The sequence below is a fragment of the Aliivibrio salmonicida LFI1238 genome (assembly GCF_000196495.1).
In the GTDB taxonomy this organism is placed as follows: Bacteria; Pseudomonadota; Gammaproteobacteria; order Enterobacterales; family Vibrionaceae; genus Aliivibrio; species Aliivibrio salmonicida.
The window spans coordinates 1-57,671 of the sequence record NC_011312.1 but is presented as its reverse complement, the minus strand read 5'-3'; the positions used below and the strand labels follow the sequence as shown (position 1 = coordinate 57,671).

Genomic DNA, 57,671 nt, shown 5'->3' with positions numbered 1-57,671 from the left:
AACGGTTTCTGATGCACAAAGCGAGCAAATAGAACGTTCAGCGTGTCCAACTTGTGGTTCATGTTCTGGTATGTTTACCGCCAACTCAATGAACTGTTTAACTGAAGCATTAGGGTTATCTCAACCGGGTAATGGATCAATGCTTGCTACTCATGCCGATCGTGAAGAATTGTTTATCAATGCAGGTAAACGCATCGTGACTCTAACTAAGCGTTATTACGAGCAAGGCGATGATTCGGCTCTGCCACGTAATATTGCCAACAAAGCGGCATTTGAAAATGCAATGGCGTTAGATATTGCAATGGGCGGTTCAAGTAATACGGTACTTCACCTAATAGCATCCGCTCAAGAAGGCGGCCTAGCGGTTCTTTCTGGTAATATCGCGGTTGACGGCTGTATTGTAAAAACAGCCGGTGTTGATGAAGATAACCTTAAATTCCAAGGTCCTGCCATTGTATTTGAAAGCCAAGATACCGCTGTAGAAAATATTTTAGCCGGAGAAGTAAAAGCAGGGAATGTGGTTGTTATTCGCTACGAAGGTCCTAAAGGCGGCCCGGGTATGCAAGAAATGTTGTACCCAACCACTTACCTAAAATCAATGGGATTAGGTAAAGCATGTGCATTACTTACTGATGGCCGTTTCTCTGGCGGGACTTCTGGTCTTTCTATTGGTCATGCCTCTCCAGAAGCCGCAAGTGGTGGCACAATTGGTTTAGTCAAAACAGGAGATATCATCACTATTGATATTCCAAACCGCTCTATCACGCTTGATGTACCAGAAGCGGAATTAAGCGAGCGTCGTGCAGAGCAAGATAAGTTAGGTTGGAAGCCTGTTAATCGTCAACGTGAAGTCTCTTTTGCACTAAAAGCTTACGCAATGATGGCGACCAGTGCAGATAAAGGCGCGGTACGTGATAGATCTAAGTTAGAAGGGTAAATTTATGACAACACCTTCTTATCAAACTGGCGCAGAATACCTGCGTCAGATCTTACGGGCACCGGTCTATGATGTGGCGACAGTAACGCAGCTTCAAGACATGCCCCGTTTGTCTGAACGAATTCAAAACCGAGTTCAATTAAAACGAGAAGATCGTCAACCCGTCCACTCGTTTAAACTTCGCGGCGCTTACAATATGGTGTCGAGCTTGACCGAAGAGCAACAGAAAGCTGGCGTTATCGCAGCCTCTGCAGGTAATCACGCTCAAGGAATGGCGTTATCAGGCACGAAACTCGGTATTCAAACCACGATAGTCATGCCACGCACCACCCCTGATATAAAAGTAGAAGCGGTTAAAGGTTTTGGCGGTCACGTTATATTACATGGTCGAAATTTTGATGAAGCCAAAGCCGAAGCCGAACGATTAGCCACGCTTCATGGCTATACCTTTGTACCTCCATTTGATCACCCATTAGTAATTGCTGGTCAGGGAACAATTGGTATGGAGATGCTGCAACAAAATGGACATTTAGATTATATATTTGTTCCTGTTGGTGGTGGTGGCTTAGCCGCGGGAGTTGCCGTTCTCATTAAACAGCTCATGCCAGAGATAAAAGTCATCGCCGTAGAACCAGAAGATTCAGCTTGTTTAAAAGCCGCATTAGATGCTGGAGAGCCTGTAGTTCTCGATCAAGTGAGTATGTTCGCTGATGGGGTTGCCGTTAAACGAATTGGTGATGAAACGTTCCGTTTATGCCAACAATATATTGATGGTCATATTACCGTTTCTAGCGATGAGATTTGTTCCGCAGTAAAAGACATCTTTGAAGACACTAGAGCAATTGCCGAGCCATCAGGTGCACTCGCTTTAGCTGGATTAAAGAAATTCGCTGACCAGCACCAACTTAAAGACAAGCAACTAAGTACGGTGCTTTCAGGTGCAAATACTAATTTTCATGGGTTACGTTACGTATCAGAACGCTGTGAATTAGGCGAAAAACGAGAAGGGTTACTTGCCGTTACTATTCCAGAACGTCAGGGAGCATTCTTTGAGTTTTGTAATCTTATTGGTGGAAGGGCGGTTACAGAGTTCAATTATCGTTATCATGACGATAAAAAAGCCAATATATTTGTGGGTGTTCGTTTACAAGATGGACAAGAAGAGCTGAATAATATCATTCATGACTTACAACAAGGTGACTATCCTGTTGTTGATCTTTCTGATGATGAAATGGCAAAGCTTCATATCCGTTATATGATCGGTGGAAAACCACTAAAACCACTTAAAGAACGTCTATACAGCTTCGAATTTCCAGAATACCCCGGTGCACTTGTTAAATTTTTAAGTACATTAGGTACACATTGGAATATAAGCTTATTTAACTACCGTAACCACGGTGCTGATTACGGTCGAGTCTTGTGTGGCTTTGAGTTGAGAGACTCAGATCTTATTGATTTTTCTAAGCATTTAGAAGAGCTTGGCTATCAATGCAAAGATGAAACTAATAACCCAGCTTATCAATTTTTTCTCTCATAACACCATAAGTAATGAGTAAGGTCAGAAAAAAACTGGCCTTATTTTCATAGATTTTTGAAATTATGCTATACAATCAGTTAAAAAGTGCTATTATTTTTCTCGGCCTGTAAACAGACCTATTTATCTGTAATATTATGATTTTGAAACCTTCGTTATACTGCTTTACCAGTTATGCTTGAAGCTTTTTTACATATGTTTTACCTCAAATAAATAATTCTTTATGGCTACAACTTCGCATTATGCGAATTATTTAATTAAAAAAATTAGGATATACACTATGTCTAAAACAACTGGTATCGTTAAGTGGTTTAACGAAGAGAAAGGTTTCGGCTTCATTACTCAAGATAACGGCGGCGCTGACGTATTCGTTCACTTCCGTGCAATCGCATCTGAAGGTTTTAAAACTCTGAAAGAAGGCCAAAAGGTTTCTTTCGAAGTTGAACAAGGTCAAAAAGGCCCACAAGCTAGCAACGTTGTTGGCGAATAATTCGAACTTTCGAATTGAATTTTAAAAAATGCTGACTTCGGTCAGCATTTTTTTTACCTGTTATTTCAATAACAGAACAATAGGCGCCTACGGCGCAAATCAAAAGGACTCAACCTCTTCCATTGTTGCCAATAAATCGTTTATCCTATCGCCATGCACGCATATAAACCCCTGAAACAATTATTTAATAGTCAAAATAACTGGCTTAAATTTCTTCATAATAACAAAGCTAACCTAAGAGCGGTCGTGATTGAAAATGTCACAAAGATGCTGTCCTGTGGGACAGCGGCTTTTGGCTCTCGCGAATATCATTGTTGCAACCCTGACTGTACCCATATCAAATATATTCACCAAACCTGTAAATCTCGAGCGTGCAGTAGCTGTGGCATGAAAGCCACAGAGCGATGGATACAAAAGCAACAACATGTCTTCCCTGAATGCGAATATCAACACATCACCTTTACCCTTCCAAACACGCTATGGCCTATCTTTCGTCATAACCGTTGGCTGTTAAATAAATTATTCAAATGTGCTGCAAACATTCTGCTGGGATGGGCAAAAGATAAAGGAATAGATGTCGGTATCTTTTGTGCTCTTCATACTTACGGTCGAAAACTGAATTGGAATACGCACTTACATTTATCGGTCACTCGTGGGGGAATTTGTGAACGTACCGGTTTATGGAAACCCATTTACTTCCAAATGAAAACGACAGAGCCTTGTTGGAGAGCGGCTATCGTCAGTTTATTGGGTAAGGCTTATTATGAGCTTGATTTATCAAGCGAAGAATGCCCCTATATCCGTAATAAAACGGATTGGTCACGCTTTTTAAGCAGTCAATATAATCGTCGTTGGAAGCTTCATTTTGCTAAAAAGACAAATAATGTAAAACCGACGATGAACTATCTTGGTCGGTATTTAAAACGGCCCCCGATTTCAGCGTCACGTTTAAGTCATTACGCCAAAGGCGGAATGATAACGTTTAATTATTTAGACCATCGAACAGGAACAACAGACAGCCTAACATTATCACCAGAAGAGATGATAAGACGGATAGTAGAGCACTATCCTGATAAACATTTCAAGATGATCCGATACTACGGTTTTTTATCAATGCGTCGTCGTGGAGAAGCTCTGCCTAGAGTTTATGCAGCTTTAGGTATGACAATAGAAGCTGAGCCGAAAATGCCAGGGTATGCCGCAATGTTAAAAGGATATGTAAAAGTAGATCCGTACGAATGTATTTTATGTGAAAGTCGTCTGGTGTTTACGAATTTCCGAGTCGGAAATTCGGTCAATGATTTAGTCACCCATGCGATAGTTCAGTCAGAATTGAGGGCAGCATAATAAGGTTTGTAGGATAAGTGTATCTAAAACTCATGAAATAGGGCTAAAACAGTTATAAAATCCCCGATAATTATATTTTCGATACCTTTTAAAAAAACAGCGATGGTGAAATTGGCTTTTTTAGACGGGCCAATGCTAACTCAGCAACATTCAAATTCCTTACCTTCAAGGTGTAGTTCCCCGCACGCTTACGAAAGGGTAAGTACGCATTCAACTCAATACAAAAATGGCGCTAGGATCTCTTCATAAACAGAGACTCTCTAGCGCCATTTTTTTATAGTAACGATACTAATTATTTATACTGGTTGAACATAATAATAAATAGATAAGAATTGCGTCACACAACCGCCTAAAACAAACAGATGCCAAATAGCATGATTGTATGGGATCTTCTTTGACACATAAAAAATAACCCCAAGAGAATAAATCACCCCTCCAAGGCCTAATAAAATCACCCCATTAATATCGATATGAATCACTAATTGGTACACCGCAATAACCGATAACCAACCCATGATAAGGTAGGTAATAAGGGATAGTTTTTTAAAACGATAGACAAAAACAATCTTTCCAATAATACCTATCAACGCGATAGCCCAGATCACAGCCATTAACCAATATGCGAGTGGTGTACGTAAACTCACTAATAAGTATGGCGTATAACTGCCAGCAATAAGTAAAAAGATGGCACAGTGATCGAGCGTTTTTAATAAACGTTTCGCTTTAGGTGTAGCAATAGAATGATAAAGCGTTGAAGCCAAAAACAATAAAATGATACTGGCCCCATAAACAGACATACTTGCGATGGTTAACCAGTCTGCATCCACTGCATTTGCTTTTACCAATAATAAAATTAACGCAACAACACCAAAAACAAGCCCTAAACCATGGCTTAAACTATTGGCTAATTCTTCTTTTTTTGAATAAGGAGTAGTGGTAGACATAGGACTCTCATAGAGTGATTACTCAACATAAAAGCAGTATGCCACATTTAAGAGTACAACTGTAAGCTTAAATGTGGCACTTTAAAATACATCTTATTGCTTTACGTGGTTTGATTTAAAAAATCAATTACTTGCTGACCCGCAATATCCGGAGGGGTATCGGATGGTATTTCCAAATAACGTTTCAGCTCATTACTACCAATAAAAGTAGATAATAAACCCGACAATCCTTTTTGTTGTCTATCAACCTCAAACCACAGTTGGAGTTTATCGTTGTCTCTATAAGCAATAATTTCAAGCTCACGCCAGCGACCATGATAAGGCCCATCAAATGGAACAAATTCAAACTCTTGTACAAAAGGCAATTCAAATCCACTCGCCGCTTCGCATTCAACTTGACGAATTCGCAACCCTTCGCCTTCAAGCGCACTTAATACACCCTCAAATAATTCATCTGGTCTAACGGTTATCGGATCTTTATCGGTGGGATCTAATCCCAAAGAAATATCTAATCCCGTTTCTACCCATACTTTTGTCTCACCAATCGTAATTGGTGTATTTAATGGCAGATCCAAATCAATATCAAATTGACGCTGTTGCTTAGGTTTAATCGTAAACGCATAAGGCAAACTCCAATCAGCAAGCACATAGGTTTGCTTGATGATTGCTTCACGTGAATTATTCTCACCTTGTCGCTCAACTTCTTTTTTATATTGGCAACACAGTTTCAACTCAATATTATCAATACTTTGAGCCGTTGCTCCACCCGTAATATCAATCGTAATTTTTATTTTTTGCCCAGGAATTAAGGCTTCATGGTGAATAATTGTATCTACATTAGCAGAACCTATTCCTAACGATGCGAGTGTTTTCTTTAAAAATGACATATTCCCTCCGTCATTAATTTTGTTCTATCGACAAATTTATTATACAAATATTATTACCTACATCCCAATATCACACTGAGATGTACCTCGACTAATAGGCAGTTTATGATACTCTTAATAAGTGTTTTATAAACACAAACTCCTGACTATTCATTTGGATTAGCGCAAGCTAAAAGAGTTCACTTTACGTGTTCTCATGAATAGTTAGGTCATTAATTTGGCCATGGATGAGCCTGGCTATAGAGATAATACATGCGTCCTATGACTGTCAGGTCTTCACAGTGTGGATCGCCGCCGTTCTCATTTTGTAAAAGCATCGGTAGCAAAAAAGAACGTTCCTGAAATGACATTAATTGTTTCAGAAAAAATCGAAGCTCCGAAAGTAGTTTCATGTGCGGCATAATAAAATAGCGCAGCTTGTCTGCGCTTTTTTCTTTTTATAATCCTGCAATTCCCGCTCTAACTTCCCATAAAATTTCGATATACTTATCCTTAATAATTATAAGGAGACTGCTCAATGAAATGCCATCGCGTTAACGAATTAATCGAACTCATTCATCCAGAATGGAAAAAAGAACCCGAACTAAACTTAATGCAATTTATTGTAAAACTAGCAGAAGAAACAAAATACGAAGGGAAAATTGAAGATCTAACCGATGATATTCTTATCTATCATCTGAAAATGCGTAACAGCAAAAAAACAGACATGATCCCAGGTTTAGCCAAAGACCACGAAACCGATTTTAAAACGGCCATCTTAAAAGCGCGCGGGTTACTGTAGGCCTTTCGCTTATTTCCGTTTAACGATCTAATTTATTCTAACGAATTAGATCGTTTTCAAACCAAATAAAACACACTTTTTTAACTAAATTTGAACCCTCTTACGTATTCCTTCTCATCATCACGTTATAATTCAGCCGTAATGTCTTTATATATCTGCATAAATACAACAATGCTCAACATAATATCGCTGATATATACCCCATAATAATAATTAGGAATAAACATGAGTCAGGATAAAATCGACATCAAGGATGTGACTCCAAAGCAATTCAATCCAAAAACCCACAAATCCAGCGGTGACCGCTTTAATCCCAGCACGGGTATTTATGTTCGCCAAAGCAAAGGCACATTTCAACAATTACGCCGTTACGGTGGTTGGTTTTTATTAGCTCTATTCGTATTAACCCCATGGATTTCCTTTGGCGATCGTCAAGCCATTTTATTGGATATTGGAAGCCAACAATTCAATTTTTTTGGCACGACCTTATTTCCTCAAGATCTCACGTTACTTGCTCTTTTATTTGTCATTGCCGCCTTCGGTCTCTTTTTTATCACTACCTTTTTAGGCCGTGTTTGGTGTGGTTATCTATGTCCTCAAACGGTTTGGACATTTATGTACATTTGGTTCGAAGAAAAATTAGAGGGTTCAGCCAATAAGCGAAGAAAGCAAGATCAACTACCAATGACATCGAGTTTATTGCTTAGAAAAACACTCAAACATTGTGCGTGGATTGCTATTGCCATTGCTACTGGCATCACTTTTATTGGGTATTTTGTTCCGGTAAAAGAACTCGTTATTGATTTTTTCACCTTAAATATCGATTTTCTACCTGCATTTTGGATTTTATTCTTTGCCGCATGTACTTATGGAAACGCGGGATGGATGCGATCTATCGTTTGTTTGCACATGTGTCCTTACGCTCGATTTCAATCAGCCATGTTTGATAAAGACACCTACATCGTTGGTTACGATCCAAAGCGTGGAGAGAGCAGAGGACCTCGCTCTCGTAAAAAAGACCACAAAGCACTAGGGTTAGGAGACTGTATTGACTGTAATTTATGTGTTCAGGTTTGTCCTACAGGAATTGATATTCGAGATGGTCTTCAATATGAATGCATAAACTGCGGCGCTTGTATCGATGCATGTAACGAAACCATGGATAAAATGGGTTACGAAAAAAATCTCATTAGCTACACCACGGAACATAAATTAGCGGGACACAAAACGCATGTAATGCGACCAAAACTGATAGGTTATGGCATTGTCATGATCTTAATGATTGGGTTGTTCTTAGCTCAAATAGCGACAGTCGATCCGATGGGGCTTGATATCTTGCGCGACAGAAATCAGTTATCGCGTATGAACAATTCTGGTTTGATTGAAAACACTTATACTTTAAAAATTATAAATAAAACCCAACAACCACAACATTACCAATTATCTGTTTCTGGTATTGAAAACACAACTTGGTACGGCCCACAAAATGTAAACGTTAAACCCGGTGAGGTATTAAGTCTTCCAATGAGCCTAGGGGCGAGTAGTGAGAACTTAACTAAGACGATAACCACGATTGTTTTTGAGATTAAAAATGATGATGAACAAGTGATAAAAACAGAAAGCCGTTTCTTTAAACCGCTATAATCACTCTATTATTGACTCAAAGGGCTCATGATGAGCCCTTTTTATTTGAGAGCACCCTATGTCTGAACACGCTTTTAATTTCAGTACACTTACTCCTGATTTATTGTGGTATGCCCTCGCAGATATTGGCGTAAGAGCTGAATCAGGATTCCTCGCCTTAAACAGTTATGAGAATCGCGTTTATCAATTTAGCGATGAACACAAGCGTCGGTTCGTTGTGAAATTTTATCGACCTCAACGCTGGTCAGAAGCCCAAATATTAGAAGAACACTTATTTGCGAAGCAACTTGTACAACAAGACATTCCCGTTGCTGCGCCGTTAGAAATAAATGGCAAAACACTTCATTTCGCTAAAGGTTATTGGTTTGCTCTTTTTGATAGCCTAGGCGGGCGCACCTTTGAAGTGGATAATTTTGATCAGCTTGAATGGGTAGGGCGATTTTTAGGCCGAATTCATAAAGTAGGTGAAGCGGAGCTATTTACTCATCGTCCAACGGTAGGCTTAGATGAGTACCTCTATCAACCACGAAAGCTGTTAGAGAATAGTTCATTCATTCCCTCTTATTTAGAAAACAGCTTCTTCTCCGATCTCGACCTGTTAATTAGTCGAATTGAACAACATTGGCAACCAAGTAAAGCGATTCGCCTACATGGTGACTGCCACCCAAGCAATATTTTATGGCGTGATGGTCCATTGTTCGTCGATTTGGACGACGCAAGAAATGGTCCTGCAGCACAAGATATGTGGATGCTGCTTAATGGCGATCGCCAAGATAAGTTAGTTCAGTTAGATATTCTCGTTGAAGCTTATTCTGAATATTGCGATTTTGACCATAACCAATTGAAACTAATTGAGCCTTTGCGTGGTCTACGAATGGTACACTACATGGCATGGCTAGCAAAACGTTGGCAAGATCCCGCGTTTCCTATTGCTTTCCCATGGTTTTCAGATGCAAAATATTGGGAAAGTCAGGTACTTGGTTTTAAAGAGCAAATAGCAGCGTTAAACGAAGCACCTTTAGAGTTGATGCCTCAATGGTAATAAAAATACAATAAAACAAACACAAATGGATTGGAGAAAGTTAAACATGATGAAAACAATGATGGCACTGTTTGGTGCTTTAGTTCTTAGTTTTTCAGTGAATGCAGCAAACTTCACTGAAGGCGATTATTACAAGGTTCTTAACCTTCCAGAATCAAAAACACCGACAGTAAATGAGTTCTTTTCTTTCTATTGTCCACACTGCAATAGCTTTGAACCACTGATCCAAGGTCTGAAAAAAACGCTGCCAGAAAACGCTACTTTTAAGAAAACTCACGTTTCATTCATGGGCGGAAAAATGGGCCTATCAATGAGTAAAGCATACGCAACAATGGTTTCTCTTGGTATTGAAGACAAGATGGTTCCTGTGATGTTTAATCGTATCCATTCTATGCAAAAGCCACCACGTAATGACAAAGAATTACGTCAAATTTTCTTAGATGAAGGCGTAAATGCAGATGAGTTTGATGGCACATACAACAGCTTTGCTATTAACTCTATGGTTAACCGTTTCGATAAATCATTCCAAGACAGTGGATTGACTGGTGTTCCAGCGCTTATGGTTAATAATAAATATCTGGTTGAGACAAGCAAAATCAAAAGCACCGAAGAATACTACGAATTAGTTAACTGGTTGCTTAAAAAGTAAATTAACGATTTAAATTGAAAAGGGAGCGATAATCGCTCCCTTTTTTTTATCTATAGAATAAAGAGGTTATCTTTTCAAGATACGCTGTAGATACTCATCTTTTTCTTTCCATAACTCATTAATCCATTGATGAAAACCGCGTCTAAATACTTTATCTTCAAAATAATCGCCGTTCACTTTTTCATCATTAGCATGAAGTTTTATCCGAACAACCACTTTGGTTAATTTGCCTTGTAGCATATCTATAAATGGAGAGTCTTGATTTTCAGGATAAGCTAACGTCACATCAACGATTCCATCAAACAGTTCACCCATCGCTGATAACGTAAATGCCACACCACCAATCTTTGGCTTGAACAAATGTTGATAAGGCGTACGCGCTTCTTTTAATTTATCAGGCGTCGCTCGTGTTCCTTCAACAAAATTAACCACCGTAGTCGGCACTGAGCGAAAGTTTTCACACGACTTTTGAATCGCTTTAAAGTCATCGTCTTTGCGTTCAGGGTTTCGGCGCATAAAGGGCATGTCCGCCCCCCAACATGCAAGCCCGACAAAGGGAACATAGAGCAGTTCATATTTCAAAAAGAACTTAGTCATTGGCACTTTATCTTTCATCACGGAGGATAAAATAACGATATCAGCCCAACTTACGTGGTTAGATAACAATAAATACCACTTTTCTTGAGATAGCGTTTCCCCCCCATCAACAACCCAATCAATTGTATTGTTAATATTGAGCATCCATAAATTCAACGTAGCCCAACACCATAAGGTCTTATTCGCCATTGATACCATTAATTTCTTTACGAAAGGAAAAGGCAGAATAAATTTAATTACAGCAAAAAAGCTGATAATAAATGACGTCAGAGCCGTATTTAGGATTACAAGCAAAGTACTAATGACGAGTCGAATATTAGCAAACATAAAAATCTTCATTGATTAGCGGGATAAAAATTGCGCTAATAATACCAAGACTGACTTTTTTTTGTTATCCCTATTTTCTCTCATCTTAAGAAAAAGACACTACACCGCTTGAGCACTTAATTGTTTCAATAATCTATCCATAGCACGGTAACCAACGGCCTCACCCAAATGGATACGCTGAATGTTCTCTGATCCAGATAAATCAGCAATGGTTCTGGCCACTTTAATGATTCGATGATACGCACGAATAGAAAGCCCCAATCGATATAGTGTATCTTCTAGAAAAACCGCATCTTCCTTTTCTAGTGGGCAATAAGTTTCAACCTCTCGGCTACTCAATAATGCATTAATTTTCCCACTTCTCTCTAGCATTTTCACACGAGCAAGCCTAACCCTTTCTTTAACTTGGAGACTTGATTCGCCTCTATCCCCCCCTTCTGTTAACGTCCCTTTAGGCAAAAGAGGGATCTCCAATGACATATCAAAACGATCAAGCAAGGGACCGGATATTCGATTCAGATAACGTAAAATCAATTGAGGGTTTGTTCTCGTATTGTTCCCCTCATAGTATCCAGTCGGACTCGGGTTTAATGCACCAACCAATTGAAATCGGGCAGGGAACCGCATTTTGCTAGCGACACGAGAAATAATAATTTCACCCGACTCTAATGGCTCTCGCAAAGAATCTAACACTTTCCTTTCAAACTCTGGCATTTCATCTAAAAATAAGATGCCATTGTGAGCCAATGATATTTCACCCGGTCTGGGAATCGAACCACCACCAACCAAAGCCGCCATTGAACTCGAATGGTGTGGTGAACGGAAAGGGCGAGTACGCCAGTTTGATTCATTAATATGCTGATGAGTCAGTGACGCGACTGCGGCAGTCTCTAACGCTTCATCGTTTGTCATTTCAGGCAGTAAGTCGCTCATGCGTGATGCCAACATTGTTTTCCCCGTTCCTGGAGGGCCTAAATACAATAAATTATGTCCCCCCGCCGCTGCGATTTCTAACGCTCGCTTACCTTGTTGCTGTCCAATGATATCTTGGAGATCACGTTCTAAAGGCAAATCAATGTGCTCAATAACCGGAGACGTAAATAAACCCAGTTGCTGTTGCCCACATAAAAAGCCACAAACCGATAGAAGGTGAGGCGCAGACTTATGTACATTCGCACCAACCAAAGCCGCTTGATCTCCATTTTCATCAGGAACAATTAAACTTCGATTGGCTTTTAATGACGCGAGAGCCGCAGGTAGCACGCCTTTCACTCGTCGTAATTCACCAGACAAAGCGAGCTCACCCACAAACTCATGATCTTTTAATTTATGATTTGGGATTTGATCTGAGGCAGCCAAAATACCTAAGGCTATCGGGAGATCGAATCGCCCACCTTCTTTTGGTAAATCAGCAGGCGCTAAGTTTACGGTGATCTTTTTTGATGGAAATTCAAAGTTTGAATTTATTATCGCGCTTCTTACTCTGTCTTTGGCTTCTTTTACTGTTGTTTCTGGTAACCCAACTAAATTAAAACCCGGCATTCCATTACTAATATGAACCTCAACGGTAACCTCTGGCGCTTCAACACCAACGCATGCTCGACTGTGTATTATTGCTAATCCCATTCTTATTCCCAATTATTTATAACCCAATAATCTCAACGTCTTTCATTGATTTGTTATATATAAGCGCTAAATGAACGAGAATTGTGAATAAAATGAGAGTTTTTTCTTGTCATGAGAGGCATGTCTGTGTTACCACTTAGTTAATGTAACGAAATATCAAAAAAAAACACGTATACGGATAAATACCATGACCTTTTTTGCTCAGCTCAATATTCTCATTATAAACGTCCTAGTGGTGATTCTGATCACCGCTCGGGGATGAGTGAGCAAAAAGTCGCAATTGCAACGCACACTTAAAACCCCCAAGCCAAAAGCAAGGGGGTTTTTTTATGAATTCAGGAAGAAATGGGAGCGCATGATGTGCAAGAATAGAGAAACAATCACTCACGCAGGGAGCGACAGTGTATGAATGGCTCACAGTTAGTTGTTAATGCCTTATTACAAGAAGGGATCACCACCGTATTTGGGTATCCAGGTGGAGCCATCATGCCAATTTATGATGCACTCTATGATGGTGGCGTAGAACACATTCTCTGCCGTCATGAGCAAGGGGCTGCAATGGCAGCTATTGGTATGGCTCGCTCTACTAAAAGTGTCGCAGTATGTCTTGCGACTTCTGGGCCGGGTGCGACTAACCTAATTACTGGTCTTGCTGATGCCATGCTTGATTCTATCCCTCTCGTTGCAATTACTGGCCAAGTCGCTAGTCACCTTATTGGTACTGATGCCTTCCAAGAAATGGATGTCATTGGTATGTCACTTTCTTGAAGGTAAGGAATTTGAATGTTGCTGAGTTAGCATTGGCCCGTCTAAAAAAGCCAATTTCACCATCGCTGTTTTTTTAAAAGGTATCGAAAATATAATTATCGGGGATTTTATAACTGTTTTAGCCCTATTTCATGAGTTTTAGATACACTTATCCTACAAACCTTATTATGCTGCCCTCAATTCTGACTGAACTATCGCATGGGTGACTAAATCATTGACCGAATTTCCGACTCGGAAATTCGTAAACACCAGACGACTTTCACATAAAATACATTCGTACGGATCTACTTTTACATATCCTTTTAACATTGCGGCATACCCTGGCATTTTCGGCTCAGCTTCTATTGTCATACCTAAAGCTGCATAAACTCTAGGCAGAGCTTCTCCACGACGACGCATTGATAAAAAACCGTAGTATCGGATCATCTTGAAATGTTTATCAGGATAGTGCTCTACTATCCGTCTTATCATCTCTTCTGGTGATAATGTTAGGCTGTCTGTTGTTCCTGTTCGATGGTCTAAATAATTAAACGTTATCATTCCGCCTTTGGCGTAATGACTTAAACGTGACGCTGAAATCGGGGGCCGTTTTAAATACCGACCAAGATAGTTCATCGTCGGTTTTACATTATTTGTCTTTTTAGCAAAATGAAGCTTCCAACGACGATTATATTGACTGCTTAAAAAGCGTGACCAATCCGTTTTATTACGGATATAGGGGCATTCTTCGCTTGATAAATCAAGCTCATAATAAGCCTTACCCAATAAACTGACGATAGCCGCTCTCCAACAAGGCTCTGTCGTTTTCATTTGGAAGTAAATGGGTTTCCATAAACCGGTACGTTCACAAATTCCCCCACGAGTGACCGATAAATGTAAGTGCGTATTCCAATTCAGTTTTCGACCGTAAGTATGAAGAGCATAAAAGATACCGACATCTATTCCTTTATCTTTTGCCCATCCCAGCAGAATGTTTGCAGCACATTTGAATAATTTATTTAACAGCCAACGGTTATGACGAAAGATAGGCCATAGCGTGTTTGGAAGGGTAAAGGTGATGTGTTGATATTCGCATTCAGGGAAGACATGTTGTTGCTTTTGTATCCATCGCTCTGTGGCTTTCATGCCACAGCTACTGCACGCTCGAGATTTACAGGTTTGGTGAATATATTTGATATGGGTACAGTCAGGGTTGCAACAATGATATTCGCGAGAGCCAAAAGCCGCTGTCCCACAGGACAGCATCTTTGTGACATTTTCAATCACGACCGCTCTTAGGTTAGCTTTGTTATTATGAAGAAATTTAAGCCAGTTATTTTGACTATTAAATAATTGTTTCAGGGGTTTATATGCGTGCATGGCGATAGGATAAACGATTTATTGGCAACAATGGAAGAGGTTGAGTCCTTTTGATTTGCGCCGTAGGCGCCTATTGTTCTTGAATTTGAGAGCCTAATAAACGTATGGTTTAGTATTGGGGTTATAGGAATTCAAAAGTCGGCTACTCTGACGATTTATTCTAGTTTTGAAAAGCTATTCTTAGATATTACAGATCTAAACAAAGATTTTTCTATCCATCCACTGTTCTTTAGATAGTTTATATGCTCTCTACTGACTTAGTGGGATTTCAGTTTTAAAATTCATGTGTATTTTACTAACTTTGCCATAGTGATCAGTTCTAGTTATGACTTTATTGCCAATAACCCTGTGGCGCACCGTAAAGCGAGCTAACAGTGCAATTTTTACCGTGTAGGAAGTTGCTAAATTAGAAACCAAATGACTCATACTTGTAAAAAGAGTTAGAAATAGTATGAAATAGGACGGGGAAACTAACCCCCGTCCTGAATTTATACGTTCTATTAATGCGAAAGAAGCTCTAATTCACGAGAGCTAAATCCTGTCGCTTTCATGATCACGTCTTTATCTACACCTGATTGCAATAAGTTACGAGCCATTTCATTTAATGTATCTTGGCGACCTTTTTCAAGTCCTTTTTCAAGTCCTTTTTTTAGCCCTGTCTGTTCGCCTCGTAAAAGCCCTTTTTGCTCGCCTTGTTGAATTAGTTGCTCGGCTATTGTCATTAGTACGCCCTCATGTTTTGGTACTTGTTGTGCCAACTCTTCCAACAACGTACTTACGTTCTGGCTTTCCCCTACCGTTACTAAGTATTCAATCAGGGTTCGGATTTGGCTGTCTGTATGATAATCATTTGATAGTAAAATGGCTAACGGTTTGATTATTTCTATGATGTCTTTTTGGTAAATGTGCTTCTGAACCAACTCTAATAACGCAATTCGTTTGTGTTGCATTATCTCGCTGTCATCCATCACAGTAACATCCACCAATGGAAAATTATTACTGTAGAGTATTTTCGCCATGTCTGGGTTAGTAAAACAATCCAACCAATTCATGCTGTATGGATACGGTGATGTTTTACCGTGGTAAAACAGAAGTGGAACAACCAATGGCAGCTCTTTGTTTCCAGCGTCAAGATGCTTTTGCATTGCTGCAATAGCATATCTGAACATCCGAAAGGCCATGTGTTCGTCTGGGCTACTTTGGTGCTCGATTAACGCATAAATGTACCCATCACCACATTCTGTCTTCATTGAATAGAGCACGTCTGAATAGTACGGACGTAAGTCGTCTTCTAAAAACGTGCCTGACTCCAGTTTCAAGGTCGATAAGTCACACAACGTTTGAAGATGTGCTGGTAAATGGGTTTCCAGCATATCTTTAGCGGTATCAGGCTTGCTTAAAAAGGCTTTAAACAACCCGTCATGGGGTGTCGATGTGTTTTTTTTATTCATAAAGAAGTGATCCACTTTACTGATTAAGTGAAGTATACCATTAATCGAATAGGATAATAATGTTGTGCAATATCGAGGTTTTTTATTTTTTCAGATCCATTGCTTTGTTACCGAACGAACACTGTTCGTTCTTGTTCTCTGTTCGGTAAGGGTGTTCTTTGTATTGCAGTGATACATTAAATTATCTATAGCTATTTCTTACGGTGTCGTTATTTACTATATATTTATTTTTTATTATGGATGGTGTTCTTTACCATTAAATAACCTGAATTCTGGATAAAACATGCTTTAAGCGAGGATTAGTTCAAATTCACATTCTGATAGCTTAATTCGTGGCTTTTGTTTTTTTAAACAATAAGCCACAACGCCTGAAATTACATTTAGCATGAAACCAGTCACGCTACGATGACGGCTATGTTCAATTTGAGAGATATTCTTCAATTGGTCATTTATCGTTTCGATAATGTATCTCTTTGATAACATAGCCTTATCAAAAGCACTTATCTCTTTTGCTTTCATGTTTTTTCGCGAGGTAGTCACTAAATCGACATCAGAGTTCTTTAAGCTCTCACTCAACTTTTTACCTATGTACCCTTTATCAGCGTACAATTTCCCCGAGAGTTCTTTGCATAAATCAGGTACAGGAGTCCTATCATTTACATTGCCAGCTGTGATTTTCAGCGAAATAATTTCTCCAAGATGGTTAATCAATAAATGAAGTTTGAAGCCGAAAAACCATCCCATGGTACCTTTTCCTCTTTTCGCAACACCATCAAAGACTTTATGGCGAGGAATTCGAATGTTATGGCATACTTTAAGACTCGTGGAGTCAACAAAAGCAATGCCAGTCGGCTTACCTTTGATAGATTGAAAATAGGCACACATTGGGGCGATTAGGCTAGGCATTTTGCTCACAAATCGAGTGTAGCTAAGTAAATTTGGAAAGTATCCTTTCCAATATTGATGAACTAACCCGATATAGAAGTTCTTGAAATCTCTATGATTTGATTGATGAAAAGCGATGACAATAGTCATACATTCACTAGTAGACATTACTGACTGACGTTTTCTTTTTCTCTCACTAGCCTCAACAAGGTATTTTTCCCATTGAGATAAGAATTGATAACAAAAATCATCGACATCACAAAATATATCAACTAATTTATTCATCTTGCCCACCTTTTAAAATACGTTCAAATAATTCTTGGTCGAAAGATCTGATCGTTAGGTGGGCAATTAGTTCAGCCTTATCCAGAATTCAGGTTAACTAAAACATATACTTGAGTTTCAACCCTTAATTGTGGATTACTTATAGAATCAGATAAACAAGCCCCTAAAGTTGCACCAGGCTCTACATTGGCACTTGTATATACATAATGCACTTCTATAGTGTCTCCTGATTTCAATTCTTTATGCTTAAATTCTTTTAGTTCTGAACGGCTTAAATTTCCGCTATATTTATAGCCTGTATTATTACCTTTCCCATCACCATTGCCAGCGTATTCAGTAAATTCGCCACCTTTATGTTCTGCATTTTTATGGAAATGAATATTACATAGATTCATTTTTTCATAAATAGGAGCAAGGCCAAATGAACGTTCATTTTTACCATTTAAATCATCAATATTACGAGGAGATTGAGGACCAAACCCTTTCCCTTTTGTGTTTTCAGAAAGACTTTCTCTTTGTTCATTCAAATCTTTACTCACTATTTGAGAGGCAAAAGTTGTAGAACTTACGAGTACAATTGCGCTTAATAACAGTGTTTTTTTCATGATAAACATTCCTACAAATAAGATTATCTATCTAATGTAATTTGCATTAATAGATGATAATAGTGATAAATTGTTACTAATCATTAATATTAACTCTATTAATTGGGGGGTTATTTTGACAGTGACATTAGGGTATGCCTTAATGTCACATGACAATGAAGTTATGACTAATTTTCGTGATATTTGAATGAAAGCGTGATCACTAGCTAAAAAAAAGATCGCCAAATTTGGCGATCTTTGCTGTGATGCGTAGTTCGGCTGTTATGTTTAATTACCTTAGTTTAAAGAATGACAGCTCTTGATTCTGCTTCTCTGCTAATACTGCCAGTTCTTGTGCTGCTTTTTGTGTCTGATTGACCGCTGCAACGTTCTCATTTACCAAATCAAAGGTTCTAGTGGTATTCTTAGCTATATCTTCCGTTACGTTGTATTGCTCTCGTGAAGCCGTAGCAACTAATGTGTTGATATCAGAAATCGCTTGAACTGAATGGGATATATCATCAAATGACGCTTTAACTAGATCTGAAAGCTCTATTGACTCCTGTATTGATTTTACATTGGAAATCATATTGTTGTTCGCATCTTCTGATTTTGCTTGAAGTGAGGATATGATTTCTTGAATATTTTTTGTTGATTCTTGAGTTTTAGCTGCTAGATTTCTTACTTCATCAGCAACCACAGCAAAACCACGACCATGCTCACCTGCTCGTGCTGCCTCTATTGCTGCATTTAATGCAAGAAGATTGGTCTGATCTGAAATAGAACTAATCACATGTGTTACTTCACCGATATCAATTGCACTATTTTTAAGTTCTTCAATTAGATTTGCCGTTTCTTGTACGGAAATATTGATAGATTTTGATAGGGCTATCGATTGCTCTAAGGCTATATGTCCCTCGCTCACATTCTCAATCGCTTTTTTTGTTTCATCTTCAGCCTGTACAGCATTCATTGACACTTCTTTCGATGAACAATAGGCGCCTACGGCGCAAATCAAAAGGACTCAACCTCTTCCATTGTTGCCAATAAATCGTTTATCCTATCGCCATGCACGCATATAAACCCCTGAAACAATTATTTAATAGTCAAAATAACTGGCTTAAATTTCTTCATAATAACAAAGCTAACCTAAGAGCGGTCGTGATTGAAAATGTCACAAAGATGCTGTCCTGTGGGACAGCGGCTTTTGGCTCTCGCGAATATCATTGTTGCAACCCTGACTGTACCCATATCAAATATATTCACCAAACCTGTAAATCTCGAGCGTGCAGTAGCTGTGGCATGAAAGCCACAGAGCGATGGATACAAAAGCAACAACATGTCTTCCCTGAATGCGAATATCAACACATCACCTTTACCCTTCCAAACACGCTATGGCCTATCTTTCGTCATAACCGTTTGTTAAATAAATTATTCAAATGTGCTGCAAACATTCTGCTGGGATGGGCAAAAGATAAAGGAATAGATGTCGGTATCTTTTGTGCTCTTCATACTTACGGTCGAAAACTGAATTGGAATACGCACTTACATTTATCGGTCACTCGTGGGGGAATTTGTGAACGTACCGGTTTATGGAAACCCATTTACTTCCAAATGAAAACGACAGAGCCTTGTTGGAGAGCGGCTATCGTCAGTTTATTGGGTAAGGCTTATGATGAGCTTGATTTATCAAGCGAAGAATGCCCCTATATCCGTAATAAAACGGATTGGTCACGCTTTTTAAGCAGTCAATATAATCGTCGTTGGAAGCTTCATTTTGCTAAAAAGACAAATAATGTAAAACCGACGATGAACTATCTTGGTCGGTATTTAAAACGGCCCCCGATTTCAGCGTCACGTTTAAGTCATTACGCCAAAGGCGGAATGATAACGTTTAATTATTTAGACCATCGAACAGGAACAACAGACAGCCTAACATTATCACCAGAAGAGATGATAAGACGGATAGTAGAGCACTATCCTGATAAACATTTCAAGATGATCCGATACTACGGTTTTTTATCAATGCGTCGTCGTGGAGAAGCTCTGCCTAGAGTTTATGCAGCTTTAGGTATGACAATAGAAGCTGAGCCGAAAATGCCAGGGTATGCCGCAATGTTAAAAGGATATGTAAAAGTAGATCCGTACGAATGTATTTTATGTGAAAGTCGTCTGGTGTTTACGAATTTCCGAGTCGGAAATTCGGTCAATGATTTAGTCACCCATGCGATAGTTCAGTCAGAATTGAGGGCAGCATAATAAGGTTTGTAGGATAAGTGTATCTAAAACTCATGAAATAGGGCTAAAACAGTTATAAAATCCCCGATAATTATATTTTCGATACCTTTTAAAAAAACAGCGATGGTGAAATTGGCTTTTTTAGACGGGCCAATGCTAACTCAGCAACATTCAAATTCCTTACCTTAGATAACAAAACAACATCAAAACAATAAGTATCAAAACGTAAATTTGTTGTCATTTAGCCCCGAAACTCTAAGCATGCCAAGTAATTATTGGGTCGCCTTTCCTAATACTCACATAGGAATTGAAGAAGTTAAATTTCTAGAGGAAATAGCAACCCCTTCAGAAGTGCCTGCCTATATTTATCCTTTAAACTCAAATATGATTAAAATTATGAATAACCGTTTGCTCAGTAGTGGCTTGGCGGAAATGAGTTTTTCTGAAAAACAATGGGTCGTAGTATCCACAGCTACGTTATTACCTTTAGAGTCATTCACTGAACTTTCCGAAGCTAAAGATTTTGTATTTAAACAATTTCCTCAGACTAAAAGTATTCGTTCTGATTGCTTAGGGATCTTATCAAGTGAGCCTGATTATACACAATTACCTGTTCTAACCATTTATGACGAAAAAATATGGGAAGATTATCTACTTGAATTAGAAAATAAACATGGTTTTCTTTTCTCAGAAGAATACTTATTAGGAGATCTACTTCAAAAATTAATAGTAGAACATCAAGCTCCAAAAGAAATATACCAAGAATTTAATGATTTTAATGCAATAGAAAAAGCCATTGATTTTATCAAAAAAAATCAACTTATTGGCTACCAATGCGCAATTTCAGTTATTACGCAATTTAGTGAAAAATTATCTCGAATTGACAGTCAAAGAAGCATGTTAGAAATAGACTAAAAATGGTTCTAATTTAGCAACCTTTCTGATTATCTGAGATCGAGCATTATTTAAACAACCAATTATAGAGAAAATACGATGGATAAGTTATTTAAAGTAGTAAGCAATGGAATTTATGAAATTGTAGATAACGCATGTAATCACAATACAATAGCAACACCTTTAAGTCAGAAGGCATTTTCCCCCCTCGCTTACATGAGTGAAATGATGGTACCAAATGATATGCCAATGAAAATGCATGATTTCGCAGCTCGATGTATTAACTTAATAGGATTGAGTTGCCAAATAATGAATACTCACCAATCTAATTTCAAAACCACAGATACATACTTAATATGTAAATCATTTATCTCTAATGTTTGCGATGAATTAGAAATGCCTAGTAATTCCTACCAAAGACAGTACTGGCTAGAGCAAATTGATAACAAATTACTTTAATATCAATTTATAATAAAGTTAGATGTAATTTCTTCTCGATAGTGACATTAGGGTATGCTTAGTTTTCGTGATATTTGAATTAAAATGTTGATCACGAGCTAAAAGAAAGGCCGCCAATTCTTAGGCGACCTTTTTGCTTCAATTACTTAGCATAATCATCGCAAACATTAGAACTGGAACTGATTGCAACATAATACCGCTCGTACTTACGAATAATCATCGGCTTTTGTGAGTCATAAGTCCCCATCTTTGCTTTATCTTTAAAGCAGACATAATAATCATTATCACTAGAAGCTTTTATAACAGTTAAAGAATAAGTCCAATAATCATCATCTAACAAAATGTTTTTTTCACTAAAGATAGGAGTAGGTAATTTTTTATTAAAATCTTTGAATGTTCTCTCCTCCCCTTTCCTCAACGGCATTAATGAGCTATTAAACGATGTGATATCGAGATTATTATAAATATCCTTCATAGGAAACGCAGAAACCGAACAACTAAAAACATACATTAATAGTAATAATTTTTTCACTACAAAATCTCCTTAATTAACTTAGCTTCTTTATGTCGTCTAACTTCAAAATCATCACCAAACGCCATTAAATTATCATACATACCATTCCAATCTTGATTAATAGCTTGTTCCCAAAATTTTTCAGCTCTACGCGGTAAATAACCATATTGATAAGCAACAGATGCTACGACTGTTTGAGCGTTAGCTGGCAAGCACTCAAACTTAACCTTACTTGATGAATTAAATAATTTTATAATCTTATCTGTTTCACTTTTTTTAACTGTTGCTTCTACAACAGAAAGATCGGCCTCCGTAAGTGAAAGAGGTAATGCTTTCAACTTATTAACAGCCTCATATTTTTTTAAGCCTAAATAAGGTGTGAATTTTTCAACCAATGATTCAGGTAGCCCCATGCTAATTAAATCATTAACATTTCGAGCACCTAAGTCAAAACCACTCCCAATAGTAACGCCACTTTGACTCTTATCTGGCATTGGAACATAACCTTCTTTTTTTGTTCCTTCTAACAATTGTATAAAGTGATGGTCAATCATTAATTTACATTTTCTAATGTACTTCCATTCGATTGTAACAGCTTCATCTAAGGCTAGTAACGTCTGATTTCCCACTACACCATCAGACTTTTTCATTTCATATTCAGGATGCACTTCATGCGTTGGCACAAACTCACGCTGAAAATCTATTACTGCTTGTTCGGTTCCGCTGCCAAAATCACCGTCGGCACCGTACTTACCTAAATCAAAATTAAGCGCAAGTAACGCCTCTTGAATGGTTTTGATTTCATTACTCTTGGGCGCGTCTTTATCGCCTTTCTTAATTGCTCCTTTCTTTTCTTGAGCTATCGCCTCAAGTCCATCAGAGCCAGATAATATTTTAGAATGAAGTCGTATCGAATTGACTTTAATAACGCACGTGTTTTTATTCAGAGCCGTATCGTCTTGCACAAACATATGGGCAACGTCTGAGAATGGTTTCTCTATCACACTCCACACATTAGCAAAAGAAAATACCCATTTATCACCGCTCACGTCCTCTGGACTTTGAGCGTTTCTATAAACGACGTCAAGTGCTTCGCTCTGCGCTGTGTTCTTCACTCGTAATTCGTTGTCTAACGCTAAGGCTCCGTCTTTATGCATTGGGTTATCTGCATTTAAATCATACAACTCTTTCGCACCCATACCATGTTGCTCTGCGATTTCGCCCCACGTTTCACGCTGACCTGTCTCTGACTTGATTTTACACACATGAAACTGGATGCTTTCTTGCTCTGGAGGCGTGTCTTTTATTGTTACAACATCATCCACTTGAATTAAATCAGGGTTCGTTATCTGAGGATTTAAAGCCAGAAGTCCATCATACGTAATGCCTTGCTTTTTCGCTATTAAGCCAAGGGTATCACCAGATTGAACCGTATAAGTGATTCGTCCATTGTCTTCTTTCTCTCTCAGGACAATTTTATCTGAACGAGCAGTAACCACTTCATCGGGATTAATCAGACACGCGCTTTCATCGAGCCATTGATCGTTTATCTCACTCAATTGCTCTTGGGTCATTTTCTCTTTGGTATACAGTAAGTGTTGGCGAGAGATAACCGTATTGTCTATTTTCCAAGGCAATAAAATAAAAGCGTATTCATGCTCTGACAATAAGTCAGAAGACAGTGTTTTTCCTTTTGAATAAGTCACTTTGAATGACCACTTATCACCACCAGAGAGTGGGTATTCATTCTCTAATTCATCATTAATGAAATGATAAAAGAAGCCGACTTTAGGCCATGCCAAGCGGTTATAGATTTGAATTGAAGGTTTAATAAGAACAAAAGACTCAGCATGAGTGCCAGAGCCTTTTTTAACAGGAGACACATCGTTAAAAGTCAGGCTGTAACCGCTTGAAATGAAAAATTCACGAGTAAGGCTCTTAGGCTCATTTACCTTTACGCTTGCAGTCAGTAAGCTAAACCCTTTATCAGTTTGGGATTTTGTCCATAACGATATGCTCTCTTCTTCTTTCGTTTTCCCTAGAAAAAACGCACCTACTTGATAAGTATTTAATTCATCAAGCGTACAAGCTATTTCAATCGAATATTCAAACGCGGCGGTCTCAACCAGTTTCTCTTTGATTGGCTCATGATGAGGGGTATCCGCTTTCGCTTCTCTTGCTAATTCTTCATTCCACGGATAATACGCATTTACAAATTTTCTATCATCTACTTTCATTGCATACACAAGTTATGTTAATTGCCAAATCAATCTACTATTTTATCAAAACTCAATCCTGTCTATGTAATTCATTTCTAGGCAGAGTGACGGGATCTATAGCCACTTTAACCAAAATTGTTAAAGTGTGATATTAAGCTGAAATTTTATTGGGAATAAAAACATTCAAAACAAATGGAACGAAAGCCTATAAACTTACCTATGACATTAGGGTTTTACTCAATTGGCACATGACAATGAAGTTATGACTCATTTTAGCGATATTTGAGTTAAAACGAGATCTATAGCAACAAAAAAAGCCGCTAAATTTTAGCGGCCTTTGCAGTTCTTACTTCGGCTGTTATGGTAAATTAGAGCCTACCCTTAGAATAATTCTAACGTCACTCAAAAGTATTTAATTACTAAGAGCAACTAAGAGTAACCATTCATGTAACAACCATTGTTAATTACAGAGTTTCTATATTTCATATAATCTAACTTACTTCTTAATTAAGATTAATATGCTACTTCTTCCTTGGATGATTGTTTCAGGTATTGTTGTATCTGTCATTGTTTGCTTATTAACAGCAGTGTTAATAACACACATTGATTAATAAAAAGGTCGTCAATTAGACGGCCTTTCTTAATTTTTACTACGGCAGTTAAGTTAAATCAGTTCAGAACGCGCGTGATCGTGTAGCGTCCAGACGCGAAAAAGGCTGCCAATTAGGCGACCTTTGCGATAGCAATAAAGAACTCAACAAAAAATAGACTTTAGTAATTGTTCGCATCGTTGGAATTGGTTTTTTTCTTGAGGTGTATATTCATAAGTAACCTCTCCTATATTCTCATTACGTGACAATATTTTATAATCACTATTTTCTGATTTAACTCGAAGACCAGAAATCGTTGATTGCACTCTTTGTCTCGATTCTCCAGTGAGTTCTATCAACTCTCGAATCGATGCTTTTTTATTTTCTCGTAAAAAATTAAATATTTGCTCGCTTAAATTTTTACTATTTATAGTCGTACCCATTGTTAAACGCATCCTTGATGAACCGTCATCAAATAAATCGATGTGTTCGTATAAAACAATATCTTCTTTTTGTAAAATACATTATTGCCATCGTTACTTTTTGTTAGTGCTAATTTGGTACGCGATATGCCCCTTATGTTAAATCCGTAAGTTAGCCTATAAAAACCATGCTTTCGCAGCCTCAGAAGCCCACAGCGCCACTTTTTCGATATAAACCACACCGATATGCCCCAAAACACGTTTGAAAGTTTATGACACTTTCAGAGCGATTTACAGGGTAATAAAATTGAAATCAATCTCAAACAAAAATCACGTCATAATCTCCATTTTAACCACTCTCAGAGACTAAATTATTTTCCATTCGATTAGTGGTATACTTAACTTAATCAGTAGAGTGGATCACTTTTCATGAGTAAGAAAAACACAACAACACCCCATGATGGGTTGTTTAAAGCCTTTTTAACAACGCCTGATACCGCTAAAGATATGTTGGAAATACACTTACCAACGCATCTTAAAACGTTATGCGACCTATCAACATTGAAACTGGAATCAGGTTCGTTTTTAGAAGACGACTTACGTCCGTATTATTCAGACGTGCTCTACTCAATGAAGACAGAATGTGGTGACGGCTATATTTATGCTCTTATTGAGCACCAAAGTAGCCCTGACGAGCACATGGCCTTTCGTATGTTCAGATATGCTATTGCAGCCATGCAAAAGCATCTTGACGCTGGAAACAAAGATCTGCCATTAGTTGTTCCTCTGCTGTTTTACCACGGTAAAACATCACCATATCCATACAGCATGAATTGGTTAGATTGTTTTACTAAACCAGAAATGGCGAAAGCTCTCTATAACAATGATTTTCCATTAGTGGATGTCACTGTTATGGATGACAGCGAGATAATGCAGCACAAGCGCATTGCACTATTAGAGCTAGTCCAGAAACACATTTACCAAAAAGACATCAATGATATTCTTGAATCGTTAGCCATCTTATTATTAAATGACTACCACACAGACAGCCAAGTCCGAACCCTGATTGAATACTTAGTAACGGTAGGGGAAACTCAGAACGTGAATACGTTATTGGAAGAGTTGGCACAGCAAGTACCAAAACACGAGGGCACACTAATGACAATAGCAGAGCAACTAATTTTGCAAGGCGAGCAAAAAGGTCTTCAACAGGGACTTCAACAAGGTCGTCAAGAAGGCGAACAAAAAGGCCGTCAAGAAGGCCGTCAAGAAGGCCGTCAAGATACATTGAAAGAAATGGCTCGTAACTTACTTCTCTCAGGCGTTGATAAAGATGCAATCATGAAAGCGACTGGATTTAGCTCTCGTGAATTAGAACTTATTTCTCATTAGCACATTACGTCATAATGTAATGCATATTTTGGGGATATGTAGATGTAGAATTAAAGGGCGAACGGTGTTCGCTCTTTTTTTGTGATTTAGAAAGCAGGTGACATTAGGGTCTACCCAATTGACACATGACAATGAAGTTATGACTCATTTTAGCTATATTTGAATTAAAACGTGATCACAAGCAACAAAAAAAGCCGCTAAATTTTAGCGACCTTTGTAGTTCTGATTTAGGGTTTTATATTAAAACACTATTAACTCTTGTTTTTTTCTCTCATGTACAGTGCGAATGCTTTTACGTGCTCTAAAACATCTTCAATATCTTTTTCACAATCAAGAAGCTGATCAGGTGTACTCGTTAATATTGGCAAATCCTTAACTTCTGGTTTTGGCTCTGACAACCACCTCCAAGCTCGTGGGATCGTTTTTAATACATCAGATGCGGCGAGAATCTCAAGAATCTCTTCCACTTTTTGATTATATTTAAACCATGATGTTGGTTTGATTGCTGAAGATTTTCTGCCCGCAATTCGGCATGGCAGTTGAGATTCTGACAGTTCGCTATTCTTAATATATTTTACCGTCCAATCGGCCAAATTACTCAGTGACTTATTAGGTTTACGATATTCATTATTCTCTTTGGAAGGGATAACAAGACCAATTTTTATTGGTGAGCGTAGCGATTTTTGATTGTGTTCACGGATTTTTTCTAAAGCGGGGACAATATCAGTATCATTGGTAACAAAGATAATTTGTTCTAACGTATGATCCATAACTGCGTCATAGACAGCTTCAATCGCTATATTCACATCGCTCTGTTTTTCTTCTAATTTCCACACCTTAACTCTTGCACAATCTTTTGGCTCTTTTTCGATGCCTGCCTCATAATACTCCACTTTCGGGTATTCGACTTTATCAACTGCGTAGCTACCTTTGATCGTTTTTAGCAAATTTTCACTATGGAGATAAAGCGCGTGATGATAAGAACGTTGGTCATTAACTGAATTAGGGTCTGCTGCTGCTTTATTGGTTATCTCCGCGGTAAAATATTTGATCCCTACATTATCGTGTAAGGTGGCATTGTATACATCAGAACGAGGGATAATATGCTCTTCAAAGAGTTTAACTAGGTCTAGCCATTTATATGGAGTACCTTTCAAGCAACCATAATAAAAATTGTAACCATCAATATAGATTCGAGTACGCATAATATTATTCTTATTCCTTGGCTTCAGATACGAAAAAACCGACCAGAGGTCGGTTCATTCTTCCCAACTCCAGGGGTCGCAATGCCACGCGTGGAAGAAGGGTAAGTAGTGATGTAATCATATCACTACTTACGTAATTTTCAAGTGATTATTATAAAAAACACTTCTCACAAACAAATTGATGGTACTTCCGTTTCCCAGAGTTAAGTATGTCCCTTACGTTAAATCTGTAAGTTAGCACCTAAAAAAGAGTCCATAGCATTGATATTATGACGGAGAGATTACTATGCCACTTCAAGTAATGTAATTTTAAGGGGTAAGTCTTCAACCAATAATGTTTTTATTGATACCTTAATATATTGTTATACGCATACAATTTTACCTAGTTACTCTCTAAAAGGAATGCTACTTACAATGACTTCTACGTGGTTAAAGCCATATGTAGAAAGAATTTTTTTAACTATTTTTACGCCAATATCTTTATTACCACGTGGTGATACACACACATATTTCAAAATCTTAGGATCGAAGTGAAAATCCACATATGGTTTAGAACCTTGAAATTTAGCAGGAACATAGAATTGACTATTTGGCATAGGATGAAAAAACAATCTATGTTCTTGCTCGAAATGGAAAGCACTATGCTTTAAAAACATAGCATTTGTTAATAAATTTGCTTTTGTAGTCTTTCCATTTTGAGGGCGATACCAATCAGTCTTGATGTCTATCTCAGATAAAAAATAATTACACTTTCTATATTGTGGAATTTGAGATGATGGGTAATTAGGCAAAGGTAACTCAAATGCATTTTTAACACATATTACGTCTTCCATCACCATGGTGTCAGAAAATTCGAAACCAAGAGACACGCCACCATTGCTTGGACAATAAGCTAGCCATTGGTACAAAGAATCCTTAGCCTCAGATAAACTAAATGAAAAGATATGAGGGTCATAATTATCATCTAATAGTTCATTGATATCTTCAACAATATCATTAACTGAAGGGTCGTGAGTTTTTATTAAGATATTTTTGATTGCATCTAAACCATGCTTAAGCTCAACCGAGTCATTTAGATAATTTATATGTGTAGCACGCAAAGTTGGCTTTGCTTGCCCTAAAATGGATGATAATACTTCAACTGACGTGTAGTGCCACAACAACATAATTAATACCTCAACTTAAATTTTTCGAGCGCATAACGAGGCCGAAAAATTACTCCAACCCTCGCATAATTATTCTTTTCAATATCATATCACTATTGCTTGATGCCAATCATGCAACCATGTCCTAATTACTAATGAGGTGTCGTTTTGTTTTGATAGTGACATTAGGGTATACCTTAATGTCACATGACAATGAAGTTATGACTCATTTTAGCTATATTTGAATTAAAACGTGATCATGAGCTTGTTATACCGTTACTCAACTTTTTGGATGAACTCATTACAGCCTTGACACTTATAACCATGCTTAAAGAAAAATAATGGAAAACCAAGAAGAATAAAAACAACAAATGCTGGTTTTTTACCCTTGGTGAATAGAACTAAATCCTCACTGCCGCAATTAGGACAACAATTTTTTATTATTTCAGTTTCAGGACTATTTATAACCGCTTCTGAGAAATCCGTATTTATGATTGATAATGCCATTTCAACATCAGCTTCATTAACCATTAATCGAACACCTCCAACTGCATTAGAATACAACCATTGAGCATTCACAGTATGTTCATCAGCAATCACACTTCCGATCCCAGCAGCCTCAAGACTTGCTTTGGCTATGTGAGCTTCATGCGGAAATGAAAATCGAGCTAATACTTCCATTATTAATCTTCAACGATACATTAACACTCTATTTTAAAGTGAACGTGAATTTTTCATTATTAACACTTCCAAGAACTATAGGCTTTCCTATTTGATCCTCTCGAACAAGAATTGTTGTCTTTATTTCACGGCTTGATTGATTATATTTACGCTCTTGAGCAACTACCACATCTACGAGGTAGTCTGAATACTGCTTAGTCACTAAACCAGAAAGCTCTAGACTTCCCTCGTCATTATTCTCAACAGCTAAAAACTTTCTATCTTGCTGTATTGCTGCCAACACGAATGAAGAATCATATGTCAGAAGTATCGATGTTGGCTCTATGCTTTCATTCGCCACACAACCAAATGCTATGGAACAAGTAATAAATATAACTTTTGATATAAATTTCATTTCCTGATTTCCAATTCTCTTACGAAGTATTGAGCGACAATTAGAATGGCTGGTTGATCTAATTGACACTCTATAGCTTTGACATATGCAAACCTCATACAACAACACTGAAATGTAAAGCATATGTAATAAATACCTATTTATTAGCATTAGGTAATGTATTTAATTCACATTATGGAATGAAAATAACAATTTAAAGGTAACGTTCAATGAAAGATCCAACTATATGACATTAGCGTCTACCCAACTGGCACATGACAATGAAGCTATGACTAATTTTAACTATATTTGAATGAAAACGTGATCACAAGCGACAAAAAAACCGCTAAATTTTAGCGGCCTTTGCGGTTCGTAGAACGGGATTTACGTTAAATAAAGAACCATAGTCACTTGTTATACCGTAAGACTTTCTGAGTACATTTTTCGGTATGAACGATGCTCTAAGTCCGTAGAACTCAGGCCAAACTTACTTGCTAAAACAATCAGTTCAGACCGATAACTTTCAAGTAGACTTTCATCGTCAGTCATAATCGCAAATTCAGCAAAATCACCTAACCCATTAAGATTATCGATAGTAATATGAAATTTACCAACAAAGTAAATACTACGCGTTTTCTTCATGGCTAAAACAACATGGTAGCCCATTGTATTAAGCATACTTTTCGCTTTATTGGTATCGGTGATATTCGTCGCTTCACAATGGTCAGCCTCTGGTCCTTTGACTATCCAAAGTTTAATTCCAGACGGTTCCATTTCACGAATACAAAGGCTTTTATTTTCAGCCAAAAGTACTTGTTCAGGAGTATCAAAGTAACAATCAGATTCTAAGTTATCTTCAAGCATGACCTCGTACATCATTGAATTTAATATAGTTAAAAACTGAGATTTAGACTTCAGCCTATATTTCAATTCTACTTCAAACTTACCTTCAAAATGTTCTGACATCGAATCACTACTTGCTTAAAATGATAAAGAAGACTAGATTAGCACGGATTTCAGTTAACTACGTTCGATTACGGTATAACGAGGCTGTAGAATTACTCCAGCCCCTGCATAATTATTCTTTTCAATATCATATCACTATCCCTTGATACCTATCTATATACATGATCTAATTACTATTATTACAATTAAAATCAACTACATGGCAAATTACAAAAGAGATAACTCAAAACAAAACATGTTTGTGCCTATCATGATTGATGAGCAACTTATCCCTGGCAATTTTAGCTACATTTTAATTAAAACATGATCACGAACTAATAAAAAAGTCGCCAATTAAGCAACCTTTTGAAGTTCGTAGAACGAGTGCAATGTTTACTTAATGCGTTGTTAAGCGCTTCCAACTTAGATCGTAATACTACGACCGGTTGGGAAATATTCTAAGCGATCGCCAAGCACACCTTTTAGAATATGATAGGCTTTCATTCCTGTGCAGTGACCTGTATACAACTTATCTATTGGATAATTTAAGATAGATTCACCAATTTCTTCGATCTGCTTTTTAGTTCCACCAATACTATTAAATAATGGTAATCCTACCAAGTGAAAACCACCAACAACCGCTTTGATTTTTGTATTTGGGAAGTGACTAATTGCAGTATCTATCATATTCAGAACACCACTATGAGCACAGCCAGTAAATACGATAAGCCCGTCATTTTCTTTTACGACGAGTAATAATTCATGATCAAAACTATCAGGTTTGCAACAACCATCAGATTCAGTAAAAAGATATTGATTACCTTTTGACTTAGCATATTTATTACTTAAATCAGTGATGATGAAAATATTAGGAGAGATTTCAGTCATTTGATTAACAAAGGTTAGTCGACTAGCACCTTTGACCAATAACTGTTTATTTATGCCTACATTGTTTTTAAAGCCAAATGTTTTGAATAAATAATTGGTTTCTTCGCATTCACGAAAATACACCGGAGCTTTTGAGTTACGATCTAAAAAGTGAGTAACCCCGTTACAATGGTCATGATGACGATGTGAAATAACGGCTGCGTCTACATTGCTAATATCAACATTCAATAAAGTAGCATTATCACAGAAAGCTTCACTACTTCCAGCGTCAAATAATATACTTTTTCCCATTGTGCTTGCGTGAATAGATAACCCTCTTTCTATCGCTAGGTCCGTTCGATTATTTAATCTTGTATTATCAATTAAAGATGTCAGTATCATGAACAATAGGCGCCTACGGCGCAAATCAAAAGGACTCAACCTCTTCCATTGTTGCCAATAAATCGTTTATCCTATCGCCATGCACGCATATAAACCCCTGAAACAATTATTTAATAGTCAAAATAACTGGCTTAAATTTCTTCATAATAACAAAGCTAACCTAAGAGCGGTCGTGATTGAAAATGTCACAAAGATGCTGTCCTGTGGGACAGCGGCTTTTGGCTCTCGCGAATATCATTGTTGCAACCCTGACTGTACCCATATCAAATATATTCACCAAACCTGTAAATCTCGAGCGTGCAGTAGCTGTGGCATGAAAGCCACAGAGCGATGGATACAAAAGCAACAACATGTCTTCCCTGAATGCGAATATCAACACATCACCTTTACCCTTCCAAACACGCTATGGCCTATCTTTCGTCATAACCGTTGGCTGTTAAATAAATTATTCAAATGTGCTGCAAACATTCTGCTGGGATGGGCAAAAGATAAAGGAATAGATGTCGGTATCTTTTGTGCTCTTCATACTTACGGTCGAAAACTGAATTGGAATACGCACTTACATTTATCGGTCACTCGTGGGGGAATTTGTGAACGTACCGGTTTATGGAAACCCATTTACTTCCAAATGAAAACGACAGAGCCTTGTTGGAGAGCGGCTATCGTCAGTTTATTGGGTAAGGCTTATGATGAGCTTGATTTATCAAGCGAAGAATGCCCCTATATCCGTAATAAAACGGATTGGTCACGCTTTTTAAGCAGTCAATATAATCGTCGTTGGAAGCTTCATTTTGCTAAAAAGACAAATAATGTAAAACCGACGATGAACTATCTTGGTCGGTATTTAAAACGGCCCCCGATTTCAGCGTCACGTTTAAGTCATTACGCCAAAGGCGGAATGATAACGTTTAATTATTTAGACCATCGAACAGGAACAACAGACAGCCTAACATTATCACCAGAAGAGATGATAAGACGGATAGTAGAGCACTATCCTGATAAACATTTCAAGATGATCCGATACTACGGTTTTTTATCAATGCGTCGTCGTGGAGAAGCTCTGCCTAGAGTTTATGCAGCTTTAGGTATGACAATAGAAGCTGAGCCGAAAATGCCAGGGTATGCCGCAATGTTAAAAGGATATGTAAAAGTAGATCCGTACGAATGTATTTTATGTGAAAGTCGTCTGGTGTTTACGAATTTCCGAGTCGGAAATTCGGTCAATGATTTAGTCACCCATGCGATAGTTCAGTCAGAATTGAGGGCAGCATAATAAGGTTTGTAGGATAAGTGTATCTAAAACTCATGAAATAGGGCTAAAACAGTTATAAAATCCCCGATAATTATATTTTCGATACCTTTTAAAAAAACAGCGATGGTGAAATTGGCTTTTTTAGACGGGCCAATGCTAACTCAGCAACATTCAAATTCCTTACCTTGAACGGTCTTCCTCGCACATTGTCCCCCAATCACACGAGTAATGACGATCTACAAATTTGTTAAGTTTGTCATGCTCTCCCTGAATTAACTGGTTAATTCCTTGCGTGAAAACAACCTTTCCTAGCTCAAATGGGATCGGTGAAATTTCACATTGACAAATATCGGTCATAATTTTATATTCCTTACGTTAGTTAAGTGGTTTAGGCTTAAAGTTACTTGTCATATAAGTGCTTTAAGCCTTTTCTTTTTTATCGTTTAATTAGCCATTGATGCGCCTTGCTTGACTGGCGGCTTTAAAAATAAATTTCTTATCGCCATTCAAACGCTCTAGCCAGCTTGCGATATAGCTTTCATGTTGCACCTCGCCCACAATCCCCAAATCAGCACAGCAGAACTCTGCGCCTAACTCGGCAATCAATTCCTCAAACGCATAATCTTTAGAACCAAAGCTGTTTTTTAAATTACGGTCTAAACGGGTTTTGTGACCTGTTGCGTGAACCAATTCATGCCATGTCGTCGCGTAATAGTCATAAGAAGAATTAAAACGGTCAACCATAGGCAATGTGATTTCATCGTGTGCAGACGAATAAAACGCACGAATACCACAATGATTGATTTTAATTCCAGTTGCATTGATGGCCTCGACTACGTGATCTAACGTTACAAATTCGTTTTTCTCTCTCACTTCTGCCACTGTAACCGCTGGCTTTTCGATGCCTTCTACTTGATCAAGATTAAACACAGTAAAGGTTTTTAACATTGGGATAATTTCTGTTTTTCCGTCGTCGTTTTCTTTTTCCCAATTTTTATAATAGATAATTGGGGTTCCTTTTTGGCCTTTGATAACGTTACCGCCTAGCTCAACGGCTTGGTTATAGGTCAACCAGTAAGGGCTTGTGAAACCTTTCATCACCGTTTCACTCCAAAGCAGTAGAATATTTACCCCTGAATAATTCGCTTTTGTTTTAAAGTTCATCGGTAACATTGAGCATTCATTCGTTCTATCCCACGGACACGCCCACGGTTTAACTCCACTTTCTAATGCTGCAATAATGCGATCAGTCACCATTTGATAAATGTCTTTAGATACTTTTACGACTGCGCGTTTTTTTGTTGTTTTACGCTTTTTAACCATTTCATTTTTGGGATAGCCTGCTCTTGCTTTAGTCGCTTCTGTTTCTTTAGTGATTGTTGAATTGATAGTGGTTGAATAAGTCATGGCTGTTTTTCCTATGTTTAAGTGAGTTTTCATCTTCGTCTTCGCCTGACTGTCCGAACTCCTAACATGGTTCTGCCTTGCAAAAGCGCAACGCGGCGAAGCGAACTATTGCAAGGGAGGTTCTGATAGGAGACGGTTAACAGGAAGTAGCGAGGACGATATGAAAAATCACACATAGGGAAAGCAATGACGCAATGAAACCACTATCAGCGATTACAAGCACTTAGAAAGAGAAGAGAAAGCTCTTGATTTTAGCTTTGGCACTGGCTTTTGCGTTGGGGAGAATGACGACAGGAACCCACCAGCCGTTAGAAACTTTGTTTCTTTACGGATAGGGGTTATCGGAGGACGAGCGCAGCGAGGAAATGACCCTTTTTCGATAGAAAAAAACGCCCTACATAAGAAATAAACGCTCTAACATTGAGAATAAAAACCAATTATAGCCCTGAAACATCTATAACAAATTACAACACTGTAGGAAAACACTACATATATTTTCACGGAAAAAACGGTAGTTATAAGGCATAAACTGAGCTAGAAATGACTATATTGAAAGATAAGTAAATGAAAAGCTAGGATTAGTGAAAGTGTTTAATGTAGAATAACGGTGGGTGCTTTTGGCTATCAACCGAAAGCATAACGCAAGTTTTGTAGACGGTAGATAAACAAAAACCCCGAAAGTTTAATTTTCATTAACTAACGAGGTTTAAGTGATGTATCCTGACAGAACTGATCTTAGCCTCTATTTTGATAAGGGGCAAGTAAAATGCCGAAAAAATCCGCCTTAACGGGCTTGATTGTTATTTGTTTAACGATCCTGTGTTTCACATGGATGGTAAGGGGGTCACTTTGTGAGCTTCAAATCAAAAATGGGAGCGCGGTAATACAGGCAACACTTGCCTACGAAGCAGAGTAGAGCTGGGCGGGTAGCAGAGTAAAGCTGCTACCCGATTTCAGACTGTGAGGTATAGGCCACAAGCACCCATATTTTACTTCTTCTCTATTTTTATTTAGAAAAATAGACTTCAATTGACTTAAATCCTAATGATTTAACAAACGCACTTAAAATATCTAATCGCCACGTTCTTAGCTCATCAACACGGCCATGACGAACAGCATAACCAAGTTGATTTTTTTCATCGATACCAAATAGTGAAAACTTATTGTGTTCATTATTCGACTCTTGAGCAATAAGAGTGGTTATCGTCTTAGTCTCAACTAGACGCTTAAACTCACCTTCTTTGACACGACTAAATTTCATTATTCCTTACCAATTAAACATATCACCATAATGTATTATACATATTGACGATATGTATGTTAGCTTAAATATGATTTATGGTGCAACAATCAAAATTGTAAGGTATAATCGACTCATATAATAAAGGGGTTAATTATGGAATTTTCAATTGATTTTTATAAGCATTATATAAATGTGTATGAGAAAAACATTACCACGTTTGAACACATTTTAACTGATAGTGATTTGACTAATAGGTTGTATTATGAAAAAACTTATTATGAAATATTATCTAAGCTATGAACAATAGGCGCCTACGGCGCAAATCAAAAGGACTCAACCTCTTCCATTGTTGCCAATAAATCGTTTATCCTATCGCCATGCACGCATATAAACCCCTGAAACAATTATTTAATAGTCAAAATAACGGGCTTAAATTTCTTCATAATAACAAAGCTAACCTAAGAGCGGTCGTGATTGAAAATGTCACAAAGATGCTGTCCTGTGGGACAGCGGCTTTTGGCTCTCGCGAATATCATTGTTGCAACCCTGACTGTACCCATATCAAATATATTCACCAAACCTGTAAATCTCGAGCGTGCAGTAGCTGTGGCATGAAAGCCACAGAGCGATGGATACAAAAGCAACAACATGTCTTCCCTGAATGCGAATATCAACACATCACCTTTACCCTTCCAAACACGCTATGGCCTATCTTTCGTCATAACCGTTGGCTGTTAAATAAATTATTCAAATGTGCTGCAAACATTCTGCTGGGATGGGCAAAAGATAAAGGAATAGATGTCGGTATCTTTTGTGCTCTTCATACTTACGGTCGAAAACTGAATTGGAATACGCACTTACATTTATCGGTCACTCGTGGGGGAATTTGTGAACGTACCGGTTTATGGAAACCCATTTACTTCCAAATGAAAACGACAGAGCCTTGTTGGAGAGCGGCTATCGTCAGTTTATTGGGTAAGGCTTATTATGAGCTTGATTTATCAAGCGAAGAATGCCCCTATATCCGTAATAAAACGGATTGGTCACGCTTTTTAAGCAGTCAATATAATCGTCGTTGGAAGCTTCATTTTGCTAAAAAGACAAATAATGTAAAACCGACGATGAACTATCTTGGTCGGTATTTAAAACGGCCCCCAATTTCAGCGTCACGTTTAAGTCATTACGCCAAAGGCGGAATGATAACGTTTAATTATTTAGACCATCGAACAGGAACAACAGACAGCCTAACATTATCACCAGAAGAGATGATAAGACGGATAGTAGAGCACTATCCTGATAAACATTTCAAGATGATCCGATACTACGGTTTTTTATCAATGCGTCGTCGTGGAGAAGCTCTGCCTAGAGTTTATGCAGCTTTAGGTATGACAATAGAAGCTGAGCCGAAAATGCCAGGGTATGCCGCAATGTTAAAAGGATATGTAAAAGTAGATCCGTACGAATGTATTTTATGTGAAAGTCGTCTGGTGTTTACGAATTTCCGAGTCGGAAATTCGGTCAATGATTTAGTCACCCATGCGATAGTTCAGTCAGAATTGAGGGCAGCATAATAAGGTTTGTAGGATAAGTGTATCTAAAACTCATGAAATAGGGCTAAAACAGTTATAAAATCCCCGATAATTATATTTTCGATACCTTTTAAAAAAACAGCGATGGTGAAATTGGCTTTTTTAGACGGGCCAATGCTAACTCAGCAACATTCAAATTCCTTACCTTTAAAGGGCGCTTCGCTTAAGGAGGACTTCGTCCCAGAGGAGAGCATAGAGCAGAGTTCAGATCGCTACGCTTGCAGATTTCAGAGGTGATAGTGGTGGCTACAGCGTTCGCTAAGTATAGAACTAGAAACTATACGCTGCGCTAACTAGAGACTATAAGATCAAAAGCCAGTATGGTGCTGCTCTTGCTCTTATAGAAGCGAAGCGGTCTAGTTAGCGCAGCGTATAGTCTCTAGCCTCTAGTTCTTTAAATATTTGCACCATAAACCCTTGCAATCCCCCCCTAAAAACCCCATTAATAAACCAAAGCCAAATCATGGCACTTTATTCTTAAATGGAACATTATCAGGAGATACGACCAATGAATATCCGTCCTTTACATGACCGTGTGATCGTTGAACGCCAAGAATCTGAATCAAAATCTGCAGGTGGCATTGTATTAACAGGTTCAGCGGCTGAGAAATCAACTCGCGGTATTATTCTAGCTGTTGGCAATGGCCGCATCCTAGAGAATGGTTCTGTACAGCCATTAGACGTAAAAGTAGGCGATTCAGTGATCTTCGCAGAAGGTAACATCAAAGCAGAGAAGATTGACGGTAAAGAAGTGTTGATCATGTCTGAATACAACATTCTGGCTATTGTTGAATAATAAGCACTCGTTGAGTAATTCGTTTTTCGAACTTTGCTATTTTCGATACTAATAAGCGATATTAAGAAAAGAATTTAAAAAGGAAATTAAAGATGGCTGCTAAAGACGTTAAATTTGGTAATGACGCACGAATCAAAATGCTAGAAGGTGTAAATGTTCTGGCTGATGCGGTTAAAGTAACTTTGGGTCCTAAGGGTCGTAACGTTGTTTTAGATAAATCATTTGGCGCACCAACGATCACTAAAGATGGTGTTTCTGTTGCACGTGAAATCGAACTTGAAGATAAGTTCCAAAACATGGGCGCACAAATGGTTAAAGAAGTGGCTTCGCAAGCGAATGACGCGGCGGGCGACGGAACAACAACGGCAACCGTTCTTGCTCAAGCTATCATTGCTGAAGGCCTAAAAGCCGTTGCTGCGGGTATGAACCCAATGGATCTTAAACGTGGTATCGACAAAGCAGTTATTGCTGCTGTTGAAGCACTTAAAGATCTATCTGTTCCATGTGCTGATACAAAAGCGATCGCGCAAGTAGGTACTATCTCTGCAAACTCTGATTATACTGTTGGTAATCTTATTGCTGAAGCAATGGAAAAAGTAGGTCGTGACGGTGTTATCACTGTTGAAGAAGGCCAATCTCTTCAAGACGAATTAGACGTTGTTGAAGGTATGCAGTTTGATCGCGGTTACCTATCTCCATATTTCGTAAACAACCAAGAAGCCGGTTCTGTTGATCTAGACAGCCCATTCATCTTGCTTGTTGATAAAAAAGTATCAAACATCCGTGAATTGCTTCCAACTCTAGAAGCAGTAGCGAAAGCATCTCGTCCTCTTCTTATCATCGCTGAAGATATTGAAGGCGAAGCGCTTGCTACTCTAGTTGTGAACAACATGCGTGGTATCGTTAAAGTTGCAGCGGTTAAAGCACCTGGTTTTGGTGACCGTCGTAAAGCAATGTTACAAGATATCGCGGCATTAACTGCGGGCTCTGTAATTTCAGAAGAGATCGGTTTAGAACTTGAAAAAGTAGTTCTTGAAGATCTTGGTCAAGCGAAGCGTGTAACTATTACAAAAGAAACAACAACTATCATCGATGGTGCTGGTGATGAGACTATTATCTCTGGCCGTGTTTCTCAAATTCGTCAACAAATCGAAGATGCAACCTCTGACTACGATAAAGAAAAACTTCAAGAGCGTGTAGCTAAATTGGCTGGCGGTGTTGCAGTGATCAAAGTGGGTGCGGCGACTGAAGTTGAGATGAAAGAGAAGAAAGACCGTGTTGAAGATGCACTTCACGCGACTCGCGCAGCCGTTGAAGAAGGTGTTGTTGCTGGTGGTGGTGTTGCACTTATCCGTGCTGCGTCTAAAGTTGTTAACCTTGAAGGTGACAATGAAGAGCAAACTGTGGGTATTCGTTTAGCACTTCGTGCTATGGAAGCACCACTTCGTCAAATCGTTAAAAACGCAGGTGAAGAAGATTCAGTTGTTGCTAACAACGTTCGCGCTGGTGAAGATAACTACGGTTACAACGCAGCTACTGGCGTTTACGGCGACATGATCGAAATGGGTATTCTTGACCCAACTAAAGTAACGCGTTCTGCACTTCAGTTCGCAGCATCGGTTGCGGGTCTTATGATCACAACAGAAGCGATGATCACTGATAAGCCACAAGATTCAAGTTCTTCTATGCCAGATATGGGCGGCATGGGCGGCATGGGCGGCATGATGTAATCATCGCCATAAACTGATTCGCTTTATAGTGTAATTTGTTTGAAAAGCCGAGGCAGAGATGTCTCGGCTTTTTTGTGCGTAGGAAAGAGCACCCCCTCCCAGCCTCCCCCTTACTAAGGGGGAGGGGCCGATTGTAGGTAAGCGTGCGGGGAACTACACCTAACAAATAAAATTCATTATGCGTATCTTACGATCTTTCATTTAACGAGAACGTAATTATGCAAAAAGATAAAAAGAGAACACCAGAGCAATGGCACGCTCTATTTGAATCTCAGCAATCTAGCAAGCTTAGTGCCGCTGAATTTTGTCGTAACCATAATATTCTGCCAAAGACATTTAGTGCACGTAAAGCACGATGGAAACAAAAGATTAACGCTTCTACTTTCTTGAAAGTAGAAGCGTTAACATCAACTATCATCGCCACTCCACAATTACCAGATATTCAACTTTCTATCGGAAAATTGCGATTAACATTGCCAGCTAATACTGAACCTCACTGGATAGGACTCTTATTAAAAGGGTATCAATCATGAATGTATTTACTGATGTTTCCACCATTTATCTTCATCGTGATTTTGTCGATTTTCGCAAGGCCATTAATGGCCTTGTCGTGATTGTTGAGCAAGAAATGCAACTATCACCGTTTAGTGATGCTCTATTTATATTTTGCAATAAGCCTCGTGATAAACTCAAAATATTGTATTGGGATAAAACAGGATTCGCTTTATGGTACAAGCGATTAGATGAAGACCGCTTCAAATGGCCACGAAATATAAATAACGATACGTTAGCATTATCAGAGCAGCAACTGACACTGCTATTACAAGGTTTTGATATCTTAGGACATCAACCGGTACATTATCAAACAACCCTTTAAATAGTTGATTCTCAGTCAAGAATAGGAGGCAACCGATTGATTACCTGTATTATCGTTATATAGTCATCTACATGATTGATAAAATAAAACCACTTCCTGATACCATTGACGAGCTGAAAGCACTTGTGCTTCAGCTTGAAAATAAATATAACCGTCTTCTAGAGCAATTTCGACTGGCTCAACATCAGCGCTTTGGTAAAAGCAGTGAATCTGACTCGACTCAATTTGATTTATTCAATGAAACAGAAGAAGAAATCATCATTGAAAATGATGACACACAAACGATTACCTACACTCGTCAAAAGCCAAAACGCCAACGCTTACCTGAAGACTTACCGCGTACTGTTATTATCCACGACATAAAAGATAAAACTTGTAAGTGTTGCGGTCTAGAGATGCATGCGATGGGTAAAGACATCAGTGAAAAGTTGGAATTTGTACCAGCTAAAGTGGAAGTTATTCAACATGTTCGTCCTAAATATGCTTGCCGAAATTGTGAAAAAAACAATACTTCAGTAGACATTAAACAAGCCCCAATGCCAGCGTCACCAATCCCTAAAGGGATTGCGACCGCAAGTTTACTTGCTCAAATTATTACGGCTAAATTTCAATACAGTCTTCCACTTTATCGTCAAGAAACGTTATTTCAGCAATGGGGTATCATTATTGGACGGCGAACGATGGCGGATTGGTTAATAAAATGCTCGGTACTATTTACCCCTCTTAATAACGAGTTACATCGTATTTTGCTTGAACAACCCACTCTGCATTGTGATGAAACAACGGTAAATGTGTTGGATGTTGAAAAAGCAAAATGTTATATGTGGGTCTACTGCTCTGGCTATGATTCTCCAGGCTCTGGTGTTTTGCCTGGAATTGTACTTTATGATTATCAATCTAGCAGGCATGGCTACCATCCAGTTAACTTTTTAAAAGGTTATAACGGGTATTTACATACCGATGGTTACCAAGGTTAGAACAATAGGCGCCTACGGCGCAAATCAAAAGGACTCAACCTCTTCCATTGTTGCCAATAAATCGTTTATCCTATCGCCATGCACGCATATAAACCCCTGAAACAATTATTTAATAGTCAAAATAACTGGCTTAAATTTCTTCATAATAACAAAGCTAACCTAAGAGCGGTCGTGATTGAAAATGTCACAAAGATGCTGTCCTGTGGGACAGCGGCTTTTGGCTCTCGCGAATATCATTGTTGCAACCCTGACTGTACCCATATCAAATATATTCACCAAACCTGTAAATCTCGAGCGTGCAGTAGCTGTGGCATGAAAGCCACAGAGCGATGGATACAAAAGCAACAACATGTCTTCCCTGAATGCGAATATCAACACATCACCTTTACCCTTCCAAACACGCTATGGCCTATCTTTCGTCATAACCGTTTGTTAAATAAATTATTCAAATGTGCTGCAAACATTCTGCTGGGATGGGCAAAAGATAAAGGAATAGATGTCGGTATCTTTTGTGCTCTTCATACTTACGGTCGAAAACTGAATTGGAATACGCACTTACATTTATCGGTCACTCGTGGGGGAATTTGTGAACGTACCGGTTTATGGAAACCCATTTACTTCCAAATGAAAACGACAGAGCCTTGTTGGAGAGCGGCTATCGTCAGTTTATTGGGTAAGGCTTATTATGAGCTTGATTTATCAAGCGAAGAATGCCCCTATATCCGTAATAAAACGGATTGGTCACGCTTTTTAAGCAGTCAATATAATCGTCGTTGGAAGCTTCATTTTGCTAAAAAGACAAATAATGTAAAACCGACGATGAACTATCTTGGTCGGTATTTAAAACGGCCCCCAATTTCAGCGTCACGTTTAAGTCATTACGCCAAAGGCGGAATGATAACGTTTAATTATTTAGACCATCGAACAGGAACAACAGACAGCCTAACATTATCACCAGAAGAGATGATAAGACGGATAGTAGAGCACTATCCTGATAAACATTTCAAGATGATCCGATACTACGGTTTTTTATCAATGCGTCGTCGTGGAGAAGCTCTGCCTAGAGTTTATGCAGCTTTAGGTATGACAATAGAAGCTGAGCCGAAAATGCCAGGGTATGCCGCAATGTTAAAAGGATATGTAAAAGTAGATCCGTACGAATGTATTTTATGTGAAAGTCGTCTGGTGTTTACGAATTTCCGAGTCGGAAATTCGGTCAATGATTTAGTCACCCATGCGATAGTTCAGTCAGAATTGAGGGCAGCATAATAAGGTTTGTAGGATAAGTGTATCTAAAACTCATGAAATAGGGCTAAAACAGTTATAAAATCCCCGATAATTATATTTTCGATACCTTTTAAAAAAACAGCGATGGTGAAATTGGCTTTTTTAGACGGGCCAATGCTAACTCAGCAACATTCAAATTCCTTACCTTCAAGTGCAATGCTTTACAGCATTGTAGAAACAGCAAAGGCAAACGGATTAATCCCTTACGATTATATTAGGTATTGTCTAGATCGTTTATGTGTTGGATCGCCAGATATCGATTCACTTTTACCTTGGAATGTAAAAGACAAGGTGTAGTTCCCCGCACGCTTACACACTAACCAACTGAACTACAAACGAAAATAAACCCCAAACTTTAGACAAAAAAAAGCACCGCTAATTAGCAGTGCTTCTTAATTTATCTACATGTTAAATTGAGATAAATTGCCGCTGTAATCGCTTAGTTCAAGGAGAGGGCGCGGAGCTTATGAACATAAGTGAGCACCTTCGACGCAGAAATCAGTGATTACAGCAAATATTTACTCAATTTATACGTCTAAGTTAGCAACGCGCAATGCGTTTTCTTCAATGAAGTTACGACGCGGTTCAACATGATCACCCATTAGCGTAGTAAACAACTCATCCGCACTTACCGCATCGTTGATAGTTACTTGCATCATACGGCGAGAATCAGGATCCATTGTTGTTTCCCAAAGCTGCTCAGGGTTCATTTCACCCAGACCTTTGTAACGCTGTAAGTACACACCACGACGAGAGTCTTTAATTAACCATGCAATGGCTTCATCTAACGTTTCGGTCGCTAGTTTACGCTCTCCACGCTGTACGTAAGCGCCTTCTTCAATCAGACCATTCAGTGATTCTGACAGTTCAGCAATACGGCCGTACTCTTTCGAGTTAAGCAAATCAGCACTTAGTACGTATTCATGTTGAACACCGTGAGTACGAACAACAAGCTTCGGCTGGTGAATGTTTAACTCTTCGTTAAACTGCAGCGCAGCGGTGTATTGGCTTGCACCTGTTTCATGCTCATTCAATGCGATAACTAACGCTTCAGTCCATGCTTGAACTGTCGCTTCGTTTTCACACTCATCTTGTGTTAAACGTGATGTGTAGACTAAACGATTTAACAATGGCAGTGGGTAACGGCGACTCATACGATCAAGCAGTTTCATTACACTGTTAAATTTACGAATTAAATTTTCAAGCTCTTGACCAAAAATTGATTCGTGAGGATTAACAAAAAGCGAAGCATTGTCTAATGCTTGCGTTATTTGATATTCCGCCATCGCTTCTTCATCTTTAATGTATTGCTCTTGTTTGCCTTTCTTTACTTTGTAAAGAGGTGGTTGAGCAATGTAGATGTAGCCACGTTCAATCAATTCTGGCATTTGACGATAGAAGAACGTCAATAGCAAAGTACGGATGTGTGAACCATCGACATCGGCATCGGTCATGATGATGATGTTGTGGTAACGCAATTTATCCGGATTGTATTCGTCACGACCAATACCACAACCTAGTGCAGTAATTAACGTACCAACCTCTTGAGAAGAGATCATTTTATCAAAACGTGCTTTTTCTACGTTTAGAATTTTACCTTTAAGCGGAAGGATCGCTTGGTTTTTACGGTTACGTCCCTGCTTGGCTGAACCGCCAGCAGAGTCCCCTTCCACTATGTATAGTTCAGATTGAGCAGGATCTTTTTCCTGACAATCAGCCAGCTTACCAGGAAGACCAGCGATATCTAACGCGCCTTTACGACGAGTCATTTCACGAGCCTTACGAGCCGCTTCACGAGCACGAGCCGCATCAATGATTTTAGAACAAACCATTTTAGCTTCGCCTGGATTTTCCGCTAAGAATTCAGCCAGTTTTTCGTTCATTGCCGATTCAACCGCTGACTTCACTTCTGAAGAAACCAGTTTATCTTTAGTTTGGCTTGAGAACTTAGGATCAGGCACTTTAACAGAAACAACGGCAGTTAGGCCTTCACGAGCATCATCACCTGACGCAGATGATTTTGCTTTCTTAGAAAAGCCTTCTTTGTCCATGAACGAGTTCAAAGTACGTGTTAACGCAGAACGGAAGCCAGATAAGTGAGCACCGCCATCACGTTGTGGGATGTTATTCGTATAACAGAAAATGTTCTCTTGGTAAGAGTCATTCCACTGCATCGCTACTTCTACAACAATACCGTCTTCTTTACGCTCAGAATCAAAATAGAATATTTTCTGATGTACTGGTGTTTTATTACGGTTCAAGTGAGTAACAAACGCTTTGATGCCACCTTCAAACATGAAGTGATCAGATTTATCTTCTTCACGCATATCTTGTAGACGGATAGATACGCCAGAGTTTAAGAAAGAAAGCTCACGTAAGCGTTTTGCTAGAATGTCATACACAAATTCAATATTTGCGAACGTTTGGTCACTAGGCCAAAAACGGATTTTAGTACCCGTTGTATCTGTTGTACCAATGACGGCTAATGGAGCCTGAGGAACACCATGACAATAAATTTGTTGGAAAATTTCGCCTCTACGATTAATCGTTAGCTCCACTTTCTCTGATAATGCATTTACAACCGAAACACCAACACCGTGAAGGCCACCCGATACTTTGTATGAGTTATCATCAAACTTACCACCTGCGTGAAGTACCGTCATGATAACTTCTGCAGCAGATACGCCTTCTTCTTCGTGAATTTCAGTTGGTATACCACGACCATCATCACTTACAGAGACAGAGTCATCTTCATGAATGGTAACAATAATGTCGCTACAGTGACCAGCAAGAGCTTCATCGATTGAGTTATCGACAACCTCAAACACCATGTGGTGAAGACCAGTACCGTCGTCGGTGTCGCCGATATACATACCCGGACGCTTACGTACCGCATCCAGACCTTTTAGTACTTTAATACTCGATGAATCATAATTTTCTGACATGAGTTACTCTCGCGTTTTTATCCTTGGGCTATTTTGCCATGTTCTATCTCAAACATCTTGCTTTCTTCATCATGCATATCTGCAATCTGTTCAGCAGTAATTGAACTAATAAACACCTGTGCCTTTGTTTGTTTCAAATATTGAGCCAGCAATTGGCGGCGGTGGCTATCCAGTTCAGAAGCAAAATCGTCTATTAAATAGATGCACTGTTTTCCTGTTGCTTCAGTTAAATGCTGTCCTTGTGCTAATCGTAACGCACATACCATCAACTTTAGTTGACCTCTAGACAGCACATCTTCAACAGGAGTACCGGCAACTTTAATTCTTAAGTCGGCTTTATTTGGGCCGCCGACGGTATAACCCAGCTGCTTATCTCGCTCAAAGTTTCGTTTAAGCAATTCCGCATAAGGAGTCTCTCTCTCCCAACCACGGTAGTATGACAGCTTTATGTCGTATTCTGGTAAGAATGCCTGACATATTTGTTGAGTTGCTTCAGATATGTGATTGATGTAATCCACTCGCCACTGATCTATCTTCTCAGCAAGGTTGGCAAGTTCCAAATCCCAATAACTCAACTCTCGATAGCTTTGTGCCGTTTTTAATAAGGCATTTCGTTGTTTGGTTAACCGTTTCACTCGGCTCCATGCTTCATAAAAAGCAGGTTCCACGTGAAACACTCCCCAATCAATAAAAGCACGACGGAACTTAGGTCCATCAGTTACCAACTCAAACCCTTCAGGATGAATCAGTTGCAGTGGTAAAACCTTGGCTAATTGTGCCAGTTTTTGACCACTTTCTCCGCCTATTTTTACTTCCGTTGTGCCATCTCTCTGTTTATTTATGCCGATTGGCAATTCAAATTGCTCTGGCGTAGTAAATCGACCATGAATAAAAAGCTCGTCACAGCTATTTCGAATAATTCGACCTGTTAACGAGCTTTTAAAAGAACGCCCGTGTCCGAGCAAGTATATCGCTTCAAGGACACTGGTTTTCCCACTTCCATTAGGACCGATAACAAAATTAAAGCCGGTAGATAATTGAATATCACACGTTTCAATATTGCGAAAATCATTAATAATTAAACGTGATAACGGCATCTATTTTTGTCTTTTACAGACGAATTGGCATAACAACATATTGTGCTTCATCGTTCGCACAATCTTCCACTAATGCACTCGCATTTGCTGTTGTCATCGAAATTCGTACTCGTTCACATTTCAACGTATTAAGTACATCTAGTACATCTAGTACATAGCTAACGTTAAAACCAATTTCAATGTCTTCACCTTGGAAATCGACATCTAAGATTTCTTCTGCTTCTTCTTGCTCTGGGTTGTTCGCTGTAATACGCATTTGGTTGTTTGCCAAATTAACACGAACACCTCGGAATTTTTCATTCGATAAAATAGCAGCACGCGCAAACGCTTGACGCAATTCGTCACAATCGGCTTCTAGTGTTTTATTACTGCTTTGCGGCATTACACGTCGATAATCAGGAAAACGACCATCAACAAGCTTAGAAGTGAAGATAAAGTTATTCACCTCAGCCCGCACATTTGAATTACCAAACTGTAACGTAACACTCTGTTCTGGCGAGTCAAGAAGGCGTACTAGCTCTTGAATACCTTTGCGTGGCATGATCACTTGTTGCTCAGGAAGTTCTGACTCTACTGGCATGTTACATACTGCCATTCGGTGTCCATCTGTCGCAACGGAGCGAAAAATAGTCCCCTGAGTTTCAAACATCATACCATTAAGGTAATAACGAACATCTTGGTTTGCCATTGAGAATTGCGTACTTTCAATTAGCTTACGAAGTTGTGCTTGAGAAAGCGTAATTTCAACTTCACTTTGCCAGCCTTCTATATTCGGAAAATCTTGAGCTGGTAAGGTTGCTAATGTAAATCGGCTACGTCCAGAACGAACTAAAACACGATCACCTTCTAAAACAATAGTAATATTTGCACCGTCAGGTAAACCACGACAGATATCTAAGAACTTACGAGAAGGCACCGTAATCGCACCCGCTTCAAAATCCCCTTCTAACAGAATATTACTAATAAGTTCTACTTCAAGATCTGTTGCTGTCATCGACAGTTGACCATTTTCAACTTGAAGCAAAATATTACCAAAAATAGGCAATGATGGACGGCCACCTAAGGCTCCAGATACTTGTTGCAGCGGTTTTAATAAATGGCTGCGTTCAATAGAAAATTTCATAATACTCGTTTATATAAAAGTAGATAAATAGCTTACGATGATAATGTTCTGATCAGATTTGAGTAATCTTCTTTAATATCATGGCTTTCTTCGCGTAACTGAGCGATTTTACGACAAGCGTGAAGCACTGTCGTATGGTCTCTGCCACCAAATGCATCACCAATCTCAGGTAAACTGTGGTTCGTTAGTTCTTTTGATAACGCCATCGCTAGTTGACGTGGACGAGCAACTGAACGAGAACGGCGTTTAGACAATAAATCAGCCATTTTAATTTTATAGTATTCAGCGACTGTCTTTTGAATATTATCTATTGTCACTAGCTTTTCTTGCAAGGCTAATAAATCTCGCAACGCTTCACGAACAAAATCAATCGTAATCGCACGACCAGTGAAGTTAGCATTAGCAACGACACGGTTCAAGGCGCCTTCCAGTTCACGTACATTCGAACGTAAACGCTTCGCAATAAAGAAAGCAACTTCATCCGCTAAGTGAATCTGATGATCTTCTGCTTTCTTCATCAAGATAGCAACACGGGTTTCTAATTCTGGTGGTTCAATCGCAACCGTAAGACCCCAACCAAAACGAGACTTTAGACGGTCTTCTACGCCATTAATCTCTTTAGGGTATCGATCTGACGTTAGGATAATTTGTTGATTGCCTTCCAATAGCGCATTAAACGTATGGAAGAACTCTTCTTGAGAACGCTCTTTATTAGCAAAGAATTGAATATCATCGATCAATAAGGCATCAACACTACGGTAATAACATTTAAATTCTTCGATCGCGTTATTTTGCAATGCTTTAACCATATCTTGCACAAAACGTTCTGAGTGCATGTAAACCACTTTTGCGTTTGGTTTACGTTCAAGAATGGCATTACCAACCGCTTGCAATAAATGCGTCTTACCTAAACCAGTGCCGCCATATAAAAACAATGGATTATAAGCCGTTCCTGGATTATCAGAAACCTGACGAGCAGCAGCCAAACCAAGTTGGTTTGATTTACCTTCTACGAAGTTAGTAAATTTGTGTTTAGGGTTCACATTTGAGCGGTGATTTAGATCATCAACAGGCTCTGGTCCTCTTGATTCCCATGGTTTATGCAATGATTGTCTTGCTTGCATTTGTGCAGGAGCCGACGTTGCAGCAGCGACATCAGCCGCCGTTCTTTGTGGGCGAGGTGGTGCAGATATAGGTTTACTTCCCACTTCAAAACGTAAAGTAGGTATATCACCACCACAGAACTCATTTAATAACGAGTTAATGCTATTTAAGTATTTATCACGAACCCAATCGAGAACAAATCGATTTGGGGCAAATAGCGTAAGGGTATTGTCATTTAATTCAGCTTGTAGGGGTCTAACCCACATACTAAATTCTGCGGAAGGTAATTCTTCTTGAAGGCGCTGTAAACACTGCAGCCAAAGCGATGAAGACACGGACAACCCCACTCATTATATTAATTGTAAAAGGTCGTTAATTTTATACTGTGGATAACTAGAGTGCCAGTGTTAGATCGAAGATCCAGTGAATAAGATCGAAGTTATTCACACTGATCACGCTTTTTTACCTAGATCGACACACTTTTTACCTTACTTATACCCAAAACCATCAACAGGCGGTTAAAAAATGACTTAAATGATTATTTAGTTATTAAAAATAACCATAGGGTATTTAGAGCTCACTCGCAAAAAACGTATCATGCATATCACAGTCGATAACGAGATATCATTATGAAATGGACAAAACAAATTCTAACCGGTTTAGCACTCACTTTAGCGGCAACTCAATTTGCTCAAGCCGCCACTGAAGTTAAAGTTGGGATGTCTGGTCGCTATTTCCCATTTACCTTTGTTAAGTTGGACAAACTGCAAGGGTTTGAAGTGGATTTATGGGATGAAATTGGTCGTCGTAATGACTATAAAATAGAATATGTAACAGCGAGCTTCTCTGGCTTATTTGGTTTATTAGAAACCGGTCGAATTGATACCATTTCAAATCAAATAACAAAAACAGAAGCACGTGAAGCAAAATATCTATTTGCTGACCCTTATGTTGTCGACGGCGCTCAAATTACCGTACGTAAAGGCAATGAAAGCATTAAAGGCATTGAAGACCTAGCTGGTAAAACCGTTGCCGTAGATTTAGGGTCTAACTTTGAGAAACTGTTGCGAGATAACGACAAATCGAATCAAATTGATATTAAAACCTACGATACAGGCATTGAACACGATGTCGCTTTAGGCCGCTCGGATGCGTTTGTAATGGATCGTCTTTCTGCTGCACAATTGATTAAAAAATCAGGTTTGCCGCTACAACTTGCTGGCGAACCTTTTGAAACCATTGAAAACGCTTGGCCGTTTGTAAAAAATGAAAAAGGCCAAAAACTTCAACAAGAAGTAAATAAAGCCCTGTCAGAAATGCGTACTGACGGTACCTTGGCTGAAATATCTCAAAAATGGTTTGATGCAGACGTAACAAAATAACCGCAGTAATATAAAAGTGAGTATTCACTTCGATAAAAATGACACAAAACCCACTATCATTACCCTTTAGTGGGTTTTGTGTTTATTGCTTATCTGATTTATATAGCTGACACTATCTACCGCACTTTTCTTTAAACCAATAATAGAGAGCATCATGGGATTTGATTTTGCGTATATGATTGAGCTCTTACCTATACTATTTAAATACTTAGGTACGACACTCGAAATGGCAGTATGGGGGTTATTCTTTGCCTTAGCGCTCGCGTTAGTGCTAGCTAACCTAAGAGTATTTAAAGTCCCTGTACTTGATCAACTCAGCCAACTTTACATCAGTTTCTTTCGAGGTACGCCTTTATTGGTGCAATTGTTTCTTCTTTATTATGGGCTTCCTCAAGTCTTTCCTATTTTTGTTGGCTTAGATGCATTTAGTGCTGCTGTCATAGGCTTAACACTTCATTTTGCTGCCTATATGGCAGAAAGTATTCGTGCCGCAATTATCGGTGTTGATCGCAGTCAAATGGAAGCCAGTCTTTCGATAGGAATGACAACCTCTCAAGCGATGCGCCGAATCATTCTTCCTCAAGCCACACGAATTGCGTTACCTTCTTTAATGAATTATTTCATTGATATGATTAAATCGACGTCATTAGCTTTTACACTCGGTGTTTCTGAGATTATGGCAAAAGCACAGATGGAAGCCTCTTCCAGTTTTAAATTTTTTGAGGCGTTTTTAGCGGTTGCTCTTATCTATTGGGGTGTCGTCATTATTCTTACTCAAGTCCAAACTTGGGCTGAAAAAAAATTAAATAAGGCCTATGTACGATGATAAAAATAACCAATCTACATAAAAGCTTTGGAACCACAGAAGTCCTCTCTGGCATCGATTTAACGATTAATAAAGGAGAGATAATTGCGATTATAGGATCGAGTGGAACCGGTAAATCAACGCTGCTCAGATGCATCAATTTTCTTGAAACCGCAGACCAAGGCACCATAACAATCGATGATGTCAGTGTTAATACAGAAAAATATACCAAAACAGAAGTACTCGCATTACGACGAAAAACAGGGTTTATCTTTCAAAACTACGCCCTTTTCGCCCACTTAACGGCAAGGCAAAACATTGCAGAAGGCTTAATAACTGTCCACAAGTGGAATAAAGCCGACGCATTAAAACGATCACAACAAATCTTAGATGATATTGGACTCGGAGACAAAGGGGATAGCTACCCTGCAGCCCTCTCTGGAGGACAACAACAACGTGTTGGTATTGGTAGAGCAATGGCATTAGAAACAGAGTTGCTATTGTTTGATGAACCCACGTCAGCACTCGATCCTGAATGGGTAAATGAGGTTCTGACATTGATGAAAAAACTGGCTACCCAACATCAAACGATGTTGGTCGTTACGCATGAAATGCAATTTGCCAAAGAAGTGGCTGATCGTGTTATCTATATGGCCGATGGAAAGATCGTAGAACAAGGAACACCAGAGCAGATTTTTGGTTATCCACAGGATCTGAAATTAAAGAAATTCTTAAACCAAGTTGGGATCGCATAAAGATCCTTGCGCTCTCGCTCACAAAAAGTATAATTCACCGTCCGGAAAATACGTGGAACCTCTTATTGACTATTTTTCTGCCAATGATTACAATTCCGCCTCTTTGTTGAGAGGCGTCGGAATGTACGTCCCACGCCGGGTTTAAATTAAACCTAAAAACTACTGATCAGTAATAAGGTAATACCAATGAAACGCACTTTCCAACCTTCAGTTCTTAAACGTAAACGTTCTCACGGTTTCCGTGCTCGCATGGCAACTAAGAACGGTCGTAACACAATTAACGCTCGTCGTGCTAAAGGCCGTAAGCGTCTATCTAAGTAATCACCAGATTATTTTGATGAATTACGACTTCTCTCGGGAGTTACGCTTGTTAACTCCCGAAGATTACAAATCAGTTTTCAAGCAAGCTCACCGAGCCGGCTCACCTCACTTCACCATTCTTGCCAGAGAAAATTCACTATCACACCCTCGTTTAGGTCTTGCTGTTCCTAAGAAGCAAATTAAAACTGCTGTTGGTCGCAATAAGTTTAAACGTATAACTCGTGAAAGTTTCCGCAATAAGCAACATTCCTTACCTGCGAAAGACTTTGTGGTTATCGCTAAAAAGAGTGCTCAAGAATTGAGTAACGAAGACTTTAACAAGCTATTAGATAAATTATGGCATCGCCTGTCTCGCCCTTCTCGTGGATAGCAATCGGTCTTATCCGTTTTTATCAACTCGTCATCAGTCCAATGATTGGACCTCGCTGTCGATTTACTCCAACGTGTTCACATTATGCAATTGACGCACTAAAGTCACACGGTTTAGTAAAAGGGTGTTGGCTAACTGGCAAACGTCTATTAAAATGTCATCCTTTGAATGATGGGGGCTATGACCCCGTCCCACCCAAGCAGCATAAAGACAGAGAACAATAACGATGGATACCCAACGTAATATTCTGTTGCTTGCACTGGCTTTAGTTTCTTTTTTACTTTTCCAACAATGGCAAGTAGAAACTAATCCGCAGCAACCAGCTACAGTTAGTACCGTTCAACAGACACACAAGAACGGTGATGTTCCAACTTCGTCAACAGCAAACAGTGATGCACCAGTGGATTCAGCTCAGTCTGATAAACTGATCACAATTACGACTGATGTGCTTACTTTAAAAGTAGATACATTAGGCGGTGACATTATTGAATCTGTTCTTAATAAATACGATGCTGAATTAGACTCTAAAGCAAAATTCGTTCTTCTTAAGAATGATGCTGATCATAGCTATATTGCTCAAAGTGGTTTGATCGGTCCTCAAGGTATTGATTCAAATACCGGCCGTGCACAATTTACGGCTAAAAAAACAGATTACGTTTTAGCTGATGGCCAAAACGAATTACGCATTCCTTTAACATTAGAGAAAAACGGTATTACTTATACTAAAACTCTAATCGTTAAGCGTGACAGCTACGCAATTGATGTTGAATATACGGTGAACAACCAATCTTCAGCACCAGCGACAGTAGAAATGTACGCAAACTTAAAGCAAAACTTATTGGATGACGGTGGCAGTTTAACAATGCCTACGTACCGTGGTGGTGCTTATTCAACTGAAGACACTCGCTATAAAAAATACAGCTTTGATGACATGGAAGATAAGAACTTATCTATCGACATGACAAATGGTCAAGGTTGGGCTGGTATGTTGCAACATTATTTTGCATCCGCTTGGATCCCTCGTAACGTTAATGACGCAACACTGACGACTCGTGTTGCTGGTGATTACGGTTACATTGGCGTTCGTATGCCTTCAGTAACGATTCCTGCAGGTCAAGAAGATACGTTGACTGCTACGCTTTGGACAGGTCCAAAACTTCAACCACAAATGGCAGCGACTGCTAAATACTTAGATTTAAGTGTTGATTACGGTTGGTTATGGTTCATCGCTTCTCCACTTCACAAACTATTGTCTTTCATTCAAAGCATCGTTGGAAACTGGGGTCTAGCAATTATGATCCTGACGTTCATCGTTCGTGGTGCAATGTACCCGCTAACGAAAGCACAATATACATCAATGGCTAAAATGCGCATGCTTCAACCTAAGTTGGCAGCAATGCGTGAACGCATTGGCGATGACCGTCAACGCATGAGCCAAGAAATGATGGAGCTTTATAAGAAAGAAAAAGTAAACCCACTAGGTGGTTGTTTACCTATCGTTCTTCAAATGCCAATCTTTATTTCGCTATATTGGGCACTAATGGAATCCGTTGAACTTCGTCATGCACCATTCTTTGGTTGGATCACGGATTTATCAGCACAAGACCCATACTACATCCTGCCATTGTTAATGGGTGCGAGTATGTTCTTAATCCAGAAAATGAGCCCAACAACAGTAACGGATCCAATGCAACAGAAGATCATGACATTCATTCCTGTTATGTTCACCGTGTTCTTCTTATGGTTCCCAGCTGGCCTAGTTCTTTACTGGTTAGTATCAAACGTCGTAACGTTAATTCAGCAAACTCTGATTTATCGTGCACTTGAGAAAAAAGGCTTACATTCTAAGTAAGTTAACTTTCTAAAGAAATAAACAAAAGGCGGCCATTGGTCGCCTTTTTTGTTTTATCGGCTTACAATATGCTCAAGCAATAGACATTAAGAATAATCATGACATTACATACAGACACCATCGTTGCACAAGCAACAGCCCCTGGACGAGGCGGCGTAGGCATCATTCGAGTATCAGGCCCTAAAGCTCAACAAGTCGCCCTAGAAGTCGTAGGAAAGACACTTAAGCCGCGTTACGCTGAGTACACGCCATTTAAAGATGATAATGGTTTAGAACTTGATCAAGGCATCGCCCTGTATTTTCCTAATCCACATTCTTTTACTGGTGAAGATGTTCTAGAGCTTCAAGGACATGGCGGTCCTGTCGTTATGGATATGTTGATTAAACGCATCTTAAAAATTGAAGGGATCCGAACGGCTCGCCCAGGAGAGTTCTCAGAAAGAGCTTTTTTGAACGATAAAATGGATTTAGCCCAAGCCGAAGCCATTGCCGATTTAATTGATGCAAGTTCAGAAGAAGCAGCAAAATCAGCACTTAATTCATTACAAGGTGTTTTCTCTAGAAAAATAAACACCTTAGTTGAATCACTTATTTATCTGCGTATCTACGTTGAAGCTGCGATAGATTTCCCAGAAGAAGAAATCGACTTTCTGGCGGATGGCAAAGTGAGTGGTGACTTACAAGGCATTATTGATAACCTTAACGCGGTTCGCCAAGAAGCGAATCAAGGAGCCATTATGCGTGAAGGCATGAAGGTAGTTATTGCAGGTCGCCCAAACGCAGGTAAATCGAGTCTTCTGAACGCATTATCAGGCAAAGACAGCGCTATCGTTACTGATATCGCAGGCACAACCCGTGATGTCTTGAGAGAGCATATTCACATTGATGGTATGCCATTGCATATTATTGATACCGCAGGTCTTCGAGAAGCGTCAGATGAAGTAGAACGTATTGGTATAGAACGCGCGTGGCAAGAAATAGCCCAAGCAGACCGAGTTTTATTTATGGTTGATGGCACAACAACAGATGCAACTGACCCTAAAGTTATCTGGCCTGAATTTCTAGATCGATTGCCTAAGAATATGGGTATGACAGTCATTCGAAATAAAGCCGATCAAACCGGTGAAAATCTTGGTATTTGCCACGTTAACGATCCTACTCTTATTCGCTTATCAGCAAAAACAGGTGAAGGTGTTGATGCTTTGCGATTGCATTTAAAAGAATGCATGGGTTTCTCTGGCAATCAAGAAGGTGGCTTTATGGCACGCAGACGTCATCTCGAAGCATTAGAAAAAGCATCTGAACACCTTGATATCGGTCAGCAACAACTTGAAGGTTATATGGCAGGAGAAATCCTGGCTGAAGAACTAAGAATCGCTCAACAACACCTTAGTGAAATAACCGGTGAATTCAGTTCTGATGACTTATTAGGGCGGATTTTTACTTCTTTCTGTATTGGTAAATAAATCCTTCCAGCATAAACACAATCAATAATGAGCTATTACGGCCCATTTTTTATAGGAAAAATTCATGAAAAACGCATCAATTATTACAGGTAGCACCCTTGGTGCTGCTGAATACGTTGGCGACCATATCGCAGATTTATTAGAAGAAATGGACTTTGCTACTGATATTCATAATCAACCAATTCTCTCTGAAATTGATACAAAAGGCCTCTGGATTTTGGTCGTATCAACACATGGTGCAGGGGATTATCCAGACAACATAAAGCCTTTTATTCAAGAGTTAGAAGAAGGTTCGCAAGACTTATCAGATGTCGAGTTCGCCATCATCGCTATTGGTGATTCTAACTACGATACCTTCTGTGCTGCTGGAAAATCATTACAAAAAGTACTTCATAATCGCAATGTAAAAGAAATATTTCCATTATTAGAGATTGATGTCACTCAAAACCCAATACCAGAGGAACCTGCTGAGTTGTGGTTAAAACAACACATATGTTAATAAAATGATGCAATCCATGAGTGAAAGTTATTAAATAAGCAAAACCTTTATTGTGGATAACTAGGCTATGATCCAGTGATCAAGTCATAGTTATCCATTGAATAAGATCTTACCCTCTTCCCCCTTGTGGATAAGTAAGCTTTTTACCCACAAGCAGTCCGATCGAAGATCAACGTTAAATAACATCTTTAGATCGATCCAAAGATATTGATCTTGTTGATCATTTACCACTTATCCACAGAGATCGACGATCTATATAATAGATCTAATAATAGATCTAATAAGAGATCTTATATATATTAAGTGATCTT

General features: G+C 38.8%; 51 protein-coding genes and 5 pseudogenes (1 of these 56 running past the window's edge). 32 read left to right on the top strand and 24 right to left on the bottom strand.

What is annotated here, in order from left to right:
- The 4 genes from VSAL_RS00375 to VSAL_RS00360 form a co-directional block, all read left to right on the top strand.
- Positions 1-937: the 3' portion of a dihydroxy-acid dehydratase domain-containing protein gene (locus VSAL_RS00375; RefSeq protein ID WP_012548958.1), read on the top strand. The gene continues 536 nt to the left of window position 1, outside the view; the window shows 937 of its 1,473 coding nt (coding positions 537-1,473); its start codon lies off the left edge, out of view; it ends in the stop codon at positions 935-937.
- Positions 938-941: 4 nt separating this feature from the next.
- Positions 942-2,474: a threonine ammonia-lyase, biosynthetic gene (ilvA, locus tag VSAL_RS00370; protein ID WP_012548957.1), complete on the top strand. Its 1,533-nt coding sequence runs from the start codon at positions 942-944 to the stop codon at positions 2,472-2,474.
- A 277-nt stretch (positions 2,475-2,751) separates the two neighbouring features.
- Entirely contained in the window at positions 2,752-2,961 is a 210-nt protein-coding gene (gene cspE, locus VSAL_RS00365) for a transcription antiterminator/RNA stability regulator CspE (protein WP_012548956.1), read from the top strand.
- A gap of 153 nt (positions 2,962-3,114) precedes the next feature.
- Positions 3,115-4,308, top strand: a complete 1,194-nt coding sequence (locus VSAL_RS00360; RefSeq protein ID WP_012548955.1) for an IS91-like element ISVsa9 family transposase — start codon at positions 3,115-3,117, stop codon at positions 4,306-4,308.
- 296 nt (positions 4,309-4,604) lie between these two features.
- Here the strand turns inward: VSAL_RS00360 and trhA are convergent, their stop codons facing one another.
- Together trhA and VSAL_RS00350 are read right to left on the bottom strand one after the other, a co-directional pair.
- Entirely contained in the window at positions 4,605-5,252 is a 648-nt protein-coding gene (gene trhA / locus VSAL_RS00355; RefSeq protein ID WP_012548954.1) for a PAQR family membrane homeostasis protein TrhA, read from the bottom strand.
- Between the two features lie 101 nt (positions 5,253-5,353).
- On the bottom strand, positions 5,354-6,139 hold the full coding sequence (locus VSAL_RS00350; RefSeq protein WP_012548953.1) for a sporulation protein: 786 nt from the start codon (positions 6,137-6,139) through the stop codon (positions 5,354-5,356).
- Positions 6,140-6,656: 517 nt separating this feature from the next.
- Here VSAL_RS00350 and VSAL_RS00345 point away from each other — a divergent pair.
- The 4 genes from VSAL_RS00345 to VSAL_RS00330 all read left to right on the top strand — a co-directional run bounded on the left by VSAL_RS00345 (position 6,657) and on the right by VSAL_RS00330 (position 10,255).
- Positions 6,657-6,920: a YihD family protein gene (locus tag VSAL_RS00345; RefSeq protein WP_012548952.1), complete on the top strand. Its 264-nt coding sequence runs from the start codon at positions 6,657-6,659 to the stop codon at positions 6,918-6,920.
- A gap of 225 nt (positions 6,921-7,145) precedes the next feature.
- Positions 7,146-8,564, top strand: coding sequence for a cytochrome c oxidase accessory protein CcoG (gene ccoG, locus VSAL_RS00340; protein WP_012548951.1), 1,419 nt, complete (start codon positions 7,146-7,148; stop codon positions 8,562-8,564).
- A 58-nt stretch (positions 8,565-8,622) separates the two neighbouring features.
- The gene (locus VSAL_RS00335; protein WP_012548950.1) at positions 8,623-9,606 is read left to right on the top strand and encodes a serine/threonine protein kinase; all 984 of its coding nucleotides are present in this window, start codon (positions 8,623-8,625) and stop codon (positions 9,604-9,606) included.
- A gap of 49 nt (positions 9,607-9,655) precedes the next feature.
- On the top strand, positions 9,656-10,255 hold the full coding sequence (locus tag VSAL_RS00330) for a thiol:disulfide interchange protein DsbA/DsbL (protein WP_173362133.1): 600 nt from the start codon (positions 9,656-9,658) through the stop codon (positions 10,253-10,255).
- A 66-nt stretch (positions 10,256-10,321) separates the two neighbouring features.
- On the opposite strand, the gene VSAL_RS00325 is transcribed toward VSAL_RS00330, so the two are convergent.
- Together VSAL_RS00325 and VSAL_RS00320 are read right to left on the bottom strand one after the other, a co-directional pair.
- Positions 10,322-11,179, bottom strand: coding sequence for an acyltransferase (locus tag VSAL_RS00325; RefSeq protein ID WP_044583144.1), 858 nt, complete (start codon positions 11,177-11,179; stop codon positions 10,322-10,324).
- 99 nt (positions 11,180-11,278) lie between these two features.
- Positions 11,279-12,805, bottom strand: a complete 1,527-nt coding sequence (locus tag VSAL_RS00320; RefSeq protein ID WP_012548947.1) for a YifB family Mg chelatase-like AAA ATPase — start codon at positions 12,803-12,805, stop codon at positions 11,279-11,281.
- Between the two features lie 405 nt (positions 12,806-13,210).
- Here VSAL_RS00320 and VSAL_RS00315 point away from each other — a divergent pair.
- Positions 13,211-13,570: pseudogene (locus VSAL_RS00315) on the top strand (thiamine pyrophosphate-binding protein); the annotation flags it as partial.
- Positions 13,571-13,738: 168 nt separating this feature from the next.
- On the opposite strand, the gene VSAL_RS00310 reads toward VSAL_RS00315, so the two are convergent.
- The 5 genes and pseudogenes from VSAL_RS00310 to VSAL_RS00290 form a co-directional block, all read right to left on the bottom strand.
- Positions 13,739-14,932, bottom strand: a complete 1,194-nt coding sequence (locus VSAL_RS00310) for an IS91-like element ISVsa9 family transposase (protein WP_012548946.1) — start codon at positions 14,930-14,932, stop codon at positions 13,739-13,741.
- A gap of 500 nt (positions 14,933-15,432) precedes the next feature.
- Positions 15,433-16,383 (bottom strand): Rpn family recombination-promoting nuclease/putative transposase, encoded by a 951-nt coding sequence (locus tag VSAL_RS00305; RefSeq protein WP_012548945.1) that lies wholly within the window; start codon positions 16,381-16,383, stop codon positions 15,433-15,435.
- A gap of 288 nt (positions 16,384-16,671) precedes the next feature.
- Positions 16,672-17,553: an IS982-like element ISVsa6 family transposase gene (locus VSAL_RS00300; RefSeq protein WP_012548944.1), complete on the bottom strand. Its 882-nt coding sequence runs from the start codon at positions 17,551-17,553 to the stop codon at positions 16,672-16,674.
- Positions 17,554-17,645: 92 nt separating this feature from the next.
- A pseudogene (locus VSAL_RS00295) lies at positions 17,646-18,158 on the bottom strand (delta-class carbonic anhydrase); the annotation flags it as partial.
- A 271-nt stretch (positions 18,159-18,429) separates the two neighbouring features.
- Positions 18,430-19,128 (bottom strand): annotated as a pseudogene (locus VSAL_RS00290) (methyl-accepting chemotaxis protein); the annotation flags it as partial.
- Positions 19,129-19,205: 77 nt separating this feature from the next.
- On the opposite strand from VSAL_RS00290, the gene VSAL_RS00285 reads away from it, so the two are divergent.
- The 3 genes from VSAL_RS00285 to VSAL_RS00275 all read left to right on the top strand — a co-directional run bounded on the left by VSAL_RS00285 (position 19,206) and on the right by VSAL_RS00275 (position 21,728).
- Complete coding sequence (locus VSAL_RS00285; protein ID WP_012548943.1) at positions 19,206-20,396, top strand: IS91-like element ISVsa9 family transposase; 1,191 nt, start codon at positions 19,206-19,208, stop codon at positions 20,394-20,396.
- A 240-nt stretch (positions 20,397-20,636) separates the two neighbouring features.
- Complete coding sequence (locus VSAL_RS00280; protein WP_012548942.1) at positions 20,637-21,290, top strand: hypothetical protein; 654 nt, start codon at positions 20,637-20,639, stop codon at positions 21,288-21,290.
- Positions 21,291-21,368: 78 nt separating this feature from the next.
- On the top strand, positions 21,369-21,728 hold the full coding sequence (locus VSAL_RS00275) for a hypothetical protein (protein ID WP_012548941.1): 360 nt from the start codon (positions 21,369-21,371) through the stop codon (positions 21,726-21,728).
- A gap of 142 nt (positions 21,729-21,870) precedes the next feature.
- Here the strand turns inward: VSAL_RS00275 and VSAL_RS00270 are convergent, their stop codons facing one another.
- The 3 genes from VSAL_RS00270 to VSAL_RS00260 form a co-directional block, all read right to left on the bottom strand.
- On the bottom strand, positions 21,871-22,260 hold the full coding sequence (locus tag VSAL_RS00270) for a hypothetical protein (RefSeq protein ID WP_012548885.1): 390 nt from the start codon (positions 22,258-22,260) through the stop codon (positions 21,871-21,873).
- The gene (locus VSAL_RS22605; protein WP_012548940.1) at positions 22,260-24,479 is read right to left on the bottom strand and encodes a pesticin C-terminus-like muramidase; all 2,220 of its coding nucleotides are present in this window, start codon (positions 24,477-24,479) and stop codon (positions 22,260-22,262) included. The genes VSAL_RS00270 and VSAL_RS22605 overlap by 1 nt, the downstream gene beginning before the upstream one ends.
- Positions 24,480-25,215: 736 nt before the next feature.
- Positions 25,216-25,494, bottom strand: a complete 279-nt coding sequence (locus VSAL_RS00260; protein WP_044583142.1) for a hypothetical protein — start codon at positions 25,492-25,494, stop codon at positions 25,216-25,218.
- Positions 25,495-25,902: 408 nt separating this feature from the next.
- On the opposite strand from VSAL_RS00260, the gene VSAL_RS00255 reads away from it, so the two are divergent.
- The gene (locus VSAL_RS00255; RefSeq protein ID WP_012548938.1) at positions 25,903-26,865 is read left to right on the top strand and encodes an ISNCY-like element ISVsa17 family transposase; all 963 of its coding nucleotides are present in this window, start codon (positions 25,903-25,905) and stop codon (positions 26,863-26,865) included.
- A 251-nt stretch (positions 26,866-27,116) separates the two neighbouring features.
- Here the strand turns inward: VSAL_RS00255 and VSAL_RS00250 are convergent, their stop codons facing one another.
- From VSAL_RS00250 to VSAL_RS00220, 6 genes are all read right to left on the bottom strand, one after another.
- A complete protein-coding gene (locus VSAL_RS00250; RefSeq protein ID WP_012548937.1) occupies positions 27,117-28,070 on the bottom strand; it encodes an NYN domain-containing protein in 954 nt (317 codons plus the stop codon).
- Positions 28,071-28,456: 386 nt separating this feature from the next.
- Complete coding sequence (locus VSAL_RS00245) at positions 28,457-29,236, bottom strand: DUF2971 domain-containing protein (RefSeq protein ID WP_012548936.1); 780 nt, start codon at positions 29,234-29,236, stop codon at positions 28,457-28,459.
- Between the two features lie 255 nt (positions 29,237-29,491).
- Complete coding sequence (locus tag VSAL_RS00240) at positions 29,492-29,896, bottom strand: putative signal transducing protein (protein WP_012548935.1); 405 nt, start codon at positions 29,894-29,896, stop codon at positions 29,492-29,494.
- A 28-nt stretch (positions 29,897-29,924) separates the two neighbouring features.
- On the bottom strand, positions 29,925-30,290 hold the full coding sequence (locus VSAL_RS00235) for a hypothetical protein (RefSeq protein WP_012548934.1): 366 nt from the start codon (positions 30,288-30,290) through the stop codon (positions 29,925-29,927).
- 393 nt (positions 30,291-30,683) lie between these two features.
- Positions 30,684-31,235, bottom strand: coding sequence for a class IV adenylate cyclase (gene cyaB / locus VSAL_RS00230; RefSeq protein WP_012548933.1), 552 nt, complete (start codon positions 31,233-31,235; stop codon positions 30,684-30,686).
- A 402-nt stretch (positions 31,236-31,637) separates the two neighbouring features.
- A complete protein-coding gene (locus VSAL_RS00220) occupies positions 31,638-32,483 on the bottom strand; it encodes an MBL fold metallo-hydrolase (protein WP_012548932.1) in 846 nt (281 codons plus the stop codon).
- 79 nt (positions 32,484-32,562) lie between these two features.
- Between VSAL_RS00220 and VSAL_RS00215 the strand changes: the two genes are divergently transcribed.
- Entirely contained in the window at positions 32,563-33,756 is a 1,194-nt protein-coding gene (locus tag VSAL_RS00215; RefSeq protein ID WP_012548931.1) for an IS91-like element ISVsa9 family transposase, read from the top strand.
- Positions 33,757-34,182: 426 nt separating this feature from the next.
- Here VSAL_RS00215 and VSAL_RS00210 read toward each other — a convergent pair whose 3' ends face one another.
- A complete protein-coding gene (locus tag VSAL_RS00210; RefSeq protein ID WP_231850862.1) occupies positions 34,183-35,175 on the bottom strand; it encodes an ArdC family protein in 993 nt (330 codons plus the stop codon).
- Between the two features lie 733 nt (positions 35,176-35,908).
- Between VSAL_RS00210 and VSAL_RS00205 the strand changes: the two genes are divergently transcribed.
- A complete protein-coding gene (locus VSAL_RS00205; protein WP_044583140.1) occupies positions 35,909-36,058 on the top strand; it encodes a Hok/Gef family protein in 150 nt (49 codons plus the stop codon).
- 90 nt (positions 36,059-36,148) lie between these two features.
- Here the strand turns inward: VSAL_RS00205 and VSAL_RS00200 are convergent, their stop codons facing one another.
- Positions 36,149-36,403, bottom strand: a complete 255-nt coding sequence (locus VSAL_RS00200) for a hypothetical protein (protein WP_012548929.1) — start codon at positions 36,401-36,403, stop codon at positions 36,149-36,151.
- A 359-nt stretch (positions 36,404-36,762) separates the two neighbouring features.
- On the opposite strand from VSAL_RS00200, the gene VSAL_RS00195 reads away from it, so the two are divergent.
- The 8 genes and pseudogenes from VSAL_RS00195 to VSAL_RS22600 form a co-directional block, all read left to right on the top strand.
- Positions 36,763-37,956 carry an IS91-like element ISVsa9 family transposase gene (locus VSAL_RS00195; protein ID WP_012548928.1) on the top strand — a complete coding sequence of 398 codons (1,194 nt, stop codon included), beginning with the start codon at positions 36,763-36,765 and terminating at the stop codon, positions 37,954-37,956.
- A gap of 526 nt (positions 37,957-38,482) precedes the next feature.
- The gene (locus tag VSAL_RS00190; protein WP_012548927.1) at positions 38,483-38,770 is read left to right on the top strand and encodes a co-chaperone GroES; all 288 of its coding nucleotides are present in this window, start codon (positions 38,483-38,485) and stop codon (positions 38,768-38,770) included.
- Between the two features lie 92 nt (positions 38,771-38,862).
- Positions 38,863-40,500 carry a chaperonin GroEL gene (gene groL / locus VSAL_RS00185; protein WP_012548926.1) on the top strand — a complete coding sequence of 546 codons (1,638 nt, stop codon included), beginning with the start codon at positions 38,863-38,865 and terminating at the stop codon, positions 40,498-40,500.
- Positions 40,501-40,718: 218 nt separating this feature from the next.
- Positions 40,719-41,033 (top strand): IS66 family insertion sequence element accessory protein TnpA, encoded by a 315-nt coding sequence (gene tnpA, locus VSAL_RS00180; RefSeq protein ID WP_012548925.1) that lies wholly within the window; start codon positions 40,719-40,721, stop codon positions 41,031-41,033.
- A complete protein-coding gene (gene tnpB / locus VSAL_RS00175; protein WP_012548924.1) occupies positions 41,030-41,377 on the top strand; it encodes an IS66 family insertion sequence element accessory protein TnpB in 348 nt (115 codons plus the stop codon). Before tnpA ends, tnpB begins: the two co-directional genes overlap by 4 nt.
- Positions 41,378-41,448: 71 nt before the next feature.
- A pseudogene (locus VSAL_RS00170) lies at positions 41,449-42,351 on the top strand (IS66-like element ISVsa2 family transposase); the annotation flags it as partial.
- An 81-nt stretch (positions 42,352-42,432) separates the two neighbouring features.
- Positions 42,433-43,623, top strand: coding sequence for an IS91-like element ISVsa9 family transposase (locus tag VSAL_RS00165; RefSeq protein ID WP_012548923.1), 1,191 nt, complete (start codon positions 42,433-42,435; stop codon positions 43,621-43,623).
- A gap of 165 nt (positions 43,624-43,788) precedes the next feature.
- Positions 43,789-43,938: pseudogene (locus tag VSAL_RS22600) on the top strand (transposase domain-containing protein); the annotation flags it as partial.
- Positions 43,939-44,168: 230 nt separating this feature from the next.
- Here VSAL_RS22600 and gyrB read toward each other — a convergent pair.
- From gyrB to dnaA, 4 genes are read right to left on the bottom strand one after another with little or no spacing between them, the layout of a single operon-like run.
- A complete protein-coding gene (gene gyrB, locus VSAL_RS00160; RefSeq protein ID WP_012548922.1) occupies positions 44,169-46,586 on the bottom strand; it encodes a DNA topoisomerase (ATP-hydrolyzing) subunit B in 2,418 nt (805 codons plus the stop codon).
- 17 nt (positions 46,587-46,603) lie between these two features.
- Positions 46,604-47,683 (bottom strand): DNA replication/repair protein RecF, encoded by a 1,080-nt coding sequence (gene recF, locus VSAL_RS00155; RefSeq protein ID WP_012548921.1) that lies wholly within the window; start codon positions 47,681-47,683, stop codon positions 46,604-46,606.
- A gap of 13 nt (positions 47,684-47,696) precedes the next feature.
- Positions 47,697-48,806: a DNA polymerase III subunit beta gene (gene dnaN, locus VSAL_RS00150; RefSeq protein ID WP_012548920.1), complete on the bottom strand. Its 1,110-nt coding sequence runs from the start codon at positions 48,804-48,806 to the stop codon at positions 47,697-47,699.
- Between the two features lie 32 nt (positions 48,807-48,838).
- Complete coding sequence (gene dnaA, locus VSAL_RS00145) at positions 48,839-50,245, bottom strand: chromosomal replication initiator protein DnaA (RefSeq protein WP_012548919.1); 1,407 nt, start codon at positions 50,243-50,245, stop codon at positions 48,839-48,841.
- 294 nt (positions 50,246-50,539) lie between these two features.
- Here dnaA and VSAL_RS00140 point away from each other — a divergent pair, with 294 nt between their 5' ends.
- From VSAL_RS00140 to mioC, 9 genes are all read left to right on the top strand, one after another.
- Positions 50,540-51,292, top strand: a complete 753-nt coding sequence (locus VSAL_RS00140) for an amino acid ABC transporter substrate-binding protein (protein WP_012548918.1) — start codon at positions 50,540-50,542, stop codon at positions 51,290-51,292.
- A gap of 154 nt (positions 51,293-51,446) precedes the next feature.
- Positions 51,447-52,118: an amino acid ABC transporter permease gene (locus VSAL_RS00135; protein WP_012548917.1), complete on the top strand. Its 672-nt coding sequence runs from the start codon at positions 51,447-51,449 to the stop codon at positions 52,116-52,118.
- The gene (locus tag VSAL_RS00130) at positions 52,115-52,852 is read left to right on the top strand and encodes an amino acid ABC transporter ATP-binding protein (protein WP_012548916.1); all 738 of its coding nucleotides are present in this window, start codon (positions 52,115-52,117) and stop codon (positions 52,850-52,852) included. Before VSAL_RS00135 ends, VSAL_RS00130 begins: the two co-directional genes overlap by 4 nt.
- Positions 52,853-53,038: 186 nt before the next feature.
- Positions 53,039-53,173 (top strand): 50S ribosomal protein L34, encoded by a 135-nt coding sequence (gene rpmH / locus VSAL_RS00125; RefSeq protein WP_012548915.1) that lies wholly within the window; start codon positions 53,039-53,041, stop codon positions 53,171-53,173.
- Positions 53,174-53,189: 16 nt separating this feature from the next.
- Complete coding sequence (gene rnpA / locus VSAL_RS00120; RefSeq protein WP_012548914.1) at positions 53,190-53,543, top strand: ribonuclease P protein component; 354 nt, start codon at positions 53,190-53,192, stop codon at positions 53,541-53,543.
- Positions 53,510-53,767, top strand: coding sequence for a membrane protein insertion efficiency factor YidD (yidD, locus tag VSAL_RS22595; protein ID WP_081091604.1), 258 nt, complete (start codon positions 53,510-53,512; stop codon positions 53,765-53,767). Before rnpA ends, yidD begins: the two co-directional genes overlap by 34 nt.
- A 2-nt stretch (positions 53,768-53,769) precedes the next feature.
- Positions 53,770-55,395, top strand: a complete 1,626-nt coding sequence (gene yidC, locus VSAL_RS00115) for a membrane protein insertase YidC (protein WP_012548913.1) — start codon at positions 53,770-53,772, stop codon at positions 55,393-55,395.
- 98 nt (positions 55,396-55,493) lie between these two features.
- Positions 55,494-56,861 carry a tRNA uridine-5-carboxymethylaminomethyl(34) synthesis GTPase MnmE gene (mnmE, locus tag VSAL_RS00110; protein WP_012548912.1) on the top strand — a complete coding sequence of 456 codons (1,368 nt, stop codon included), beginning with the start codon at positions 55,494-55,496 and terminating at the stop codon, positions 56,859-56,861.
- A gap of 64 nt (positions 56,862-56,925) precedes the next feature.
- Complete coding sequence (gene mioC / locus VSAL_RS00105) at positions 56,926-57,360, top strand: FMN-binding protein MioC (RefSeq protein ID WP_012548911.1); 435 nt, start codon at positions 56,926-56,928, stop codon at positions 57,358-57,360.
- Positions 57,361-57,671: the final 311 nt, after the last annotated feature.

Excerpts from the sequence above, each read along its gene's own strand:
- ilvA (WP_012548957.1), top strand. The coding sequence starts at position 942 with ATGACAACACCTTCTTATCAAACTGGCGCAGAATACCTGCGTCAGATC.
- cspE (WP_012548956.1), top strand. The coding sequence starts at position 2,752 with ATGTCTAAAACAACTGGTATCGTTAAGTGGTTTAACGAAGAGAAAGGT.
- VSAL_RS00360 (WP_012548955.1), top strand. The coding sequence starts at position 3,115 with ATGCACGCATATAAACCCCTGAAACAATTATTTAATAGTCAAAATAAC.
- trhA (WP_012548954.1), bottom strand. The coding sequence starts at position 5,252 with ATGTCTACCACTACTCCTTATTCAAAAAAAGAAGAATTAGCCAATAGT.
- VSAL_RS00350 (WP_012548953.1), bottom strand. The coding sequence starts at position 6,139 with ATGTCATTTTTAAAGAAAACACTCGCATCGTTAGGAATAGGTTCTGCT.
- VSAL_RS00345 (WP_012548952.1), top strand. The coding sequence starts at position 6,657 with ATGAAATGCCATCGCGTTAACGAATTAATCGAACTCATTCATCCAGAA.
- ccoG (WP_012548951.1), top strand. The coding sequence starts at position 7,146 with ATGAGTCAGGATAAAATCGACATCAAGGATGTGACTCCAAAGCAATTC.
- VSAL_RS00335 (WP_012548950.1), top strand. The coding sequence starts at position 8,623 with ATGTCTGAACACGCTTTTAATTTCAGTACACTTACTCCTGATTTATTG.
- VSAL_RS00330 (WP_173362133.1), top strand. The coding sequence starts at position 9,656 with ATGAAAACAATGATGGCACTGTTTGGTGCTTTAGTTCTTAGTTTTTCA.
- VSAL_RS00325 (WP_044583144.1), bottom strand. The coding sequence starts at position 11,179 with ATGTTTGCTAATATTCGACTCGTCATTAGTACTTTGCTTGTAATCCTA.
- VSAL_RS00320 (WP_012548947.1), bottom strand. The coding sequence starts at position 12,805 with ATGGGATTAGCAATAATACACAGTCGAGCATGCGTTGGTGTTGAAGCG.
- VSAL_RS00310 (WP_012548946.1), bottom strand. The coding sequence starts at position 14,932 with ATGCACGCATATAAACCCCTGAAACAATTATTTAATAGTCAAAATAAC.
- VSAL_RS00305 (WP_012548945.1), bottom strand. The coding sequence starts at position 16,383 with ATGAATAAAAAAAACACATCGACACCCCATGACGGGTTGTTTAAAGCC.
- VSAL_RS00300 (WP_012548944.1), bottom strand. The coding sequence starts at position 17,553 with ATGAATAAATTAGTTGATATATTTTGTGATGTCGATGATTTTTGTTAT.
- VSAL_RS00285 (WP_012548943.1), top strand. The coding sequence starts at position 19,206 with ATGCACGCATATAAACCCCTGAAACAATTATTTAATAGTCAAAATAAC.
- VSAL_RS00280 (WP_012548942.1), top strand. The coding sequence starts at position 20,637 with ATGCCAAGTAATTATTGGGTCGCCTTTCCTAATACTCACATAGGAATT.
- VSAL_RS00275 (WP_012548941.1), top strand. The coding sequence starts at position 21,369 with ATGGATAAGTTATTTAAAGTAGTAAGCAATGGAATTTATGAAATTGTA.
- VSAL_RS22605 (WP_012548940.1), bottom strand. The coding sequence starts at position 24,479 with ATGAAAGTAGATGATAGAAAATTTGTAAATGCGTATTATCCGTGGAAT.
- VSAL_RS00260 (WP_044583142.1), bottom strand. The coding sequence starts at position 25,494 with ATGGGTACGACTATAAATAGTAAAAATTTAAGCGAGCAAATATTTAAT.
- VSAL_RS00255 (WP_012548938.1), top strand. The coding sequence starts at position 25,903 with ATGAGTAAGAAAAACACAACAACACCCCATGATGGGTTGTTTAAAGCC.
- VSAL_RS00250 (WP_012548937.1), bottom strand. The coding sequence starts at position 28,070 with ATGCGTACTCGAATCTATATTGATGGTTACAATTTTTATTATGGTTGC.
- VSAL_RS00245 (WP_012548936.1), bottom strand. The coding sequence starts at position 29,236 with ATGTTGTTGTGGCACTACACGTCAGTTGAAGTATTATCATCCATTTTA.
- VSAL_RS00240 (WP_012548935.1), bottom strand. The coding sequence starts at position 29,896 with ATGGAAGTATTAGCTCGATTTTCATTTCCGCATGAAGCTCACATAGCC.
- VSAL_RS00235 (WP_012548934.1), bottom strand. The coding sequence starts at position 30,290 with ATGAAATTTATATCAAAAGTTATATTTATTACTTGTTCCATAGCATTT.
- cyaB (WP_012548933.1), bottom strand. The coding sequence starts at position 31,235 with ATGTCAGAACATTTTGAAGGTAAGTTTGAAGTAGAATTGAAATATAGG.
- VSAL_RS00220 (WP_012548932.1), bottom strand. The coding sequence starts at position 32,483 with ATGATACTGACATCTTTAATTGATAATACAAGATTAAATAATCGAACG.
- VSAL_RS00215 (WP_012548931.1), top strand. The coding sequence starts at position 32,563 with ATGCACGCATATAAACCCCTGAAACAATTATTTAATAGTCAAAATAAC.
- VSAL_RS00210 (WP_231850862.1), bottom strand. The coding sequence starts at position 35,175 with ATGAAAACTCACTTAAACATAGGAAAAACAGCCATGACTTATTCAACC.
- VSAL_RS00205 (WP_044583140.1), top strand. The coding sequence starts at position 35,909 with ATGCCGAAAAAATCCGCCTTAACGGGCTTGATTGTTATTTGTTTAACG.
- VSAL_RS00200 (WP_012548929.1), bottom strand. The coding sequence starts at position 36,403 with ATGAAATTTAGTCGTGTCAAAGAAGGTGAGTTTAAGCGTCTAGTTGAG.
- VSAL_RS00195 (WP_012548928.1), top strand. The coding sequence starts at position 36,763 with ATGCACGCATATAAACCCCTGAAACAATTATTTAATAGTCAAAATAAC.
- VSAL_RS00190 (WP_012548927.1), top strand. The coding sequence starts at position 38,483 with ATGAATATCCGTCCTTTACATGACCGTGTGATCGTTGAACGCCAAGAA.
- groL (WP_012548926.1), top strand. The coding sequence starts at position 38,863 with ATGGCTGCTAAAGACGTTAAATTTGGTAATGACGCACGAATCAAAATG.
- tnpA (WP_012548925.1), top strand. The coding sequence starts at position 40,719 with ATGCAAAAAGATAAAAAGAGAACACCAGAGCAATGGCACGCTCTATTT.
- tnpB (WP_012548924.1), top strand. The coding sequence starts at position 41,030 with ATGAATGTATTTACTGATGTTTCCACCATTTATCTTCATCGTGATTTT.
- VSAL_RS00165 (WP_012548923.1), top strand. The coding sequence starts at position 42,433 with ATGCACGCATATAAACCCCTGAAACAATTATTTAATAGTCAAAATAAC.
- gyrB (WP_012548922.1), bottom strand. The coding sequence starts at position 46,586 with ATGTCAGAAAATTATGATTCATCGAGTATTAAAGTACTAAAAGGTCTG.
- recF (WP_012548921.1), bottom strand. The coding sequence starts at position 47,683 with ATGCCGTTATCACGTTTAATTATTAATGATTTTCGCAATATTGAAACG.
- dnaN (WP_012548920.1), bottom strand. The coding sequence starts at position 48,806 with ATGAAATTTTCTATTGAACGCAGCCATTTATTAAAACCGCTGCAACAA.
- VSAL_RS00140 (WP_012548918.1), top strand. The coding sequence starts at position 50,540 with ATGAAATGGACAAAACAAATTCTAACCGGTTTAGCACTCACTTTAGCG.
- VSAL_RS00135 (WP_012548917.1), top strand. The coding sequence starts at position 51,447 with ATGGGATTTGATTTTGCGTATATGATTGAGCTCTTACCTATACTATTT.
- VSAL_RS00130 (WP_012548916.1), top strand. The coding sequence starts at position 52,115 with ATGATAAAAATAACCAATCTACATAAAAGCTTTGGAACCACAGAAGTC.
- rpmH (WP_012548915.1), top strand. The coding sequence starts at position 53,039 with ATGAAACGCACTTTCCAACCTTCAGTTCTTAAACGTAAACGTTCTCAC.
- rnpA (WP_012548914.1), top strand. The coding sequence starts at position 53,190 with ATGAATTACGACTTCTCTCGGGAGTTACGCTTGTTAACTCCCGAAGAT.
- yidD (WP_081091604.1), top strand. The coding sequence starts at position 53,510 with ATGGCATCGCCTGTCTCGCCCTTCTCGTGGATAGCAATCGGTCTTATC.
- yidC (WP_012548913.1), top strand. The coding sequence starts at position 53,770 with ATGGATACCCAACGTAATATTCTGTTGCTTGCACTGGCTTTAGTTTCT.
- mnmE (WP_012548912.1), top strand. The coding sequence starts at position 55,494 with ATGACATTACATACAGACACCATCGTTGCACAAGCAACAGCCCCTGGA.
- mioC (WP_012548911.1), top strand. The coding sequence starts at position 56,926 with ATGAAAAACGCATCAATTATTACAGGTAGCACCCTTGGTGCTGCTGAA.